This is a genomic window from Sutcliffiella horikoshii, from assembly GCF_021991925.1.
Classification (GTDB): domain Bacteria; phylum Bacillota; class Bacilli; order Bacillales; family Bacillaceae_I; genus Sutcliffiella_A; species Sutcliffiella_A horikoshii_F.
Window position 1 is genome coordinate 519,044 of sequence record NZ_RXZI01000002.1, and the last position, 57,671, is coordinate 576,714.

51 protein-coding genes and 1 riboswitch (1 of these 52 cut by a window edge) are annotated in these 57,671 nt (G+C 43.6%); of the genes, 46 read left to right on the forward strand and 5 right to left on the reverse strand.

What is annotated here, in order from left to right; all coding sequences use genetic code 11:
• The 31 genes from EKQ44_RS07890 to EKQ44_RS08045 all read left to right on the forward strand — a co-directional run.
• Window positions 1–908: the 3' portion of a sensor histidine kinase gene (locus EKQ44_RS07890; RefSeq protein ID WP_237663009.1), read on the forward strand. The gene continues 235 nt to the left of window position 1, outside the view; 908 of the gene's 1,143 nt are visible here — the last part of the coding sequence; its start codon lies beyond the left edge, outside the window; it ends in the stop codon at window positions 906–908.
• A 25-nt stretch (window positions 909–933) separates the two neighbouring features.
• Window positions 934–1,656 (forward strand): response regulator, encoded by a 723-nt coding sequence (locus EKQ44_RS07895; protein WP_237663010.1) that lies wholly within the window; start codon window positions 934–936, stop codon window positions 1,654–1,656.
• Window positions 1,657–1,954: 298 nt separating this feature from the next.
• Window positions 1,955–2,797 carry a DegV family protein gene (locus EKQ44_RS07900; protein WP_237663011.1) on the forward strand — a complete coding sequence of 281 codons (843 nt, stop codon included), beginning with the start codon at window positions 1,955–1,957 and terminating at the stop codon, window positions 2,795–2,797.
• A gap of 193 nt (window positions 2,798–2,990) precedes the next feature.
• A complete protein-coding gene (locus EKQ44_RS07905) occupies window positions 2,991–4,487 on the forward strand; it encodes a DEAD/DEAH box helicase (RefSeq protein WP_237663012.1) in 1,497 nt (498 codons plus the stop codon).
• Window positions 4,480–5,196 (forward strand): ComF family protein, encoded by a 717-nt coding sequence (locus EKQ44_RS07910; protein ID WP_237663013.1) that lies wholly within the window; start codon window positions 4,480–4,482, stop codon window positions 5,194–5,196. The genes EKQ44_RS07905 and EKQ44_RS07910 overlap by 8 nt, the downstream gene beginning before the upstream one ends.
• Before the next feature lie 61 nt (window positions 5,197–5,257).
• Window positions 5,258–5,674 (forward strand): TIGR03826 family flagellar region protein, encoded by a 417-nt coding sequence (locus EKQ44_RS07915; protein ID WP_237663014.1) that lies wholly within the window; start codon window positions 5,258–5,260, stop codon window positions 5,672–5,674.
• Window positions 5,675–5,737: 63 nt separating this feature from the next.
• The gene (gene flgM / locus EKQ44_RS07920; RefSeq protein ID WP_237663015.1) at window positions 5,738–6,001 is read left to right on the forward strand and encodes a flagellar biosynthesis anti-sigma factor FlgM; all 264 of its coding nucleotides are present in this window, start codon (window positions 5,738–5,740) and stop codon (window positions 5,999–6,001) included.
• Window positions 6,002–6,191: 190 nt separating this feature from the next.
• Complete coding sequence (locus EKQ44_RS07925) at window positions 6,192–6,656, forward strand: flagellar protein FlgN (protein WP_237663016.1); 465 nt, start codon at window positions 6,192–6,194, stop codon at window positions 6,654–6,656.
• A gap of 12 nt (window positions 6,657–6,668) precedes the next feature.
• Window positions 6,669–8,531 (forward strand): flagellar hook-associated protein FlgK, encoded by a 1,863-nt coding sequence (gene flgK / locus EKQ44_RS07930; RefSeq protein WP_237663017.1) that lies wholly within the window; start codon window positions 6,669–6,671, stop codon window positions 8,529–8,531.
• 10 nt (window positions 8,532–8,541) lie between these two features.
• Window positions 8,542–9,420: a flagellar hook-associated protein FlgL gene (gene flgL, locus EKQ44_RS07935; protein ID WP_237663018.1), complete on the forward strand. Its 879-nt coding sequence runs from the start codon at window positions 8,542–8,544 to the stop codon at window positions 9,418–9,420.
• 31 nt (window positions 9,421–9,451) lie between these two features.
• Window positions 9,452–10,267, forward strand: a complete 816-nt coding sequence (locus EKQ44_RS07940; RefSeq protein ID WP_331254654.1) for a DUF6470 family protein — start codon at window positions 9,452–9,454, stop codon at window positions 10,265–10,267.
• Window positions 10,268–10,279: 12 nt separating this feature from the next.
• Window positions 10,280–10,717, forward strand: a complete 438-nt coding sequence (gene fliW / locus EKQ44_RS07945; protein WP_237663019.1) for a flagellar assembly protein FliW — start codon at window positions 10,280–10,282, stop codon at window positions 10,715–10,717.
• Between the two features lie 15 nt (window positions 10,718–10,732).
• Window positions 10,733–10,960 (forward strand): carbon storage regulator CsrA, encoded by a 228-nt coding sequence (csrA, locus tag EKQ44_RS07950; protein WP_237663020.1) that lies wholly within the window; start codon window positions 10,733–10,735, stop codon window positions 10,958–10,960.
• Between the two features lie 171 nt (window positions 10,961–11,131).
• A complete protein-coding gene (locus EKQ44_RS07955) occupies window positions 11,132–12,379 on the forward strand; it encodes a flagellin N-terminal helical domain-containing protein (RefSeq protein ID WP_237663021.1) in 1,248 nt (415 codons plus the stop codon).
• Between the two features lie 513 nt (window positions 12,380–12,892).
• Window positions 12,893–13,240: a flagellar protein FlaG gene (gene flaG / locus EKQ44_RS07960; RefSeq protein ID WP_237663022.1), complete on the forward strand. Its 348-nt coding sequence runs from the start codon at window positions 12,893–12,895 to the stop codon at window positions 13,238–13,240.
• A 12-nt stretch (window positions 13,241–13,252) separates the two neighbouring features.
• The gene (locus tag EKQ44_RS07965) at window positions 13,253–15,007 is read left to right on the forward strand and encodes a flagellar hook-associated protein 2 (RefSeq protein ID WP_237663023.1); all 1,755 of its coding nucleotides are present in this window, start codon (window positions 13,253–13,255) and stop codon (window positions 15,005–15,007) included.
• Window positions 15,008–15,027: 20 nt separating this feature from the next.
• Window positions 15,028–15,429: a flagellar export chaperone FliS gene (gene fliS / locus EKQ44_RS07970; RefSeq protein WP_237663024.1), complete on the forward strand. Its 402-nt coding sequence runs from the start codon at window positions 15,028–15,030 to the stop codon at window positions 15,427–15,429.
• On the forward strand, window positions 15,429–15,782 hold the full coding sequence (locus EKQ44_RS07975) for a hypothetical protein (RefSeq protein WP_237663025.1): 354 nt from the start codon (window positions 15,429–15,431) through the stop codon (window positions 15,780–15,782). The genes fliS and EKQ44_RS07975 overlap by 1 nt, the downstream gene beginning before the upstream one ends.
• Before the next feature lie 9 nt (window positions 15,783–15,791).
• Window positions 15,792–16,178: a hypothetical protein gene (locus EKQ44_RS07980; RefSeq protein ID WP_237663026.1), complete on the forward strand. Its 387-nt coding sequence runs from the start codon at window positions 15,792–15,794 to the stop codon at window positions 16,176–16,178.
• A 472-nt stretch (window positions 16,179–16,650) separates the two neighbouring features.
• Window positions 16,651–17,211, forward strand: coding sequence for a ribosome hibernation-promoting factor, HPF/YfiA family (hpf, locus tag EKQ44_RS07985; RefSeq protein WP_237663027.1), 561 nt, complete (start codon window positions 16,651–16,653; stop codon window positions 17,209–17,211).
• 230 nt (window positions 17,212–17,441) lie between these two features.
• On the forward strand, window positions 17,442–18,557 hold the full coding sequence (locus EKQ44_RS07990; protein WP_237663028.1) for an acyltransferase: 1,116 nt from the start codon (window positions 17,442–17,444) through the stop codon (window positions 18,555–18,557).
• 147 nt (window positions 18,558–18,704) lie between these two features.
• Window positions 18,705–21,215, forward strand: a complete 2,511-nt coding sequence (gene secA / locus EKQ44_RS07995) for a preprotein translocase subunit SecA (protein WP_237663029.1) — start codon at window positions 18,705–18,707, stop codon at window positions 21,213–21,215.
• Window positions 21,216–22,085: 870 nt separating this feature from the next.
• A protein-coding gene (gene prfB, locus EKQ44_RS08000; protein WP_237663030.1) for a peptide chain release factor 2 occupies window positions 22,086–23,184 on the forward strand; the annotation gives its coding sequence in 2 pieces (ribosomal slippage) (window positions 22,086–22,157 and window positions 22,159–23,184; 1,098 coding nt in all).
• 537 nt (window positions 23,185–23,721) lie between these two features.
• On the forward strand, window positions 23,722–24,591 hold the full coding sequence (locus EKQ44_RS08005; RefSeq protein ID WP_237663031.1) for a YitT family protein: 870 nt from the start codon (window positions 23,722–23,724) through the stop codon (window positions 24,589–24,591).
• A 60-nt stretch (window positions 24,592–24,651) separates the two neighbouring features.
• Window positions 24,652–24,990, forward strand: a complete 339-nt coding sequence (cccB, locus tag EKQ44_RS08010; protein WP_237663032.1) for a cytochrome c551 — start codon at window positions 24,652–24,654, stop codon at window positions 24,988–24,990.
• 307 nt (window positions 24,991–25,297) lie between these two features.
• Window positions 25,298–27,721 (forward strand): S8 family peptidase, encoded by a 2,424-nt coding sequence (locus EKQ44_RS08020; protein ID WP_269151583.1) that lies wholly within the window; start codon window positions 25,298–25,300, stop codon window positions 27,719–27,721.
• Between the two features lie 374 nt (window positions 27,722–28,095).
• A complete protein-coding gene (ftsE, locus tag EKQ44_RS08025; RefSeq protein ID WP_237663033.1) occupies window positions 28,096–28,782 on the forward strand; it encodes a cell division ATP-binding protein FtsE in 687 nt (228 codons plus the stop codon).
• On the forward strand, window positions 28,772–29,665 hold the full coding sequence (ftsX, locus tag EKQ44_RS08030; RefSeq protein WP_237663034.1) for a permease-like cell division protein FtsX: 894 nt from the start codon (window positions 28,772–28,774) through the stop codon (window positions 29,663–29,665). The genes ftsE and ftsX overlap by 11 nt, the downstream gene beginning before the upstream one ends.
• Window positions 29,666–29,776: 111 nt before the next feature.
• The gene (locus EKQ44_RS08035; RefSeq protein ID WP_237663035.1) at window positions 29,777–31,120 is read left to right on the forward strand and encodes a murein hydrolase activator EnvC family protein; all 1,344 of its coding nucleotides are present in this window, start codon (window positions 29,777–29,779) and stop codon (window positions 31,118–31,120) included.
• A gap of 720 nt (window positions 31,121–31,840) precedes the next feature.
• A complete protein-coding gene (locus EKQ44_RS08040; protein WP_237663036.1) occupies window positions 31,841–33,319 on the forward strand; it encodes a S41 family peptidase in 1,479 nt (492 codons plus the stop codon).
• An 87-nt stretch (window positions 33,320–33,406) separates the two neighbouring features.
• Entirely contained in the window at window positions 33,407–34,603 is a 1,197-nt protein-coding gene (locus tag EKQ44_RS08045; RefSeq protein WP_237663324.1) for a PDZ domain-containing protein, read from the forward strand.
• Window positions 34,604–35,124: 521 nt separating this feature from the next.
• Here EKQ44_RS08045 and EKQ44_RS08050 read toward each other — a convergent pair.
• Complete coding sequence (locus EKQ44_RS08050) at window positions 35,125–35,745, reverse strand: NAD(P)-dependent oxidoreductase (protein WP_237663037.1); 621 nt, start codon at window positions 35,743–35,745, stop codon at window positions 35,125–35,127.
• 168 nt (window positions 35,746–35,913) lie between these two features.
• Between EKQ44_RS08050 and EKQ44_RS08055 the strand changes: the two genes are divergently transcribed.
• Window positions 35,914–36,921: a DUF1646 family protein gene (locus EKQ44_RS08055; RefSeq protein WP_237663038.1), complete on the forward strand. Its 1,008-nt coding sequence runs from the start codon at window positions 35,914–35,916 to the stop codon at window positions 36,919–36,921.
• A gap of 133 nt (window positions 36,922–37,054) precedes the next feature.
• Here the strand turns inward: EKQ44_RS08055 and EKQ44_RS08060 are convergent, their stop codons facing one another.
• Window positions 37,055–37,912, reverse strand: coding sequence for a MurR/RpiR family transcriptional regulator (locus EKQ44_RS08060; protein WP_237663039.1), 858 nt, complete (start codon window positions 37,910–37,912; stop codon window positions 37,055–37,057).
• Window positions 37,913–38,083: 171 nt separating this feature from the next.
• Between EKQ44_RS08060 and gnd the strand changes: the two genes are divergently transcribed.
• The 3 genes from gnd to gntK all read left to right on the forward strand — a co-directional run bounded on the left by gnd (window position 38,084) and on the right by gntK (window position 42,551).
• Entirely contained in the window at window positions 38,084–38,980 is an 897-nt protein-coding gene (gene gnd / locus EKQ44_RS08065; RefSeq protein ID WP_237663040.1) for a phosphogluconate dehydrogenase (NAD(+)-dependent, decarboxylating), read from the forward strand.
• Between the two features lie 241 nt (window positions 38,981–39,221).
• Window positions 39,222–40,568 carry a GntP family permease gene (locus EKQ44_RS08070; RefSeq protein ID WP_237663041.1) on the forward strand — a complete coding sequence of 449 codons (1,347 nt, stop codon included), beginning with the start codon at window positions 39,222–39,224 and terminating at the stop codon, window positions 40,566–40,568.
• A 450-nt stretch (window positions 40,569–41,018) separates the two neighbouring features.
• A complete protein-coding gene (gene gntK, locus EKQ44_RS08075) occupies window positions 41,019–42,551 on the forward strand; it encodes a gluconokinase (RefSeq protein WP_237663042.1) in 1,533 nt (510 codons plus the stop codon).
• A 181-nt stretch (window positions 42,552–42,732) separates the two neighbouring features.
• On the opposite strand, the gene EKQ44_RS08080 is transcribed toward gntK, so the two are convergent.
• Complete coding sequence (locus EKQ44_RS08080) at window positions 42,733–42,945, reverse strand: hypothetical protein (protein WP_237663043.1); 213 nt, start codon at window positions 42,943–42,945, stop codon at window positions 42,733–42,735.
• A 150-nt stretch (window positions 42,946–43,095) separates the two neighbouring features.
• Between EKQ44_RS08080 and EKQ44_RS08085 the strand changes: the two genes are divergently transcribed.
• The 3 genes from EKQ44_RS08085 to EKQ44_RS08095 all read left to right on the forward strand — a co-directional run bounded on the left by EKQ44_RS08085 (window position 43,096) and on the right by EKQ44_RS08095 (window position 45,979).
• A complete protein-coding gene (locus EKQ44_RS08085; protein ID WP_237663044.1) occupies window positions 43,096–44,673 on the forward strand; it encodes a peptide chain release factor 3 in 1,578 nt (525 codons plus the stop codon).
• A gap of 541 nt (window positions 44,674–45,214) precedes the next feature.
• Complete coding sequence (locus tag EKQ44_RS08090) at window positions 45,215–45,637, forward strand: hypothetical protein (protein ID WP_237663045.1); 423 nt, start codon at window positions 45,215–45,217, stop codon at window positions 45,635–45,637.
• Window positions 45,638–45,754: 117 nt separating this feature from the next.
• Entirely contained in the window at window positions 45,755–45,979 is a 225-nt protein-coding gene (locus tag EKQ44_RS08095; protein WP_237663046.1) for a DUF2198 family protein, read from the forward strand.
• Window positions 45,980–46,005: 26 nt separating this feature from the next.
• On the opposite strand, the gene EKQ44_RS08100 is transcribed toward EKQ44_RS08095, so the two are convergent.
• A complete protein-coding gene (locus EKQ44_RS08100; RefSeq protein WP_237663047.1) occupies window positions 46,006–46,509 on the reverse strand; it encodes a hypothetical protein in 504 nt (167 codons plus the stop codon).
• Window positions 46,510–46,797: 288 nt separating this feature from the next.
• Between EKQ44_RS08100 and uvrB the strand changes: the two genes are divergently transcribed.
• Window positions 46,798–48,777 carry an excinuclease ABC subunit UvrB gene (gene uvrB, locus EKQ44_RS08105; RefSeq protein WP_237663048.1) on the forward strand — a complete coding sequence of 660 codons (1,980 nt, stop codon included), beginning with the start codon at window positions 46,798–46,800 and terminating at the stop codon, window positions 48,775–48,777.
• Between the two features lie 7 nt (window positions 48,778–48,784).
• Complete coding sequence (gene uvrA / locus EKQ44_RS08110) at window positions 48,785–51,661, forward strand: excinuclease ABC subunit UvrA (protein WP_237663049.1); 2,877 nt, start codon at window positions 48,785–48,787, stop codon at window positions 51,659–51,661.
• A 75-nt stretch (window positions 51,662–51,736) separates the two neighbouring features.
• On the opposite strand, the gene EKQ44_RS08115 is transcribed toward uvrA, so the two are convergent.
• Complete coding sequence (locus EKQ44_RS08115) at window positions 51,737–52,144, reverse strand: hypothetical protein (protein WP_237663050.1); 408 nt, start codon at window positions 52,142–52,144, stop codon at window positions 51,737–51,739.
• A 441-nt stretch (window positions 52,145–52,585) separates the two neighbouring features.
• On the opposite strand from EKQ44_RS08115, the gene EKQ44_RS08120 reads away from it, so the two are divergent.
• The 6 genes from EKQ44_RS08120 (at window position 52,586) to lgt (ending at window position 57,670) form a co-directional block, all read left to right on the forward strand.
• On the forward strand, window positions 52,586–53,776 hold the full coding sequence (locus EKQ44_RS08120) for a DUF4097 family beta strand repeat-containing protein (protein WP_237663051.1): 1,191 nt from the start codon (window positions 52,586–52,588) through the stop codon (window positions 53,774–53,776).
• A gap of 2 nt (window positions 53,777–53,778) precedes the next feature.
• On the forward strand, window positions 53,779–53,979 hold the full coding sequence (locus tag EKQ44_RS08125; RefSeq protein ID WP_237663052.1) for a PspC domain-containing protein: 201 nt from the start codon (window positions 53,779–53,781) through the stop codon (window positions 53,977–53,979).
• The gene (locus EKQ44_RS08130) at window positions 53,979–54,335 is read left to right on the forward strand and encodes a phage holin family protein (RefSeq protein WP_237663053.1); all 357 of its coding nucleotides are present in this window, start codon (window positions 53,979–53,981) and stop codon (window positions 54,333–54,335) included. The genes EKQ44_RS08125 and EKQ44_RS08130 overlap by 1 nt, the downstream gene beginning before the upstream one ends.
• 261 nt (window positions 54,336–54,596) lie before the next feature.
• Window positions 54,597–54,702, forward strand: a riboswitch (SAM riboswitch).
• 76 nt (window positions 54,703–54,778) lie between these two features.
• Window positions 54,779–55,624: a MetQ/NlpA family ABC transporter substrate-binding protein gene (locus EKQ44_RS08135; RefSeq protein ID WP_237663054.1), complete on the forward strand. Its 846-nt coding sequence runs from the start codon at window positions 54,779–54,781 to the stop codon at window positions 55,622–55,624.
• A gap of 221 nt (window positions 55,625–55,845) precedes the next feature.
• Window positions 55,846–56,784, forward strand: coding sequence for an HPr(Ser) kinase/phosphatase (gene hprK / locus EKQ44_RS08140; RefSeq protein ID WP_237663055.1), 939 nt, complete (start codon window positions 55,846–55,848; stop codon window positions 56,782–56,784).
• 22 nt (window positions 56,785–56,806) lie between these two features.
• Entirely contained in the window at window positions 56,807–57,670 is an 864-nt protein-coding gene (gene lgt / locus EKQ44_RS08145; RefSeq protein WP_237663056.1) for a prolipoprotein diacylglyceryl transferase, read from the forward strand.
• The last annotated feature ends 1 nt before the right edge of the window (window position 57,671 follow it).

A 57,671-nucleotide genomic window follows, 5' to 3' on the forward strand; every position in this document is an offset into this window, starting at 1 on the left:
GCAGGCAATTTAAAAACTATACAGAAGAACAAATCAGACAAGCGTATGATCACGCACACGAACTTCAACTAGAACTACATACCATCTCCCAAAAAGAGGTGCAACTGCGAAATCGCAGAAATGAAATTGAGCGCAGGCTGCTAAATCTCGAAGAAACGATTACCAAGGCGGATCGACTTGTCAGCCAAGTCTCCGTGGTACTCAATTACGTTACAGGTGATCTACAGCAGGTAGGGCAAATGATTGCGGATGCTTCTGAGAAACGTGAGTTTGGCTTTAAGATCATGGAAGCGCAGGAAGAGGAACGCAGGCGCCTTTCAAGGGAGATACATGATGGTCCGGCACAGATGCTGGCAAATGTGATGATGCGCTCCGACTTGATTGATCGCACTTTCCGGGAGCGGGGACCTGGAGAGGCTTTATCCGAGATCCGCTCCTTGAAAGTGATGGTGCGCTCCGCTCTATATGAAGTACGGAGAATCATCTATGATCTTCGTCCGATGGCACTCGACGATCTTGGGTTGGTGCCTACTTTAAAAAAATATATTTCGACTATCGAGGATTATCATAACGGGTATCCGCGAATTGAATTCATGAACCTTGGAGTGGAGCACCGAATCTCCGCCAACCTGGAAGTGGCAGTGTTCCGGCTTGTGCAGGAATCGCTCACCAATGCGATCAAGCACGCAGAAGCAAGCTCCATTTATGTAAAATTGGAGGTGAAACCTACCCATATTATTGTCATCGTCAAAGATGACGGTGTAGGATTTGATACGACAGAAAAAAAAGAAAAGTCGTTTGGATTAATTGGAATGAGGGAGCGGGTAGAGCTTATCAGCGGGGACTTGGACATCCAGTCCTCAACCGGTAAAGGAACCACCGTCTTTATCAAAATTCCGTTAAGCTAAAGATGTATTTGGGAGGATGAGAGGAATGGATACGACAAAAATCGTGATTATTGATGATCATCAGCTTTTCCGTGAAGGAGTTAAACGCATTCTGGATTTTGAAACAAACTTTCACGTAGTGGCGGAAGGGGACGACGGAGCGGAAGCGCTTGACCTGATGGAAAAGCACGAGCCGGACGTGTTCATCATGGACATCAACATGCCTAAAATGAATGGTGTGGAGGCTACAAGACAGCTTGTCGAAGCCAACCCGGAAGCGAAGGTCATCGTACTATCCATTCATGATGACGAAAACTATGTAACCCATGCCTTGCAAACAGGTGCACGCGGATACTTGCTGAAAGAAATGGATGCAGATGCATTGGTGGATGCAGTCAAGGTCGTTGCGGATGGCGGATCTTATCTGCACCCGAAAGTGACGCACAATTTGGTAAGGGAATACCGCCGTTTAACCGAAAATGGAGTAGGAAGCGGAAGCAGACGTGGCGGAAACGGTGGCGGTTCGGCAGCTACAACGTACCAACAAATCGAAATTCGCCGTCCCCTTCACTTGCTGACACGCCGTGAGTGCGAAGTGCTTCAGTTGCTTGCTGACGGTAAAAGCAACAAAGCGATTGGTGAGGCACTGTTCATCAGTGAGAAGACGGTGAAGAACCATGTAAGTAACATCCTTCAAAAAATGAATGTAAATGACCGTACACAGGCTGTTGTTGTGGCAATCAAGAATGGCTGGGTAGAGGTTAGGTAACCTTGGGGATTTGGGTCTCCAAGGTTTTTTTTGTGGTGGGATTTTTGGGGTAGGGGAGAGGGACAGGGGGCCGTGCTGAATTTGTCTGATGGTGTCGAATGGTCGATATATTGTCCGAGTTGGTTGATAAAATGAATAGTTGGTTGATAAATAGTGCGACTTGGTTGATAAAAGTGAAAAAGTGGTTGATAAATCACCGTCCACAACAAAAATCAAACAAAAGGTGAAAGTTATCCACATTTCATGTACAATCTAAATAGATAACAGAAATACTTAGTATAAGGAAGGTCTACTATTTATGAAAACGGCGATTGTTACAGACAGTACTGCCTACATCCCAGCAGAATTACGTGCAAAGCATGATATACATATGATCCCGCTGAATGTTATTTTCGGGAACGAATCGTATCAGGAGGAAGTCGATATTAAAGTCGACCAATTCTACGAAGAAGTAAAGAATAGTCGCGACCTACCATCCACCTCCCAGCCGGCAATCGGCGAGTTTGTAGCCCTATATGAGAAACTTGCAAAGGACTACGACGCAGTAGTCAGCATCCACCTTTCCAGCGGAATCAGCGGAACCTACCAAGGAGCGGTTGCTGCAGGAGATATGGTCGATGATATCCAGGTTTACGCTTATGATTCTGAAATTAGTTGCATGGTTCAAGGATTATACGTCTTGGAAGCGGCAGAGATGGCCGCAGAAGGAAAGGATCCTGAACAGATCCTCGAACGCATGGACGTCATGAAAAAGTCCATCCGTGCCTACTTTATGGTGGATGACCTTTCTCACCTTCAGCGCGGCGGACGCCTAAGCAGCGCGCAGGCGATTGTCGGAAGCCTTTTACAGGTTAAACCGCTCTTGCACTTTGTGGACACGAAAATCGTTCCATTTGAAAAGATCCGTACACGTAAAAAAGCGGTCAAGCGCATCCACGACCTACTGGATGAAGTGGCTTCAGAGCAAGTGCCGATGCGTGCAGTGGTGATCCACGCCAACCGCGAGGCGGAAGCACAAGAGATGAAAAAAGAACTTGAACAGAAGTACCCACACGTCGAATTTTTCCTAAGCTATTTCGGCCCGGTGATTGGCACGCATTTAGGTGAAGGTGCACTGGGACTTGGGTGGTACAAACGATAATATTACTATACAACCATAACGACAAAAACAGACATCAGGGGCAGGCTTGCTTGGGGTGTCTTTTTTTTGAAGAAAGATTTATAAATCGGTTGATTTCCGTTTTAGGCGCTTCGCTTGCCTGCGGGCGTCTGCACGTTTTCCACTTGTTATAACTTTCGATTTAAAAATTCAAGAAAATCTAAGGAGGAAAGCTATGCTTTTTTGTAAAAACGAAAATAAAATACTGATTCCGACCAACCAAGAAAGTGAACTCACTAAAAGGATCTCTGATTTTCCAGAAATCCCTCATCCGCCACTCAATACCTCATTCCCCTTCAACCAACACCTTCAGCACTATCTCCATGGTAAACGCCTTCTCTTAGATGAAATTCCTTTTCCCTTAGAAACCATTCAATCTCATTACCAGAATGGATATTTGCGATATGATCACGGTGTAACTGCCGCCAAAACTGGCCACATTTGTCAAAGATGTGGAAATGAAAAAGCCAGCTTGTTTGCGGCCTTTCATTGTGCCCGATGCAGGCGAGAATGCACCTATTGCCGGCACTGTATCATGATGGGGAGGGTGAGTGAATGCACACCACTCATTAGCTGGAGCGGACCAAAGCCTACAACTGAATCCAATAACTACACACTCGACTGGAATGGCACCCTCTCAAAAGGGCAGCAGCTAGCATCCGACCGAGTGATCGGGGCCATCCAATCTAACACACAGCTCCTAGTATGGGCAGTCTGTGGTGCTGGAAAAACGGAGGTTCTTTTTAAAGGAATAGAGACAGCTCTGACCCAAGGCAAGCGGGTATGCATCGCCACGCCGCGAACGGACGTTGTCTTGGAACTCTCCCCTCGTCTTCAACAGGTGTTTCCGAATATAGAGATTGCCACCTTGTACGGGGGAAGTGAGGACATAATCAAAAATGCCCCGCTTACTATCGCAACGACCCACCAACTACTTCGATACTACCGGGCCTTTGATAGCATTATCATTGATGAAGTGGATGCTTTCCCCTATTCGGTCGACTCCTCGTTAGAATATGCAGCGAGAAAAGCTCGAACTGAAGGTGGTAGCACTATTTATCTGAGTGCCACGCCTTCTAAGAAAATACAGCGTGCGGTACATTCAGGTACGCTTTCCTCTGTCATTATTCCGGCGAGGTATCACCGGCACCCTTTACCGGTCCCAGCCCTAGAGTGGTGTGGGAACTGGGAAAAAAGGATGAAGAAAAATAGGCTTCCAGGAAACGTGCTTTATTGGGTCCAAAAGCACCATGCGGCAAGCCGACCCATCTTTCTTTTTGTACCAAGTATTGATTTGCTTAAACAGATTGTTGTTATTCTACAAAAGGTATATGGAGATCTTGTGGCTGGGGTTCATGCCAAAGATAAGAAGCGAAAGGAGAAGGTGGGTGATTTCCGGAAGGGGAAGATAAAAATTTTGGTGACGACCACGATACTGGAGCGAGGAGTTACGGTTTCAGATGTTCAAGTTGGTGTACTTGGAGCAGAGGACAATCTTTTTACGGAAAGTGCCCTTGTTCAGATTGCAGGAAGGGCTGGTCGCAGCAGTCACCATCCGGAAGGAGATGTGAGATTTTTTCATTATGGAAGAACTCGTGAAATGATAGCCGCAATCGATCAGATCAGGCGTATGAACTATCGAGCGAAAACGGGGGGATTTCTTGATGAGTAACTGTTTGGTTTGTCAGGGGGAGGTGGCTTCCTCGTTTGGATGGGATGAATTCTTAGGTATTAGCAAGGCAGAACAAGTATGTGAATCTTGTGAGCAAGCTTTTCAGAAAATCAGCGGTAAGTTATGCAGGATATGTGGCAGGGTATGGGATGAGGTCCCGGTGGAAAACCGGCATGGGGATATCTGCTTTGATTGCCACAGGTGGGAAAGTGATGATGAGACAGCTGGAATGCTAAAGATGAATCGTTCTGTTTTTACGTATAACGACCACATGAAAGAAGTTTTGGCACAATACAAATTCAGAGGGGATGCAATTCTGGTAGATGCCTTTTATAAAGACTTTCGGCAGATGTATGAAAAGTATTTTAAAAAAGACTCATGGATGCTCGTTCCTATCCCCTTAGGAACAGGACGCCTCTATGAGCGGGGGTTCAATCAGTCCCTTCTTTTAGCGAAGTTGATAGCTCCAATTGGATTCCCCGAGCTCCTAGCGAAAACCGATTCTGTTAAACAGTCCAAAAAGGCTCGGCAAGAACGTTTGCATCAAGAAAATCCTTTTTACGTCATCGAACCCCAAAAGGTCAGAGGGAAAAGCATACTCCTGATCGACGACATCTACACTACTGGAACGACTATCAGGATGGCGGCAAAGATATTAAAAGAGGCAGGTGCTGGAGATATTTCTTCGCTCACCTTAGTTCGCAGTTAACTTTTTTGCTTCCTTTACGATATAAAAAGTAAGAAACTTATGCTCGAAAGGAAGTTGCCTCATGTCCCAGCTCGATAATTGTCCAAACTGTGGAGAGATTTATGTAAAAAATGCTTTTAGGGAAGTGTGTGAAGCATGTTATAAAGAAGAGGAAGTTCAGTATCAGACTGTATACAAGTACATCCGACAACGAGATAACAGAATGGCAAGCTTGGACCAAGTCGTGGAAAATACCGGGGTGGCTGAGTCGTTGATCCTCAAGTTTATCCGAAAAGGCCGCATTCAGCTGACCCAATTTCCAAATTTGGGGTATCCGTGCGACCGTTGTGGTAGGATGATTAGAGAGGATAAGCTTTGTATTGGTTGTAAAAAAGATATTCAGGGGCAACTTTCGCAATTGGACCGTGAAGAAGAAAGACAGCGGGTAATTCGGAGCGAAGGAAGAACCTACCATGCAATTGATAAGAAATTCCTATAAACATTCACCAATCTGTGCCGATATTCATATATAGACAAACTGTTCGAAAAGGAAGGGATAACAATGAAGATTAATAATATTGGTCCTTCAGGAGTCAACCCCTATAAGAATCACATGAAACAACAGCAGGTCCAGACGCCTAATCAGGCAAAGAGTGACCAGGTGGAGATCTCCAGTAAAGCAAAAGAGATGCAAGAGCGCTCCCAATTTGCAGAGGCCCGTCAGGAAAAGATTGCAAAGCTCAAGGTTTCTGTGGAAAACGGCACCTACAAGGTAGATCCCAAAGCCGTTGCCAGTAAGATGATAGATTTTTATTTTAATAAATAAGGGCTGTTAGAGCATGATTAGAACTCTAGCTGTTGATTGGAGCACAAGCCGAAGACTCCGGCGGGAGGTAGCGCTAGGTCGAGACCCCGCAGGCTTGCCGAGGAGGCTCAAGCACCACCCCGCGGAAAGCAAAGCCTAGCGCGGAAATCAACAGCGGTGTTTAACAGAGCCTTCAAAATAAGGAGAACCTATGTCCATTCCAACAATTATCACATTACTCGATAAAATGCTCACTTTGCATTCTTACCTTTATGAACTGACTGTACGGAAAGAAGAGGTAGTAAAAGCAAACAAGGTAGACGAGCTCCAAGAGATTACTAGAGAAGAAAAACAATATACACGGGCAATCATTCAGCTAGAAAAGCAACGTGCGGAACTATCCGGCGGAAAGACAATAACTGAGCTTGCCGAAATGGCTTCACCTGCAGAAAGAAGTGAAATGCTTCCTTTGAAAGATAGGTTAGCTAAGATCATTTCCAATATCCAAAAGCAGAACGAACTCAATCAGCTGTTACTTGAACAGTCCCTTCAATTTGTCACAATGACCATAAACACCCTGAACCCGTTGCCAAATGCGGTAAATTATGAGAAACCCGCGAACATGAAGAAAAGCGTTAGTGCACCTGCGCGCTCCCTGTTCGATTCAAAAGCTTAGGAGGAACACCACATGCGTTCAACATTTCATAGTCTCGAAGTTGCGAGACGTGGTCTGGTTACCCAGCAAACTGCCCTTCAGACGGTCGGGCATAACATTGCCAATGCCAATACCCCAGGATATACCAGACAACGGGTCAATTTTGTCCAAACAGAACCATATCCACCAGCTTCCATGAATCGTCCGCAAATACCCGGACAGATGGGGACTGGGGTAGAGGCAGGCAGTATCCAGCGTGTGCGGGAGAGTTTCCTGGATATCCAGTATCGTGGTGAAAACAATAAGCTTGGCTATTGGGAGGCGCGTGCAGATTCCCTGCAAAAGATGGAAGAGATCATGAACGAACCATCCGAAACCGGCCTTTCTACCACTTTGGACCGTTTCTGGCAGGCTTTTCAAGATTTGGCGGTCAATCCGACGAATGCAGGGGCACGGTCGGTGGTAAGACAGCGCGGACTGGCGGTTGCGGAAACATTCCGGTTCTTATCGGATTCCTTATCATCTGTTCAGCAGGACATCAAAAATGTAATGGATGTCACGGTAAAGCAGGTAAATGCACTTAGTCAGCAAATCAACAATATAAATAAGCAAATTGGTGAAATCGAACCACATGGCTATCTCGCGAATGATCTTTACGATGAAAGGGACCGCTTGGTGGATGAACTATCACAGCTTGTCAATATAAAGGCCACAACAATTGGAAGTAGTGGGAACCCAAGCAGTATCGCAGAAGGTAAACTGACTATTGAGATGGTGGATGATTCTGGTCGTAAAATCGGTACGCTTGTTGATGCCACCAGTCTTAGAGTGAACAGTCTTTCTTTAGAATACCGAGCAGATACAGGGCTTGTGGATGGATTCAAGCTTGGGGATACAAGCTTTGGAATCGGCAGTATGCAAGCTTCCGGTAAGCTTCGTGGCCTGATCGACTCTTATGGGTTTATGGAAGGGAATACTGAAAAGGGGTTATACCCTGATATGTTGAACCACCTGGATACGGTAGCGTTTGAATTTGCTCAAGAGATTAATAGAGTTCATGAATCTGGCTGGAGTATCTCGAGCATGGAATCTGGAGAGCATACAGCGTTCAAATTCTTTGAATTTAAAAATACAGATATAGCTGCGGGGAACATCAAAGATGCAGCTAAACTTTTCACGGTTTCATCAGATATCGTGCAGTCCTTGGACAATATCGCGGCTTCCGGCTACAACAAGGGGATCATTACAACAGGTGAGTTCCACGGATTTAATGGTGTGGAAAATGTTTCGGTTACTGTGCAGTCTGCAGTGGATGCCAACGGAGTTCAGCAGTTTACATACACGGTTTATGATGCAGCCAAGTCTCCAAAACAGGAATTAATGACTTCTGGAAGTTTTGCCAGTTTAGAAGACCTTGGTCTAGGATTGTCGGGAGAGTTTATCAATGCGGATGGAAATCCTTCTGTCCATTTTGACTTGAGTAAAGTCCGCTTGGAAGACGTGTCAAAAGGGAATTACATTTCGGTTGATATCCCCAAAATCGGTGAGGTCGGTGGTCGTGTAGGTGATGGAAGCAATGCCATTGCCTTAGCAGAGGTGAAGGCCCGTACGCTCCAGCTGAACGGTGTTTCTACAACCTTCCAAAACTACTACGAAAGTGTTATTGGAGGCTTGGCGGTAGATGCCCAGGAGGCGAACAGACTCTCCTACAACAGTGAAACATTGAGACTATCAGTGGATCAGCGCCGACAATCGGTAAGCGGTGTTTCCTTGGACGAGGAAATGACCAGCATGATCCAGTTCCAGCATGCATACAATGCTTCGGCAAGAATGATTACTTTAACGGACGAACTTTTAGATAGAATCATTAACGGCTTAGGATTAGGCGGAAGGTAGGTGTAGATAAATGCGTGTAACACAAAGCATGCTGACGCAGAACTCTCTGCGTCAATTAAGTACAAGTTACGGGAAAATGGGTAAGTTGATGGAACAGCTCTCTACAGGTAAGAAAATTTCCCGTCCTTCCGACGACCCGGTTGTGGCGATGAAAGGGATGTATTATCGTACAAACTTGACGGAGCTTGAACAATACAAACGTAACCTGAGTGAATCGTATGCATGGATGGAAAATTCCGAAGCGGCGTTGGACCATGTGCAAAGCGTGATGCATCGTGCCCGCGAGTTGGTGGTTCAGGGATCCAATGACACCTACTCACCGGAAGACCGTCAAGCGATGGCAAAAGAAATCGAGCAGTTAAAGCACGATTTCGTTCAGGTTGCCAATACTCAGGTTGCCGGAAAATACATCTTTAACGGTACAGCGATAGATAAGCCTAGAATTACGGATGCTAACGATCCTTCGTCTGTAAGTACGGAAAACTCTCCTTTCGAGGTAGAAGTTTCTCGTGGGATAAAGCTACAATCCAACATTAATTCGGATAATGTTTTTAATAAAGACATGATGGAAGTTTGGAATGGCCTTCAGAAGGCTTTGGAAACAAGTGATACAGATGCATTGAAGGATTTGATGGGACGCTTTGATAAAGCGGCGGATACCATCTCAGCGGAGCGTTCTGAGTTAGGTGCTCGTTACAACCGATTGGAAATGGTGGATAATCGCATTGGGTATCAAGAAGTGGTTGCGACACGGATCCTGTCTGATAATGAGGATGCGGATATTGAGAAAGTGATTACGGATTTGACGATGCAGGAGAGTGTACACCGTGCTTCGCTTGGTGTGGGGGCGCGTGTGATTCAGCCTTCGTTGTTGGATTTTTTAAGGTAGGGTGAGGAACTGTCTTGGAGGGAGCTGTTTGATGGCAGTTGTTTCTGGGGCAGTTTTTTTGGTATTTGGTGATACGCCGCTGTTGATTTCGCGCCAGGCTTCGCTTTCCGCGGGGCGATGCTTGAGCCTCCTCACTTCGTTGCGGGGTCTCAACCTACCGCTACCTCCCGCCGGAGTCTTCGCCTTTCGCTCCAATCAACAGCTAGGGTATCTTTTTAGATCTAGAAAACCTTTTAGAGAAGTGGGTGATTATATGCATTTTCCACAGATACGATTGCAGTCGACTTTTGCACAGACTGAGTTGCAGATTCAGAAACCGGTACAACAAATCCAGCAACCTAGGGCAGAAATTAGTATTGAACAACCTAAGGCGGAGTTGATGATGCAGCGGAGGCCGGGGAGGTTGACGATTGATCAGACGCAGGCTAGAGAGGATATGGATTTGAAGAGTGTAGCCAGGAGGATTGAGGAGGCGGCGCAGCTTGGGCGGCAGGATTGGCTGGCAGGGCTGGCGCGAGTTGCACAGGACGGAAATGAGATGATGAAAATCGAACATGGTGGTGGCGCGATTGTCCGTCAGGCGAAGCGGAATAGTGAAGGTCCTCCAAAAGAATTCAATATTGGCTGGATTCCGTCCCATTTTAGTGTGAAAATTAATTATGAGCCTGGTTCAGTGGATATCCAGTGGCACCAGCGTAAGCCAGTTATAGATATAGAGATAAATAAGCCAGTGCATGAGTATACACCAGGTGCCACACAGGTCAGTATGGCTAATTACTCTTCGCTTGAAATAGACTTTGAGAATTTGCGATATATAGGTACAAGCGGCTACGAACAAAAAATATAAGGTTGTGAGAAAATGAAAATAGAAACGAAGTATCATGGATTAATAGAGGTACAGAAAGAAGAAGTGATAAGATTTCCGAATGGCTTTCCGGGGTTTATAGAGGAGAAGGAGTTCGCGGTGATTCCTTTTACGGAGGATGGCACGTTTCATATTTTACAATCCGTACAGACGCCAGGGCTAGGCTTTGCTCTGACAAATCCTTTTACGTTCTATCCGGATTATGATTTCAATCTGGAGAACCAAGCGGTGGATGTTCTCGAGTTGGAAACTGCTGAAGATGTGACGGTCTATGTAGTCCTGACATTGGCAGACCCTTTCCACCTTACAACTGCCAACCTGCTAGCTCCTGTTGTAGTAAATACGAAAAATAAGCTTGGCAAGCAAGTCATTTTAACAGGCAGTCCATATCAAACGAAGCATAATCTGTTTCCAGAAGCAGTAGCTAAATAGAGAGGAGGAGACCGCATGCTAGTACTAACCCGCAAAATAGATGAAGCCATCACGATCGGTGATGACATCGAGATTACGGTTCTCAGCATCAATGGTGATCAAGTGAAGCTCGGCATCCAAGCTCCAAAACATATTGAGATACATAGAAAAGAAATTTATCTTTCCATACAGGAGGAAAACAACGCAGCGTCCCACTCTTCACTTGATCTTATCCAAGCTTTAAGCAACCAACTAAAAAAATAATACAATTTGTAAAAAATTCTCTCTAACTCTATTAACAGTTGTCGAGTACGGTCGATATAAAACATGTAAGCAAATAGAATCAAAAGGCGGCCGACTTTTGACCTATCTGCAAAACTAACACCGATTACACAAGGACGTGAAATCGGCGACAACTCAAGGAGGAAAATTGTAATGAGAATTAATCACAATATTGCTGCGTTGAACACGCACCGTCAATTAGGTTCTGCAACAAACGCTCAAATGAAATCTATGGAGAAATTGTCTTCTGGTTTACGTATTAACAAAGCTGGGGACGACGCTGCCGGTCTTGCAATCTCTGAAAAAATGAGAGCTCAGGTTCGTGGGTTGGATCAAGCTTCCAGAAATGCCCAGGACTCCATCTCAATGATACAGACTGCCGAAGGGGCGTTAAATGAAACCCATGATATTCTTCAGCGTATGCGTGAGTTAGCGGTTCAAGCCGGTAATGACACAAATACTGGATCGGATCGTGGAGAAATTCAAAAAGAGATTAACCAACTTACGAGTGAAATCAACCGTATTGGAAATACAACTGAATTTAATGGTCAGAAATTATTAAGTGCAACTGATGGGGCTGTAACTGGGGGAAGTCCAGGTGTACCAGGAACTCCTGGTGTAGATGCAACAACATTTGCAAGTGCAACTGATATGACTCCAGGGGGAGGCAATACAGCAAGTGGACAAGTTACAGTAAACGGTACTTTTGATGGAGCAGCTAATACAACAATTACGTTTGAAAAGACTGATACTGGTTGGTCGATTGATGGTGGCGCAAATGATGTTGTATTAGTAGGCAGTACATTTACTACAAACGGTTTAACATTTGATGTGTCTGCTGCAGTTGGGGATGCTGTAGAGGGAGACTCTTGGACTGTAGATTTAACTGCTGCTGTAGCTGCAGTGCCTGGTACACCTGCAACTGGAGGTAGTTCTTCATTTTCGACTCAAATCGGAGCTAACGAAAACCAAACAATGACTTTAGAATTCTCCGATATGAGAGCTTCTGCCTTAGGTCTTACTGGTTCAGCAGGGGATGCTGGTTATACTGATGGTGATACAGTAACAGATGGTACTAACAATTCTGCAAATGAAGCTGCTTTAGATGTATCTAATGCAACCAATGCTGGAAACGCTGTCACAGCAATCAACAATGCAATTGAAGCAGTGTCGGCTGAGCGTTCTAAACTTGGTGCAAACCAAAACCGTCTAGAACACACAATCAATAACCTTAACACATCTTCTGAAAACCTAACAGCTGCTGAATCTCGTATTCGGGACGTTGATATGGCAAAAGAAATGATGGAACAAACTAAGAATTCTATTCTTGCACAAGCATCTCAAGCAATGTTGGCTCAATCCAATCAAATGCCTCAGGGGGTACTTCAACTCTTGAGATAATGATTAGAGGGCGTCTAGTTTGGTAACGAGCTAGAGTATAACTGGGTGAATTGCTGGAACTTCCTAAAGCTTCTTCAACCACAGCGAAACTGGAAACGGTAGGCGTTATGGTATGAAAATGAAGAAGATGGACCAATGGATAATCAGCAGCCAAGCTCCTGTTCCGAAAGGATGGAGAAGGTTCAACGACTAGAGAACACGGTCTAAGGCGGACAGCTATGACTATGAATCTCGTAGGGCAGTTAAACTGTTCGAAGTGCCCAGCTCCATAGAGATATGGATGAAGATATAGTCTATTCTATGATTGAAAGACATAGTCGCAAAGCAAGCGAACCAACAACCACAAGGAGTTTTACAACTTCTTCGTTAATTTTATTCAAAGAGACTCTAGATTCTAGGGTCTCTTTCCTATTGTAAGGAACCTGATAAAATAATTTTTCCCCTTCACCCTTTATAACTATTTCCAATTACCGATATTACTACTAGAGTAAACATTTCACGGAGGGGACCCGTATGCACATTTTGCCAATTGGAAGCGGCATCTTTGACCCCACAACTAGAACGCAAGCACAAGGAACAGTTTCAACAAAAGTAGATGTATCGTTAAAAGAAACGAAGCAAGGTCATCCTGAACAGAGCAGGTTACAGATGGAAACCATCGTAGCCTGCATGAACGATTTCATGAAGCCAATGAATGTAGCTGTGCGCTTTGAATTACACGATGATTTGAATGAATATTATGTGACGGTGGTGGATGTGGAGACCGATGAGGTTGTTCGAGAGATACCGTCTAAGAAATTTCTTGATATGTATGCGGCAATGACGGAATATATGGGATTGTTTGTCGATAAAAAGATATAGGTGGTGAAGGATATGCGCTTAACTGGGTTTCAAAGTGGGCTTGATATTAATCAGATGGTAAGCGATTTGATGAAGGCTCAGCGTATGCCGATGAACAAATTGTCACAGCAGAAGCAATTGTTGGAATGGAAGAGGGATGCATATAGGGAGACAAATAGGCTACTAAACGACTTTCGAAATTTATCCTTCGATATGACATTGCAGAGGAGTTACTCTCAAAAACAGGTGACATCTAGTAACTCGGCTGTATCTGCGCTTGCTTCCTCTTCAGCTGCTAATGCAAATTACACTATTTCAGATGTGAAGGCTGCTACAGCAGCATACAGAAGTTCAACAAATCTTTTAGAAGAAGACAGCTCATTTGACCCGAACAAAAGCCTTTGGGAACAACGGGATAAATTCCAAAACTTTGCGCTTACCCAGCAAACACAAGACGCGATTGTGTTAAAGGGAGAAACTAACTCGATGCAGTTGAAAGGGTCAGTGGAGTGGAATGAGGAAATGAACATATGGGTTGGCGCAGATAAAATTCCTGTCTATACTAAATCGAATATTCCGGAAAATATAAATGGTAACTTCGCAACGCTTGACGAGAAAACAGGAAAACTTACTTTCAATGAACCATTGGCAGCTGGGAGTGAAGTCCAAGCATTTGAATACGATTCATTCAGTTTTGATTTTTCCATCACAACCTTCAATCAACAAGGTGCAAAGGTGGAACAGGAATTTAAGTTCGATGGTTCCGCCACTATGAATGAAGTGATGAATAGAATTAGTTCATCCAATGTTGGTGTGACGGCCTTTTTTGATGAAGTAAAAGGAACCATCATGATGACTAGAAAAGATGCAGGTACATTCAGGTCTGCAGACGCTTCTCATGAAATCCAGGTAACTGGTGCATTTATGACGAATGTAATGAAACTAGACAATAAAAATATTGAGCAGGGTGGAACCGCTGCTACATTTAAGATTAATGGTGTGGCAACTGAGCGGAATTCCAATTCTTTCACTTTGAATGGTGTGACCTTCACCTTGAATGGAGATATGGAAGGCGAATCTGTTATTTCGATTAAGAATGATACAGACAAGACATTCCAAGCCATTAAAGACTATATTACCAAATACAATGAGTTAATCGGAAAAATCAACGGTAAATTAGGTGAACCGTTGCATCGTGATTACAAACCTCTTTCCAATGAAGAACGTGAATCCCTATCGGAAAAACAGATTGAACAATGGGAAGAGAAAGCGATGAGTGGGCTTTTAAGAAATGATTCCATCCTTTCCTCAGGACTGGGACAGATGCGGATGAGCTTTTATGAACCTATATCTGGTATCTCAGGAGCATTCAATCAGCTTTCACAAATCGGTATTTCCACCGGTGCTAATTATTTGGACAAGGGAAAGCTTATTATAGATGAAGATAAGTTAAGGGAAGCAATTGAGAAAGATTCAAGTTCTGTAATGGAGTTATTTACTGCAAATGGGGCAGATAGATCCTCCCAGGGTCTTGCTAGGAAGTTGCGAGAAAATGTAACGGCGACCATTCAATCAATCGAAGCACGGGCAGGAACGCCAACCCGTACTGCACAGCAGTTCACGATGGGAAGAGAATTGTTGAATGTGGATCAGCGGATTTCCGCATTTGAACGAAGAATGCAGACAGTCGAGGCACGTTATTGGAAACAGTTCACCGCAATGGAAAAAGCAATCGGACAATCAAATCAACAATCAATGCAACTTATGAGTCAATTTTTCAATGGCTGATGTAAAAGGAGAGGACAACCATGGCAATCAATAATCCCTATCAAGCCTATCAACAAAATTCCGTCAACACCGCTACCCCTGGTGAGCTGACACTAATGCTTTACAATGGCTCTCTTAAATTCATGAAGCTGGCCAAGAAAGCGATAGAAGAAAAGAATATAGAAGTGAAAAATATTAACCTTATCAAGGCGCAAAAAATAATTCAGGAATTGATGGTGACGCTTGATACGAGCCAAGATGTCGGGAAATCGATGATGACGATGTACGACTATATGAACCGTCGTCTAATTGAAGCGAACCTCAAAAACGATTCTGCAATGGTCGAAGAAGTGGAAGGGCTTATGATGGAATTCCGTGATGCATGGAAGCAGGTCATCCAAATGAATCGCCAACAGGCATTTGCTCAAGGCGGCCAGGCGTAATGAATGTTGTTGAAAGCCTGGATAAAGTCACTACGCATCTTTTGACCTTACTGGAAAGTCCCTTACCCGCCGAAGAAAGCCGGGACGCATTTTTAGAAGAGATTGATAGGGCATTACAAATCAGAGACTCTTTAATTCAACGTCTTGCTCCCCCTTTTTCAGAATCAGAGATGGCACTTGGTAAAAAGGTGGCTTTAGTCAGTAAGCAGGTGACTCCCAAGCTTGAGGGTTTTCACAAACAATTAAAGCAGGAGTGGGGACAAATCCAGCAGTCAAAGAAAACCGCTAAGGCCTATGGCCAAGCTTACAGCATACCCGCAGCAGACGGGATGTATTATGATAAGAGAAACTAGGTGTAGAGGATGGCAGCTTTGACAGAAGGTGAATTTTTCTTACTTAAGAAATATAATGCCCTACTGGAAACAGTAGAAGAAGCTTTTGAGTTTTTGAGCGAAGAAAACCATAATGCCTCCACACCTGTGAAACGTCAAATCGTGCTGGGCAGCCACGAAGCTATCGGAAAAATTGCAGAAGCGCACGTAAGTCTCGTTACTCTCTTTGAAAACAACGAGATAGCCCTTCAAGCAATCTCTCAATTTAGCGCCCTCTTAGATGAACTCGAGCAAATCGGCCATTTCGAACAAAACACCATCCCTGAAAAAGAAGCATTACAAACTTATATCAAACCAGCATACGAAAACTGGAAAAACCAAATGCAACACCACATCCTACCCCACATCGCCCACTAACCCTCCACCAACTTTGGAGGGTTTTTTATTTAATTATGGGGAGAGGGGGAATGTCTGAGGTTGAAAATCCCCCCCTGTTGACTGTAGTGCAGGGTGTTCGACTCCAGCGGGGGAGTAGCGGCAATCTTGAGACCCCGCAGCGAAGCTAGGAGGCTCAAGGTCGCCCCGCGGAAAGCGAACACCCGGAACGAAAGGAAACAGGGAGTTAAACAGAATACCTCAATTTTTCATGAAACTTTTCCCATCCCCCCGCATATACTTGTTTCACCCCACAAAGAACAAGCCAAACCCTAGCCTTCACAAATTCTTAACATTTCTTTTACGTTTAGGCAGGAATTCTGTTGGGTATTGTAGAAATATGTTTACATAAGCTTAATAAAGCTTAACCCTTCCTTTTTTTGAAGGGAATATGTAGGCAGATTGTTTGGGCGTAAGAAAAGTTCAAACAGGAACAAAAGGAGGAGTTCGATTTATGAAGTACAACGTACGCGGTGAAAACATTGAGGTAACTCCAGCAATCCGAGATTATGTTGAAAATAAGATCGGAAAGATTGAACGCTATTTTGATTCCACAGACAATGCAGAATGCAAAGTAAATCTGAAAGTCTACAACAACCAACAAAAAATTGAAGTAACCATCCCTATGACAGGCCTAGTGTTACGTGCAGAAGAAAGTCACGATGATCTCTATGCAGCGATAGACCTTGTCGTAGATAAACTAGAGCGACAAATACGAAAACATAAAACAAAGGTAAACCGTAAGCTTCGCGATACAGGTTCACCTAAATACTTATTCAACGAAGTAATCGATAATGGCGCACCAGCCCATGTAGCAGTGGAGGATGAAGAGGACGAAGCAGACTTGGTTCGTACGAAACGCTATAACTTAAAACCGATGGACAGTGAGGAAGCAATCCTGCAGATGAACCTCTTGGGACATAATTTCTTCGTATTCCTGAACGCGGCCACAAACGAAACGAATGTTGTATATAAGCGTAACGATGGGAAATATGGATTGATTGAGTCTTATTAAATGAAATGAATCAATAAATAATTCAGGCTGTCGACATGGTTCGACAGCTTTTTTTATTTACCGGTTATATCTATTTTTATAGGTACTATAAAGGAATTAAAGAGGTTAATCATTTACAGGGTGGACTGTAGCGAACGGATTTACCAATTTAAGGATGCGCAGAAAAATTATTTTAAAATAATTTTTCTGTGTTATAATCATCCCTGACCTAACGAATAGGAGATGATTGGATGATTAACAAACAAAGTAAGTCATTAAATAGTACTATAAATGAGATACACTTACTTAGAGCGTTAGCATGTATTTGCGTTGTTTTAGTCCACTTGACAGCTATTCATTATGTTTTTAATGGAAACCAATTTAATGAGATTACTTTTGGAATTAATCAACTTGCGAGATTTGGGACTCCGACCTTCGCAGTGATTAGTGCTTTTTTATTGGTCTATCAAGTGAGAAGAAAAGGGTTTCAATTAAAAAACTTCATTGTTACAAGGACAACGAAAATAGTTTTTCCTTTTTTTATTTGGAGTCTATTCTATATAGGATTAAATAAGATTTATTTTGGTGTGGGAGTAAAACAAGGATTAGATCCAATTTCATACTTCATCGAATATGTTGTTTTAGGAGGATCTTATTATCATCTATATTTTATGGCGATGGTTTTACAATTTTATCTCTTATTTATTGTTATTCAATTCGCAAGAACAAAATTCGTTTGGGGAATGTTATTAATTATAGCTCTTATTGTTAACGCTATATATCTAACACCTTCTCTTAATCTAGTAGTGGATCAAGTTCATTTGAAAAAAATATATTATAGCGATGCATTTGTATTTAGGTGGATATTTTACTTTATGTTAGGTGGCTTTATTGCATACTTCTGGGAGAATATTTCTGAAGTGATAAGTAAGTATAAATATGTATGGTTACTATTGGGCGTTTTAGTTGTTATTGGTGGGATCATTGAATATAATGTCACTGGATCTGCTCCAGCAAGTAGGATAACAAATTTAATAAATATACCCGTATTGACATTATCAGTATTTTCTTTATATAAATTCATTAATAATGTTTCTTTTCTAGAAAATATAAGCTCAATAATAGGTAAATATGCAATGGGTATCTATATCCTTCATCCGTTTATTTTATTCATTATGCTTCAACATGTACCTAGTACACTCTGGAGAACCTATTATCTACCTGTTTACTTGGTGATAATATTATTTATCTGCATAATTATTAGCAAAATGATTGGTACTTTAAAACTTTCAAATTATATTTTACCAGTACCTAAAACGAATAGTAATAATACTAAAGCCCGAGACACTTCAATTGCTTCAACTTAATGATTATTTTTCAATGCCCTTCTTACTATAGAGGGCATTTTTTCTTTAAGTTTGCATAATTTTGTTTGAGTTGTTACCAAACCCAATAAGTGTTAAAATTTATATATTATTTAGGCTATAAAACTATAGTTACAGAGGAGCGTTTGTATGCTTGGTTTATTGAATAAAGTGTTTGATATGAATAAGCGTCAACTGAAGCGTCTTGAAAAAATGGCGGATCAGATAGATTCACTAAGTGAAGATGTGGCAAGGCTGACCGATGACCAGCTTCGCGAGAAAACGGCTGAATTTCAAGGTCGTTATCAGAAGGGTGAAAAGCTCGATGACATGATGGTGGAGGCATTCGCGGTTGTTCGCGAGGCGTCCAAGCGTGTACTCGGTCTTTATCCGTATAAAGTACAGCTTATGGGTGGTGTTTCCCTACATGAAGGGAACATTTCCGAGATGAAAACGGGGGAAGGTAAAACGTTGACGGCAACGATGCCTGTTTACCTGAACGCGATCACTGGTAAAGGCGTTCATGTTGTAACGGTCAATGAATACTTGGCAAGTCGTGACGCGACGGAAATGGGTCAGCTTTATGAGTTCCTTGGCCTTACTGTCGGCCTGAACCTGAACGGACTTTCCCGTGATGAAAAAATTGAAGCCTACAAAGCGGATATCACATATGGTACGAACAATGAATTCGGATTTGACTACCTGCGTGACAACATGGTCCTATATAAAGAGCAAATGGTGCAGCGTCCACTTCATTATGCCGTAATTGATGAGGTTGACTCCATCTTGATCGATGAAGCGCGTACGCCATTGATCATTTCCGGTAGTGCCCAGAAGTCTGCTGCTTTGTACATCCAAGCGAATGCGTTTGCCCGTACATTGGTGAAAGATGTGGACTACACGTATGATGTGAAAACAAAAGGTGTGCAGCTGACAGAGGACGGGATTACAAAGTCCGAGAAAGCGTTCGGCATTGAAAACTTATTTGATATTAGCAATGTTACCTTGAACCACCATATCAACCAGGCGTTAAAAGCACATGTGACCATGCATCATGATGTGGACTATGTCGTGCAGGAAGGCGAGGTTGTCATCGTTGACCAATTTACTGGTCGTCTGATGAAAGGCCGCCGCTATTCCGATGGATTACACCAAGCAATTGAAGCAAAAGAAGGCTTGGATATCCAGAATGAGAGCATGACGCTTGCAACGATTACTTTCCAGAACTACTTCCGTATGTACGAAAAGCTTGCCGGGATGACAGGTACAGCGAAAACGGAGGAAGAAGAGTTCCGTAACATTTATAACATGAACGTTATTGCGATTCCGACAAACCAGGAAATCGTGCGTGATGACCGTGCCGATCTTATTTTTAAAACGATTGAAGGGAAATTCAATGCGGTTGCGGATGATATCGCAGAGCGTAATAAAAACGGACAACCTGTGCTTGTTGGTACGGTTGCGATTGAAACATCTGAGGTTATTTCGAAACTTCTAACGAAGCGCGGCATCAAGCATGACGTGTTGAATGCGAAAAACCATGCGCGTGAAGCGGATATCATCCTTGGTGCAGGTCAAAAGGGATCTGTTACGATTGCGACGAATATGGCCGGTCGTGGTACAGATATCAAGCTTGGCGAAGGTGTGAAGGAAGTTGGCGGTCTTGCCGTTATCGGTACAGAGCGTCATGAATCCCGCCGTATTGATAACCAGCTTCGTGGACGTTCCGGTCGTCAGGGAGACCCAGGTGTGACGCAATTCTACCTTTCCATGGAAGATGAACTGATGCGCCGTTTCGGTTCGGACAATATGAAGACCATGATGGAACGTTTAGGTATGGATGATACCCAGCCTATCCAAAGTAAAATGGTTTCCCGTGCAGTTGAATCTGCGCAAAAACGAGTTGAGGGTAATAACTTTGATGCTCGAAAGCAGCTTCTACAATACGACGATGTTCTTCGTCAACAGCGTGAAGTCATCTATACTCAACGTTTTGAAGTATTGGATTCCGAGAACCTGCGCGCAGTGGTGGAAAGAATGCTTGTGTCCACCATCGAGCGTCAAGTCGGACTTTATACACCAAAAGAGGAGGTTCCAGAGGATTGGAACCTGCAGGGAATCGTTGATTATGTAGACGCTAACCTGTTAGAAGAAGGAGCCGTAACACTTAACGACTTGCGCGGTAAAGAGCCTGAGGAAATCTCTGAGCTTATCGTCGAAAAAGTGAAAGCCCGTTATGACGAGAAGGAGCAGGAGCTTTCCACAGAACAGATGCGTGAGTTTGAAAAGGTTGTCGTGTTGCGTGCGGTGGACAGCAAGTGGATGGATCATATCGACGCGATGGATCAGCTTCGCCAGGGTATCCACCTTCGTGCATACGGTCAAATCGATCCGCTTCGTGAGTATCAGTTCGAAGGATTCGCGATGTTTGAAAACATGATTGCGGCAATCGAGGAAGATGTAGCCAAATATGTGATGAAGGCACAGATTCGCAACAATCTTCAACGTGAAGAAGTGGCCAAAGGTCAGGCGGTCGTTCCAAAAGAAAGTGGCGGCGAGCCTCCAAAGAAAAAGCCAGTGAAAAAAGTGATGGACGTAGGCCGCAATGATGCTTGCATTTGTGGCAGCGGAAAGAAATATAAAAACTGCTGCGGGAAGTAATGGCTGTTTTGAGAGCGGAAGTGGGGCTGTTGGTGGCCCCGCTTTTTGTTTGTTAGAATGGTCAACTGTGGTTTTGCTAGTGGAGCTTAGGGAAAAAAGCGATTTTCCATAGAAAATGTCTATTTTTATGTAGTGGAAAAGTGGTTCGGACAATTCGTTACTTTCTTCGGACAAGAATGTGAGGAAATTACAGTAGGTTCGGACAAAGTATAGGGGAGTTCGGTCACTTATAAAGGGCGTTTGGACAAATGCTTTTGGGGCTTCGGTCATTTATTGCAAAACTTCGGTCAAATTTAGAATTTCTTTGGACACTTTTGCAAAAACTTCGGACACATATCGGAAAACTTCGGACATTTGAGCTGACCAACCATTAATACTCAACCGAACATGACTCTAAAGCTTGAAATAACATCACCCTTTAAACGGGACCAAACGATTTTGTGAAATAGCAATTTTTAAACAAACGTTGGTATAAGTGGAAATGGAAAGTAAGGATTCCCATGGGGTACAGCCGTTCACTTAAGGATTAACTTTTGAGAATGTTATGGCAAAATAGTTGGAATTCCCCCGTAGTTTGGTCAGTTTCCAGGAGGCTTCCCTTTACTAAAATAGCAATTTTAAAACAAACGATTGTTTAATCAAAAATGGAAATTTAGGTTTCTCATGGGCTACAGCGTTTCAATATAGAATTAACTTTTGAAAAAGCTATCTCAGTAAAGCTAACGCGCACAAAAATGATATTTGTATTCCCGATCCCAGACTCAGGTACTTTTTTATTTCAGTGAAATACGATATTATAGACTATTAGTTGCCCTGTTTGTTTGACGAGGGTTAAAATTCGGTTAGTGAAAATTTTATGAGGTGAAATAAATGGAATTAGTAGAGATTCGTCACGAGTTAGAAAAAATGGCTAAGCGATTAGTCGAGTTTAGGGGGTCTCTTTGACTTAGAGGCCAAAGAACGTCGAATTGCTGAGCTTGATAATGAGATGTCCAACCCTGAGTTTTGGAACAACCAGAGTGAGGCGCAGGTGGTCATCAATGAAGCAAATGCACTCAAGGAACCTGTTGGACAGTTTCATGAGTTGAGTGAGAACTATGAGAACCTGCAATTAACCTATGAGTTAGTAAAAGAAGAACCTGATGCGGAGCTGCAAACGGAGCTTGCGAGCGAAGTGAAAACGGTAGCGGAGGATTTCAACAAGTTTGAACTTCAACTATTGTTGAGTGGTGAGCATGATAAAAATAACGCAATCCTTGAATTGCACCCGGGTGCTGGTGGTACCGAGTCCCAGGATTGGGGCTCCTTGTTGTTACGTATGTACACTCGTTGGGCGGAGCGTAAAGGCTTCAAAGTAGAGACGCTTGATTATCTACCTGGCGACGAAGCTGGTATCAAGAGTGTCACGCTATTGATCAAGGGTCACAATGCATACGGGTATTTGAAAGCGGAAAAAGGGGTTCACCGTCTTGTACGTATTTCCCCGTTCGACTCTTCTGGCCGCCGTCACACAAGCTTTGTTTCTTGTGAGGTTATGCCGGAGTTTGATGATAACATCGAGATTGATATCCGTACGGAAGATCTAAAGATTGATACGTACCGTGCAAGTGGAGCTGGTGGACAGCACATCAATACAACCGATTCTGCGGTCCGTATTACCCACATCCCAACGAATGTGGTCGTGACTTGTCAGACGGAGCGTTCCCAAATCAAGAACCGTGAGCGCGCGATGAAAATGTTGCAAGCTAAGCTTTATCAGAAGAAGTTGGATGAGCAGCAGGCGGAATTGGATGAAATCCGTGGCGAGCAGAAGGATATCGGCTGGGGGTCCCAAATTCGTTCCTATGTGTTCCATCCTTACTCCATGGTAAAAGATCACCGTACCAATACGGAGGTCGGTAATACACAAGCGGTTATGGACGGGGACTTGGATCCGTTTATTGATGCATATTTAAGATCAAAATTATAAGAGATGACTCGAAACACCTCTGGCCAGGGATGGCTGGAGGTTTTTTTTATATGGAAGGTGAAATCAAATAAGTATAGTGCCGTTACCGAAGGACATTCTAACAATAATTCTTGTAGAAATAGTTGTTTTGGAAGAGTCATTTGATTAATCCCGTCACAACTACCGGTAATCTAGTCATAAGAATGGTCAATCCCTTCATAAATAAGGAATTTTCATTGGTAAACCGGTTTTGCCATGCAGGGTTCGTTAATATCCCGTCATAAGAGTGCGGAATCCCATCACAAGAGGTGAAAATCCCGTCACAATCAACAAGAAATCCCGTCACATGGCAGGATAATCCCTTCACAGTGCCGGAATGCTTCGGTTCTACCTATTCAATCCGGCTTTCCGAAGAACAACAGTTGGCGATTGCAGGAAGAGATTCTTAGTCTCGCTAACGCTTTACCACGTTATACCAATGCCATTTACACTCTCATCATCGCGTGCTATACTCTTGCTCGTTGTGTGTATTTTAGAAAGATTTTGGAGGGCTTAAAGTTGAGTCGTAAAAATAGAAATGGGTATCAAGTGAATCCTGTGTATCAACGGGTAAAGGAATATACATATGTGGTGTTGGGTTCAGCAATTGTGGCGCTGGCATTCAACATGTTCTTGCTGCCGAATAGGGTTGCTTCCGGGGGAGTTAGTGGAATCAGTACCATATTGAAATCACTGCTTGATTGGGAACCGGGAATTGTGCAGTTATGCTTTAACATTCCGCTTTTCCTGGCTGGGGTCATACTATTGGGGAAACAATTTGGTCTTAAGACATTAGTGGGTACTATTACGCTGCCGCTAATAGTACTTTGGACAAGCAACATGGCACCGGCCACAGAGGATCCATTACTTGGTTCCTTGTTCGGGGGAATAGGTGTAGGACTTGGACTTGGATTGGTATTCAGGGGCCGTGCTTCCACAGGAGGAACAGACCTTGCGGCACAGATCATCCATAAGTATACTGGGTTGACGCTTGGGGCTTGTGTGGCAATCATTGATGGACTTATCGTTATTTCAGCTGCGGTGGTCTTTGATTTGGAGCTTGGAATGTACGCACTCATCGGCCTTTTCGTCACAAGTAAGACAATTGATTTTGTACAGGTCGGACTTGGCTATTCCAAGATGGCGATCATTATTACGAAGAAGGAAGATGAAGTCAAAGAAGCCATCCTTACGAAAATTGATCGTGGGGTGACGAAACTTGCCGCATATGGGGGCTACACGGAAAATGAATTGCCTGTTTTGATGTGTGTGGTCGATCAGACCGAATTCACAAAATTGAAACAAGTGGTCCGGACCATTGATCCGTCTGCATTTGTGGTGGTTACCAACGCATCCGAGGTCTTGGGTGAGGGTTTTAAAAGAGAGTAAATAGGATATAATATAAACGAACTTGGTAATTATTACATCTCAAAATTGGGGGACCTACCTATGAAAAAGTATTTTATGGCATTTGTTTTAGGTTCATCACTACTTACGCTTGCAGCCTGCGGTGGCGGCGCTGATGAGGATCAGGAAACAACTGGCGGCGGTGGCGAGTTCGCAATGGTGGAAAATGAAGAGGCGCAGCAATTGTATCAAAGCTGTATCGGCTGTCATGGCCGTAACATGGAAGGTGCAAGCGGGCCGAACCTACAAAAAGTAGGAAGCAAATATGATCAGAGTGAAATTGAAAACATCATCAACAATGGACAAGGAAGCATGCCAGCTGGTCTTGTTCCGGAAGAAGATGCGACAGTTTTAGCAGAATGGTTAGCGCAACATAAATAAGTATAGACAAGAACTCTCCTAAAATATGGAGGGTTCTTTTTTATGCCCTAAGATACCTAAAAGCTCTTATCGAATAATAGGGAATTAAGGGTGTTTTTGTTGGTGTATTGTGGAAAAATAATAGTCATATTTAACTGAATTGTCGAAATAGTTCGTTTATCTAACTAAAGTATATTGAAAATTTCAATTGTTAAAAATATAATGTGGATTGTAAAGATTTTGGACTATCGTAAGTAAATGGTACTTAAGTATATGTCTAGAATTTTTTACATAAGTCGTAAGATATAAAAAAGGGGAGTGGGATGATTTGAAGCAGAAGTTAATCGCAGCATTCATGCCTTTGCTGGTTCTGGTACTTGTATTTAGTACTTTTGCAGCAAACGGTGTCTCTGCCAACACAGGTCAAGAAAAACAAGAGTTGGCTACATTACAAGGGGATTTTGATTTATCATCCTCCAAAGCAGTAAAGGTAATTGTCGAATTACAAGAACAATCTATTGTTGAAGCGAAGCACAATGGGAAGAAGCAGTCCAAGCAGAATCTGAAAAGTGCTCGTGATAAAGTAAAAAAGGAAGTGGCAACACGTACTTCCAAAAGCAAAGTAGAGCGTGAGTATGACCATGTATTCTCCGGATTCTCCCTTGAGATTCCTGCAAACGAGATTCCTAGTCTACTAGCGACTCCTGGTGTAAAAGCGGTATATCCAAACGTGGAATACACGACAACTGAGGTTGTTTCAGAAGAGGAGTTCAGCCCGGCAATGTTAGACTCCGCACCATTTATCGGTTCTAACGACGCTTGGGACCTTGGATTTACAGGTGAAGGTGTAAAGGTAGCAATCATCGATACTGGTGTTGACTACACACACCCTGATTTAGCAGATAACTTTGGTGAGTATTTGGGTTGGGACTTTGTTGACAACGACAACGACCCTCAAGAAACGTTCCCTGGTGACCCACGTGGAGCGGCAACGACTCACGGTTCACACGTTGCGGGAACAGTTGCAGCAAACGGAGCAATCAAAGGCGTAGCGCCAGACGCTACATTGCTTGCATACCGTGTTCTTGGTCCTGGCGGAAGCGGATCTACAGAAAACGTTGTGGCAGCTATCGAGCGCGCAGTGCTTGATGGGGCAGACGTAATGAACCTATCTTTAGGTAACTCTTTAAATGCTCCTGACTGGGCAACTTCCATTGCACTTGATCAAGCAATGGCTGAGGGAGTAGTAGCAGTAACTTCAAATGGTAACGCTGGTCCAAACAACTGGACAGTTGGTTCTCCGGGAACTTCCCGTGAAGCGATTTCTGTAGGAGCTACTCAACTTCCTTACAATGTATTCACAGCGAAAACAACGTCTTCTGACGGTGTATCCTATGCATCTTCTGCTGTTCAAGGATTCCCATCTGAGGAAGAATTACTAGCATTAAACGGTCAAAATTTTGGATTAGTGGATGTAGGATTTGGTTCTCCTGCTGAATTTGCAGGAAAAGATTTAACAGGTAAAATTGCTTTAATCAGCCGTGGAGCTGGTATTCCTTTCGTAGACAAAGCGACAGAAGCGAAGAAGGCTGGAGCAGTTGGAGCAATTCTTTACAATAACGTTGCAGGTGCAATGCCAATAATTCCTGGCATGGATGTACCAACTATCATGCTGAACCAAGCTGATGGAGAAGCATTAAAAGCAAAAGTAGCTGACGTTACAGTAAGCTTTAACATTGCATTTTCTGAAAGAGTTGGCGAAACAATGGCAGACTTCTCTTCCCGTGGTCCGGTTGTGGACACTTGGATGATCAAGCCTGACGTTTCCGCTCCTGGTGTGAACATTGTAAGTACAGTACCAACTTTCGATCCTGCTAACCCACATGGTTACGGTGCGAAACAAGGTACAAGTATGGCTGCTCCACACGTAGCTGGTGCGGCGGCGGTAATCCTTCAAGCAAACCCTGAGTGGGGCGTGTACGAAGTGAAATCTGCATTGATGAACACTGCGGAAAAAATGATCAACCCAGCAACTGGTAAAGAATATGCACATAATTCTCAAGGTGCGGGTAGCATCCGTGTGGTTGATGCATTACAAGCTGAGACGCTTGTGAATCCTGGAAGCTATTCTTTCGGTGTATTCGATAAGAAGAAAGGCAAGCAAGTAGAACGTCAACAATTCGAAATTCAAAACCTTTCTAACAAAGCGAAAAAATATAACATGGAATTCTCTTTCAAAAATGAAGTTGGGAAACATGTGAAGGTAACAACTAGCAAGAACTTGAAAGTAAACGCTGGTAAAACACAAAATGTAAATGTGAACGTACAAGTAGATGCTTCTAAGCTTGAGCCTGGTTACTATGAGGGCCACTTAGTGGTAACAGAAGGTGACACAGTAATCCAAGTTCCTACTATTCTATTTGTAGGCGAGCCGGACTACCCTCGTGTTACTCACTTTGGATTTACTCCACTGGGAGATAACAACTTTGAACTATACTCTTACCTTCCTGGTGGAGCGGATGAATTCGAGGTTTGGGTTTACACTGCTACAGCAACTGGAGGACTTGGTACTTACGTGGGAGACGCACTTTATGATGCCGATCTTGGAAAAGGCTATAACTACCATGACTGGAATGGTACCCTGGCTGACGGAACACAACTACCAGCAGGAAACTACCGTGTTGCAGTCTACGCGAAAAAAGGCAACAATGAGCGCGCAATCGCTGCTGTCGATGTATTAACAATTAAGTAACCTTATAGTATTCTATAAAACATCCAAAACACCTTCGGGGGTCTGACCCCCGAAGGTGTTTTTTTCTCCCCAAACCGACAATATTTTTCGACAAACTCCACATTGAAGGAAATTTATCCCTCTATTACCAACCCTATCATACAATTGAAAAGAAACTGTAATAATAAAAACTCTTATTTTGTCGAAATAGATGATATAATAATAAAGTGAGTTTATGCGGAAAAATTAGATAATTATACATATTGCGTTTTTAGCAGCAAGTGTTCTAACCGCATTCCGTAAGCATTAAGCCTTAAATGAATACTCTCCTTCCTGTGTATCGATAAACAGGGACTTCAATGAGATTCAAATCTTTGACCCAGATAGGTGATTAAATGATTGAAATGCAAGACGTCTATAAAAAATACCCAAACGGCGTCCAAGCTGTGGACGGTATAAATATAAATATAAAAGCAGGCGAATTTGTCTATGTAGTAGGACCCAGTGGGGCTGGAAAATCCACGTTCATCAAAATGATGTATCGGGAAGAAAAGCCTACTGGTGGGAGCATTGTCATAGACGGAGTGAACCTCTCAAAGCTGAAAGAAGGCAAGGTTCCAATCCTTAGAAGAAGCATCGGGGTTGTGTTCCAGGATTTCAAACTCCTTCCACAGTTGACGGTTTATGAAAATGTAGCCTTTGCCCTTGAGGTAATTGAAGAAAGTCCTAAAAATATAAAAAAACGTGTCATGGAAGTCCTTGATCTAGTAAAACTGAAACACAAGGCACGCCATCTTCCTAATGAACTTTCAGGGGGAGAACAGCAACGTATTTCCATTGCCCGCTCTATCGTCAATAACCCGAAAGTAATGATTGCAGATGAGCCAACGGGTAACCTTGATCCGGATACCTCTTGGGAAATCATGAATATTTTTGAAGAGATAAATGAAAAAGGCACGACAATAGTAATGGCCACGCATAACCGTGAGATTGTAAACACCATCAAGAAGCGTGTAATTGCAATCGAGAACGGAAAGATAGTACGTGACCAAGCAGAGGGGGACTACGGTTATGAAGCCTAGAACTCTGATGCGACACTTTAAGGAAAGCTTCAAAAGTTTGGCGCGTAACGGCTGGATGACCTTTGCATCTGTCAGTGCCGTGACGGTTACGCTCCTATTGGTTGGTGTGTTTCTTGTACTGATGATGAACCTGAATAACGTCGCCTCCGAAATTGAAAGCGACGTAGAGATCCGAGTTCATATTGATTTGACAGCAAATGAGGAAAATCAGGAAGTACTAAGAGAGCAGATAGAGAACATTCCAGAAGTGGAAACAGTCGACTATTCCTCGAAAGAAGATGAGTTAAAAGGTTTAGTGGACAGTTTTGGGGAGGAAGGCGGAGCATTTGAGCTGTTTGAACAGAACAATCCGTTATATGATGTTTTCATCGTAAAAACTGCAACACCACAAGAAACCATTACCGCTGCCAAGAAGATTGACGAGTTGGATTACACACACAAGGTCATTTACGGCGCAGAAACGGTAGAAAGATTGTTCAAAGTGTTTGAGATTGCAAGAAACGTAGGATTGGCCCTTATTTTGGGACTAGTATTTACGGCAATGTTCTTAATTTCCAACACCATCAAGATCACCATTTTTGCCAGAAGAAAAGAAATAGAAATCATGAAGTTGGTTGGTGCCACAAACGGTTTCATCCGTTGGCCATTCTTTCTAGAAGGTTTGTGGTTGGGAGTCCTCGGTTCGATTGTACCAATTGGGATCATCCTCACATCCTACTATTATTTGATAGATTTAGTACAGCCGAGAATTCAAGGCACATTCATTCAATTGCTTCCATTTTACCCATTCGCATTCCAGGTCATCGCCATCCTGGTGGCAATCGGAGCGTTTATTGGTATGTGGGGAAGCATGATGTCCGTCCGCAAGTTTTTGCGAGTTTAAGAGATTAACTATTCTACGGTAGAAATACCCGTTCAATAAAAAACAAAAACCTGATAGGAGCATCCAATTTGTTCCTATTAGGATACATAAGAGTTTAGGGGGAAGTAAGGGATGAGAAGAAAGATTGGTACAATCGCTATTGCTGCAGTCATTGGCTTTTCCGGATTCTTCGCTTCAGGTGTAACCGAAAAAGCATTTGCAAATGAAATGCAGCAAAAGCTTAACGAAGTGAAAGATCAACAATCAACGAATGAATCCACTAGATCCGAAAAGAAAAACGAAGTTAATAAGTTACAGGCGGAGCAAGAAGAAATCAGAGCCGAAGTGGCACGCCTTGATAAAGCCGTAGCGGAAACGAAAAATAAAATCAGTGGCAAAAAAGAAGAAATTGACACTACTCGTAAAGAGATTGAGAAGTTAAAAGCAGAAATTGAAGTACTAAAAGAACGTATCGCAAAGAGAAATGAGCTTCTAGAAGATCGCGCTCGTTCCTTCCAACAGGGTGGAGGAGCCGTGAATTACTTAGATGTATTGTTAGGTGCACAAAGCTTTGGAGATTTTCTGGACCGCGTTGGTGCGGTAGCAACAATTGTTCAAGCCGATCGTGATATTCTACAAGCTCATCAAGAGGACATGCAGGCTCTAGAACAAAAAGAGCTGGAAATGCGTGAACAGCTTGCTTCCTTAGAGCAGCAGTTAATTGATTTGGAAAACATGGAAGTACAACTGAAGCAGCAAATCGCTGAAAAAGATAAGCTTTTAGCTGAACTAAAGAAAAAAGAACAAGCAACGATGCACGAAATCCATGAGCTTGAGAACGAAGCTGAAGTTCTAGCAGCTCAGGAACAAGCAATCCGCGCAGAAATCAAAGCGGCAGAAGAACGTGCCAAGCGTGAAGCAGAAGAACGCGCAAGACAAGAGAGAGAAAGAAAAGCCCTTGAAGAGCAACAACGTAAAGAGCAAGAAGCGGCAGCTGCCGCGGCAAAAGCTGCTGGTAAACCGGCACCACCACCAACTCAAGTATCATCACCGCCACCACCGGTTTCATCCGGATCTTGGACAAGACCGACAACTGGTAGCGTAACTTCCGGATTTGGTACTCGTTGGGGCTCCCATCACTACGGAATTGATGTCGGTAAAAATGGTAGAACTGGAAATGTACCAGTAGTGGCAGCAGGAAGTGGTACGGTATTCCAAGCTTACTACTCCAGCTCTTACGGTAATGTAGTATTCATCACGCACTACATTGATGGTCAAACTTGGACGACTGTATATGCCCACCTTGATAGCATGGCAGTAAGTGCGGGACAATCCGTATCCAAAGGCCAATTCATTGGTAACATGGGGAACACTGGATTCTCAACAGGCCCTCACTTGCACTTTGAGCTACACAAAGGCGGCTGGAATGGATCCAAGTCCAATGCAGTAAACCCTGCGTCTTATATCAACTTTTAACTTTTAAACCAACACAATCTCGCTGATGAGTTAAAGCGGCGGGGTTGTGTTTTTTCTTTTTCTATTTAGAAACCTATATTTATATAAGAGACTGTCTCCATTCTGCTCATATAATTCGAATGACGCCTGGTATAGCAGGAAAGTTGGGAGATTGTGCTTATAAAGCTGCAATGATACCCGGAACAACCGTAAAGCAGAAAAGATTGTCCGCATAGAGCTGCAATGACACCCGGAACAACCGTAAAGTAGAAAAGATTGTCCGCATAGAGCTGCAATGACACCCGGAACAACCGTAAAGTAGAGAAGATTGTCCGCATAAAGCTGCAATGACGCGCGGAACAACCGTAAAGCAGAAAAGATTGTCCACATAGAGTGGCTATGACACCTGTAGCAGCCGAAAAGTAAGGGAGATTGTCCACATACAATAATCTCAATTAAATGTTCCCCAAATCCATCCCAAATATCATAAGCATTTCCATATCCCCACACATATTTTCCCCACAACAACATATACTTACATTATGAAAGGCATTACACTACCCTGTGTGATGCCTTTTGTTACAAGGACGGACGAAATGGCAAGTGGGACAAGCGAACGAACTTGTCCCGCACTCCGTGGCCACTTACATAAGTTTTAATAATTTTCAACCAACGCCGGCTATGGTACAATTGCGTCATATCTAACGTTCGGTACGGGGTATAGGATGAGGAGGAGCTTTCATGAATCGCAAAATCGTTACAGTATTGATGGTTGTATCAGTTTTAGTTGGAGCAGCAGGAATGTATGCAGGACTACAATGGTTCGGACATGGGCAGGCTGCGGCGGTACCGTCCGTGCAAAACCCTCTGACGGATAACTCGGAGCAGGCGGCACCACAGGAAAAACCGAAAAATACAGAAGAGCAAATGGAAAAGATCCAACAGGCATATGAAATCATCTTCTCCCGTTATGTGGAAGAAACAGATTCAGAAAAGCTGATTGAAGGTGCCATTCAAGGGATGGTTAATACACTGGAGGATCCATACTCCGTGTATATGGATAAAGATACAGCAGAACAATTTACCCAATCACTTGAATCCTCTTTTGAGGGCATTGGGGCTGAAGTAGGCATGCAAAATGGAAAGGTGACGATCGTTTCACCATTCCGTGGTTCTCCTGCTGAAAAGGCAGGTTTGCAACCGAATGATCAGATCCTTAAGGTGGATGAAGAAGACATAGAAGGTTTGGATTTATATCAGGCTGTCCTTAAAATTCGTGGTGAAAAAGGAACGGTCGTTACGCTAGAAATTCAACGCCCGGGTGTACAGGAACCATTTAATGTGGACGTGACCCGTGATACGATCCCAATTGAAACGGTCTACTCTGAAACCATTGAACAAGATGGTAAAAAAGTGGGCTATATTCAAATCACCTCCTTCTCTCAAGATACTGGTAAGGACTTCCAGGAACAATTAGCCGCTCTTGAGAAAGAAAATATTGAAGGCCTGGTAGTTGATGTCCGTGGAAACCCTGGTGGACTTTTAGATCAGGTACAAATCATTGCCGCTGAGCTTGTCACAAAGGAAAAGCCTTATGTTCAAATCGAACAACGAAACGGTGAAAAACAACGCTTCTTCTCCTCCATGACAGAAAAGAAGCCTTATGACATCGTGACACTGATTGATAAGGGTAGTGCCTCTGCATCGGAAATCCTTGCAGGAGCCTTAAAAGAGGCAGGAAATTATGAGGTGATTGGTGATGCCTCATTCGGTAAAGGGACGGTTCAACAAGCCCTGGAACTTGGTGATGGCAGCAACTTGAAGCTGACTCTTTATAAGTGGTTGACACCTGATGGTAACTGGATTCACAACGACGGTGTGGAGCCGACCATACCTGTCAAACAGCCTGATTACTTCTATGCAAACCCAATCAACATGGAAGAGGATGAAGAGTTAGCCCTTGACACAAACAGTGAGAAAGTGAAAAACGTACAAGTGATGCTAAAAGGCCTTGGTTTTGATCCGGGACGTGAGGATGGTTATTTCAGCAAGGAAACAGAAGATGCGGTGAAATCCTTCCAAGCGAAGAATGATCTATCTACATCCGGTAAAGTCGATAGCCAGACAGCAGAACAGCTGCAAGCACAATTACTTGAAGCGGTACGCGCTAAAGAAAATGATGTTCAGCTAAAAGAAGCAATCAAAACATTGCTGAAATAAATTAAAGTCAGCTTCCGTTATGGTGGGAGCTGACTTTTTTGTGGTAAAATAAAAGAAAAGTTTGTTTGGTTAGGCGGTGTATGGGTGATGGAATCTTGGTTTTGGGAGTTACTGATAGGAGTGGGACGCCTTTTCATCCACCCTGTCCTTTATGTGACGTTAGCCGTTGCAGTAGTATTGGGATATTTTCGCGTTAAAAGAGAACGCTATGACTTTCATATAAGAGTGGAATACGGACTCACAGAGTTCCAAAAGGCATGCAAAAGCCTTTTGGTGGGACTTGCTTTATCTGTCCTCACAATTGGCTTAGGATTCGTTCTGCCATTCGGAGCGGTTGTCCTACTAAGCGTGTTTACGATTCTTTTTACACTTTTCATCAAGCCTAGATGGCTATCGACTGCTTACATATTCGGATTTTCCATGTTGGGTGTCGTTCTATTGCCAAAAATGGAAACTGGCATCACCATCATTCAGCGCTTATTTGATTCCTTGGAAGAGACGCATCTTCCCACTTTGGCACTGTTGATGGGGATTCTTATGATTGCAGAAGGTTTGTTTGTCTTAAAGCAGGCGCCGTTACAAACTTCCCCACAGCTTCAAAAAAGCAAACGGGGATTACCGGTCGGCACACATGTGGTCCAGCGCGTATGGATCCTGCCAATATTTCTTTTTGTCCCTATGGGGTCTGGCGGAATTCAAGCAAGCTTCGAGTGGTGGCCTGTGTTGCAGATGGGAGAACATACATTATCCTTGTGGCTCGTCCCGTTCAGCATGGGATATTATCAGCGTCTGAAGTCTAGTCTGCCGATGGATGTCATCCCACTTGTCGGCCGTCAGTTACTCTTGCTTGGAGTATTAACGCTGGCAATTAGTGTTGGAAGCTTTTGGTGGGAAAATGCCGCTATATTTGCAGCGGTCCTTGCAGTAGTGGGAAGAGAGTGGCTGAACTACAGAGCCAGAATGCAGGATGACAAGCACCAGCCAATTTTTGTTCAGCGAGATAAGGGACTTGTTATTCTAGGAGTCATCCCGGAAAGCCCTGCCGAAAAAATGAACCTTCATATTGGCGAAGTCATCACAAAAGTGAACAATATGCCGGTTAATACGGTGTCTAGTTTTTACGAAGCACTTCAACAAAACCGTGCTTTCTGCAAGCTACAGGTTTTGGATGCCAACGGTGAGGCACGGTTTGCACAATGTGCCTTGTACGAAAATGATCATCATGAGTTAGGTCTTTTATTTGTACAGGTCGGAAAGAAGTGGAAGCATACGGAAGCGGTATAATGTAAGATGTTCGAGAGGTTCTAAAATATCAGACAAATCGTACAGTAACCGTTGCAGAAATGGTAATGAAAGCAAATCAATATAATTAAGTGCCAACCAATTTGGTTGGCATTTTTTAAAGGATTTTTTTAGAAAGGCTCTGTAAAACGTCGCTGTTGATTTCCGCAATAGGCTTCGCTTTCCGCGGGGCGACCTTGAGCCTCCTCGTTTCACTGCGGGGTCTCAAGATTGTCGCTACTCTCCCGCTGGAGTCTACGCCTTTTGCTACAATCACCAGCTAGAAACAGGTTATTATCAACATCTAACTTTAACAAAGCCTTTAGAAAAGGAAAATTAGAGGAGACCTTCTACCACTTCAGCGTGATGTTCTACCACTTCCGAGTAATGTTCTACCGTTTAGATGAGACCTTCTACCACTTCGGCTTGATCTTCTACCACATCCGAGTAATGTTCTACAACTTAACACTTTTTTATTTTTCAACCATCCATATAATTCAATCCCAAAGTAGCTTGAGTGGTAATTAGTAGGCGATACCTACTCGAGAATTAATATAATCAATAGTATAAATTTGTCTCAAAGCAAATTCTGCTGTGTCCGGTACTGATATCTTAACTCCATCCACCGGCAAATAATTTTTTTCTATACGATAGTTGCCTATCCTTTCTCCATCTGGCAAATAAGTAGGACAAACAATTGTCCATTCGAGGGCTGACTGTTTGAGTATATTGTAAACTTTATGATGTTCTTCCGCTGCACGGGTTGATTTACGCTTTGATTCACTAGATTGATAACGTAAAGTATTGGGAGTGGATCTACTTTGCAGGATACCAGCTGTTCCTATCGTCACTATTCGTTTTATACCTTCGTGTTCCATTGCCTCGATAATAAGTGGCATACTTTCTGATAGGGTCGTTGTACCGTCTGTATTAAGTGCGCTAACAACCACATCACATCCATGTGCTGCAAATATGATATCTTCTTTATTTAAAACATTCCCTTGAATAATGGATAAATTTTCATTATCTATTTGTACCTTTTCTGGAGTACGAACTAATACATTAAGATGATGTCCTTCTAAAAGGGCGTAATTGACTATATGACTTCCGACTCGTCCGGTTGCACCTAGAAGTAAAATATTCATAAGGTTGGGCCTCCTTTTGCAAATACTGATAGTTTACTATAAATAGAGTTGTTCGACTATGATTACATTCGAACCGCAGTAAACATTGTAACAGGCATGTTTGTCCAATTAATGCATATACATGAACCGTTATCTAAAGAATTTCTTCAGACAACGGGAGTGTGAAAAATGGATTTCGGGTTGATATCGATTTTTCTGGTGGTTTTATTGGGACCTTTACTTGTCAAAAAAATAGAAGAAAATATGGAAGTTTTTTTACTGAGCATGGGAATACTTGCAAGCATGGTAAGTGGTGTCTACAATGAACGGCTATTCTTCATGGCTGCAACCGACCCCATATTCATATCACTTGCCGTCTTAGTCGCAGGCCTACTATTTAGATGGATGCAGATGCCGTTTAGCCGGATTCTCCACTTTTTGAAAAGCAGGGTTCCATTCAAAATGTTTATTTTTCTACTTGTCGTATTTCTTGGTTTGATTTCAAGTGTCATTACCGCTATTATTGCTGCGCTTCTTTTGGTGTTCATAGTGGTAGGGATAGAGCTTGAAAAGAGAGAGCAAATAAAGCTTACAGTGCTTGCTTGTTTTTCCATAGGGTTGGGTGCAGCTCTGACGCCGATTGGAGAGCCGTTATCCATCGTGACAATCAGTAAGCTGAACGGGGATTTCTTTTACCTGCTGAGGCTGGTGGGCAAGGATATCCTAATCGCCTTGTTCTTATTCGGATTGCTTGCTGCCTTTATGGTCAAAGCACCAGGACTTAACGATTTGAAGCGGAGTATGAAGGACCAGGAAAGCTATGAAGAAATCTTTATTCGTGGCTTGAAAATTTACTTTTTTGTAATGGGACTGACCTTTCTTGGTGCGGGATTTGAACCGTTTGTCTCCGCCTACTTTTTAGGAATGGACCCTTCCGTCTTATATTGGTTCAATATGTCCTCCGCCATTTTGGATAACGCGACACTCGCCGCTGCAGAAATCAGTCCCGAGCTGGATCCATCCATCATTCGCATCATTTTGCTTGGTCTCATGATTAGTGGGGGAATGTTGGTGCCTGGGAACATCCCAAATATCATTGCTGCTGGGAAGCTTGGTATAACAAGTAAAGAGTGGGCACGCCACGGTGTCCCTGTAGGCATTTGTGCGATGGTGGTTTATTATTTCGTGGTGGTCTGAGAATGAAGACAATCTTGATGAAAAAAACGGGGAAACTGTCTTCATAGATCATGGATGTTATCCCTAAAAGTTATTCCGTAAAAATAAAGGCTGGCTAGATGTCGATAACCTACGACAAACTAGCCAGCCTTTATTAAATACGCTTCACAGATATCGCCGCACGTACCTTCTGCAGCGCCTCTTTTCCCTCGTCTTTCTTCGCCATCAGTACATTGACATAGATGGCATCAATCATGGCAAGCTGGGCGATCCGGGAAGCCAATGCCTCTGAGCGATAATCCGTTTCCTCTGACATCGTATAGAGGGCAATATCGACGCCCTGGCTAAGGGGCGATTTGGCAAAGTTCGTGATGCCGATCGTTTTGACGCCGTTTGCTTTCACCACTTCGAGAATATGCATCATATCCTTAGACGCTCCAGTATGCGATATGATGATGGCAACGTCCTCATCTGTCAGTTGACTGGCAGACATAAGTTGCATGTGGGTGTCGGACTGAACGTTCACAGAAACCCCTGTACGGATAAGTTTATGGTAGGCATCCAATGCAATGACATTGGATCCGCCGCTGCCAAACAATTCGACTTTGCGAGCTCCAAGAATGGCGCTTATCACCTCGTGAAAAGCCTGATCATCAAGGATTTTAAGAGTGTCTTCCAGTGTTTTTATATTGGAGCGAAAAACTTTTTCCGCAATCGTTTTTTCGCTGTCATGCTCCATGATATTTTCATGAATATCTTGAATGGGCTCCACAATTTCCGTTGCGAGTGCAATTTTCATCGCCTGGTAGCCTTTAAAGCCGATTCGCTGACAGAAACGGAAAACAGTAGAATCCGCCACACCGAGGTCATCGGCAACCTGATTGATGGTGCTATGGACAATTTTCTGTGGATTATTGAGGATATAGTCCGCGATGACTTGCTCCTTCCCCCTGAACTGTGGATAGTGGGAACGTATGCGCATCATGCAGTATTGTGTTTCTTGCCTGTTCATGGTGCGACCCTCCAGAAATAGTAATCTACTATCTATCATAAAGAGGTTTCAAAAAAAAAGAAACTATTTTTTGATAACGCTTGCATTTTGGGGAATTTTTTTTCATAATAGTGACATGTTAAAAAAAATTTTTCCTCAATAAGGAATGTATACGAAGGAGTTTTACAGTTTATGAAACTAGCAATGATTGGTTTAGGCAAAATGGGCTATAATTTGACGTTGAATTTAATAGATAACAAGCATGAGGTTGTTGCTTTTGATGTGGACAAAGAAAACGTTGTCAAAAGCGAAAAGGCTGGCGCAGTCGGTGCTTACTCGATTGAGGAAGCTCTAGGCAAGCTGGAATCCCCGAAAGTGATATGGATGATGGTACCTGCTGGGGAGATCACCGAAAGCGTACTTTCAGTGATTACTGATTTCGTAAAGGAGGGGGACATTATCATCGACGGTGGTAACTCCAACTATAAAGACACATTAAAGCGTGCAGAAGCGCTTGCTGCAAAAGGCGTCCACTACTTGGATGTGGGGACAAGCGGCGGTATGGAAGGCGCTCGAAATGGAGCATGCACGATGATCGGCGGCAATGAAGAGGCATTCAAGCATGTAGAAGCGTTATTCCAAGATATTTGTGTAGAGAACGGCTACTTATATGCCGGAAAGTCCGGTAGCGGCCACTTCTTGAAAATGGTCCACAATGGCGTGGAGTACGGCATGATGCAAGCAATCGCAGAAGGCTTCGACATTTTAGAAAAAAGTGATTTTGATTTTGACTATGAAAAGGTTGCAAGAGTATGGAACAACGGATCAGTCGTACGCTCATGGCTGATGGAACTAACCGAAAATGCATTCAGCAAGGATGCACGACTAGAAGGAATCAAAGGCGTTATGCATTCATCGGGTGAGGGTAAATGGACAGTAGAAACAGCCCTTGACCTCCAAGCGGCAGCACCAGTCATTGCCCTATCCCTAATGATGCGCTACCGTTCCCTAGAGCCGGACACCTTCTCCGGAAAAGTAGTAGCAGCCCTCCGCAACGAATTCGGCGGCCATGCAGTCGAGAAGAACTAAGGCTTGTTAGATTCGTTGAAAACGAGAGACGTTATTTTAAATGAATATCCCTCCTGATGACTGGAGTGCAAGGTGTGAGACTCCTGCGGGGGGAAACGGTAGCTTGAGACCCCACAACGAAGTGAGGAGGCTCAAGCACCGTCCCGTGGAAAGCGAACACCTGGAACGAAAGTCATCAGGAAGTAAACGTAAAAACATTATTTTTTCTAAATAAAGGTATTTAAAAAGGAGGAAACAAACCATGTCAGGATCCATGCTAATCCTAATTGCAGCAGCCGCCATATTCGTGCTATTATTCCTAGTCATCCGTACAAAACTACACGCATTCGTAGCCCTGCTACTTGTCAGTTTACTAGTAGGTATCGCAGCAGGCATGCCACTAAACGAAGTCATATCATCCGTCCAGAACGGGATGGGAGGCACCCTCGGCTTCGTTGCAGTCGTAGTCGGACTTGGTGCCATGTTCGGTAAAATGCTAGAAGTCTCAGGAGGAGCAGAAAGACTAGCTCAAACCTTGATGAAGAAATTTGGAGAAGACAAGTCCCAATGGGCACTTGGTATCACAGGTTTCTTAGTGGCAATCCCGGTCTTCTTTGATGTAGGTTTCATCATTTTAGTGCCAATCGTTTATGGCTTAGCCAAAAAAACAGGAAAGTCCCTTTTACACTACGGTATTCCATTACTGGCTGGTCTTGCTGTAACGCACAGCTTCATCCCGCCGACTCCGGGACCGATTGCGGTTGCTGACCTAATCGGCGCAGATCTTGGTTGGGTTATCTTATTTGGTGTTATCGCTGGTATTCCAGCCATGATTTTAGCTGGACCGGTGTTCGGTAAATATATTGGTAAGAAAATTCATGTTGTGGTTCCAAAGTACATGGAAATCGATGAAGACAAGGTATATGACAAAGATCTACCAGGCTTCGGATTGATCGCATCCATCATTTTAGTACCTTTAGTATTGATTTTAGTGAATACGTTTTCAACGGTCATTTATGAGGAAGGTCATATTGTTCGTGAGATTACGACATTTGTCGGTCACCCATTCGTAGCATTGACGATCGCAACTTTATTGACATTCTACTTCCTTGGAACAAAGCGCGGCTATACGAAACAAGATGTACAAGATATTGCGACAAAAGCGCTTGAGCCAGCTGGTATCATCATCCTTGTAACTGGTGCCGGTGGGGTATTCAAGCAAGTATTGATCGATTCTGGTGTTGGTGATGTTCTTGGTGAAATGATGGCAGGTTCTGCATTGCCTCCAATCGTTCTCGCGTTCTTGATCGCAGCGGCAGTTCGTGTGGCCCAAGGTTCCGCGACGGTATCCATGGTGACGGCAGCAGGTCTGATCACACCGCTTATCGGAATCATGGGTCTTGAAGGACCTGTGCTTGGTCTGATCGTTATCTCGATCGCTTCCGGTGCAACGGTTCTATCCCACGTAAACGACTCTGGTTTCTGGTTGGTGAACAGATACTTCGGCCTTGATGTAAAAGACACCTTGAAGTCCTGGACCATGATGGAAACAATCATCGGACTTGTCGGTTTTGCAGTAGCGGTAACTCTTGGTATATTTATAGGGTAAGCTTTGATAAGGATATTGTTGAATGCAGAGAGTCTTATAGCTGTTGATTGGAGCTAGGGCGTAGACTCCAGGGGGAAGTAGCGCTTAGAGGAGACCCCGCAGGCAAAGCCGAGGAGGCTCCGCAAGCGCCCCGTGGAAAGCGAAGCCCGGCGCGCAAATCAACAGCGGTGTTTAACAAAGCCTTAGGATAAGTTAAAGTTGGGTCAAGGATCTATTTCCTTGGCCCGTTGTGATTTTGAATGGCTCTTTTCTCAAAGATTGTTGCTATTAACTTGTAAAAAGTCGGCAATTGGACTTTTTACGGCTTAGTCACTCTAAATGATTGCAAATAGTATTTCTACCTACAGCAAGGAAAAGAGCACGACAGTAAGGAAAATAACGGTTGATACATCAATACGGAAAAGAAACAAAGTTTACGAAAACAGTCTTTAAATCAAGGAGGAAGACACCATGACAACATACATGCTAGGCGTTGATATAGGAACGACAAGCACCAAGGCAGTTCTTTTTACAAAGGACGGAAAAGTACGGAGCCAACATGCGGTCGAATATCCACTTTACACTCCTGAAATGGGAGCGGCCGAGCAGGATCCCGACGTAATTCTGGCAGCTGTGGCTGTTTCCATTAGGGAAGCGGTCATGCTTGGTGGCATAGATACTGCAGAACTATCGCACATCAGCTTTAGTGCTGCGATGCACAGTTTAATAGCAGTAGATGATAATGGGACGCCACTGACCAAAAGCATTACATGGGCTGACCAGCGCAGTGAGAAGTGGGCAAAAAAAATTAAGAATGAATGGAATGGTCATGAGATCTATCGGAGAACAGGAACACCAATTCATCCCATGTCCCCCTTGGCTAAACTAGTCTGGTTGCGGAACGAGTACCCTGTTATTTTTGAAAAAGCATATAAATTTATTTCTATAAAAGAGTACGTCTTCTACAAACTCTTTGGAGAATATGTTGTGGACCATTCCATTACGTCGGCAACAGGAATGCTGAACCTGGAAAAATTGGATTGGGATGCAGGAGCACTTGGAGTTGCCGGTGTGACACCAGGCAAACTATCTCGCCTTGTGCCGACAACGGAAATAATCACAGGATTAAAAACAGAATGGGCTGTAAAACTGGGCTTGCCTGCTGATGTGAAATTTGTAATAGGGGCAAACGATGGCGTTCTTTCCAACCTTGGGGTGAACGCGGTCCAGCCAGGCGTGGTGGCACTGACCATCGGAACAAGCGGAGCAATCCGCACCGTTGCGGACAAGCCTGTAACCGATCCAAAGGGAAGAACTTTCTGCTATGCGCTAACAGAAGACCATTGGGTAATTGGCGGACCAGTCAACAATGGCGGCATGATCATGCGCTGGCTTCGTGATGAATTTTGTCAAGCGGAAGTGGAAGAGGCAAAAGCCCTTGGAGTCGATCCTTATGATGTCATGACAGCTAAAATAGCCCAAGTGAAACCTGGTGCAGAAGGCGTCCTCTTTCACCCTTACCTAACAGGTGAACGCGCACCATTATGGAACGGAAATGCGCGTGGATCCTTTTACGGACTTGGCATCCACCATAAAAGGGAGCACATGATGCGCGCCGTGTTAGAAGGAATCAACCTTAATCTTTATACGGTATTGTTGGCGTTGGAAGAGATCATCGGCATTCCTGAGAAAATCCACGCCACAGGCGGGTTTGCTCGTTCAGAAGTTTGGTGCCAGATGCTTTCCAACATATTCAACCAGGAAGTAAGCATTCCGGAAAGTGTGGAAAGTTCCTGCTTAGGTGCTGCGGTGCTTGGGTTGTATGCACTGGGTGAAATCGATTCGTTTGATGTGATGAACGAGATGGTGGGGACGACGAATGGGTATGTGCCTGACCAGAAGGAAGTGGAAGTGTACAAAGAGTTGACTCCGTTATTCATCCGATTGAGCCGATTGTATGAGCAAGAATTTGATGCGGTAGTGGCGTTTCAGCAGAGGAAATAAGGGAATCGCTATGCGGTTGATTTTCGTTCCAGGCGCTTCGCTTGCCTGCGGGCGGTCCGGGAGCCTCCTCACTTCGTTGCGGGGTCTCCCCTGTCCCTTCCTCCCGCGGGCGTCTGCGCGCCTTTCACTACAATCAACTGGAAATTGCATTAATTTCTGCACAACTCTCTTTCTGTTAATTTTATATGCAAAAATAAAGAACGACATTCTCTCGGTCACCACCATAGCGAGATTGTCGTTCTTTTTTGTACAGCTGATTCAATTTTTCTTTTTTCGTTTTGGTTGTTTTTGTTGTGAGGTTTGCAAGGGCGTAAGTACCGCGGCCGTTATCTGGATTGCGCTTACCTTCGCGGACAAGTCTATCACGTAGCTTTTTTGCTTTACTTTTTGCCAAAATGATCACTCCTAACATATATTTACAAAGAGTATACCCGAGAATAGGAATATTGGAAATAGGTTTTCGTTGGATTGCTATATTTTTCTCAAGCTGATTTCTGTTATAATAGCACTATTGTGTAATTTTTGAGAGGTAGGTACGGAAACTGTGAAAAATGAACTTTTAAATAAAGAGATAGACCGCCGCAGAACCTTTGCGATTATATCCCACCCGGATGCCGGGAAAACAACCTTGACGGAGAAGCTTCTTTTATTCGGAAACGTTATTCGTTCAGCAGGTACGGTAAAAGGGAAAAAGTCCGGCAAATTTGCAACATCTGATTGGATGGAAATTGAGAAGAAGCGTGGAATTTCCGTAACGTCGAGTGTTATGAGTTTTGAATACATGGATAAGCACATCAATATCTTGGATACTCCAGGACACGAAGATTTCAGTGAAGATACGTATCGTACGTTGACTGCCGTGGACAGTGCTGTGATGATCATCGACTGTACTAAAGGGGTCGAGCCACAAACCATCAAGCTTTTCAAGGTTTGTCGTATGCGTGGTATCCCGATTTTTACGTTCATCAACAAGTTGGACCGTGAAGGGAAAGAGCCGCTTGCGCTGTTGGAAGAGATTGAAGAAGTACTGGGCATCGAATCTTATGCGATGAACTGGCCGGTTGGAATGGGGAAACGCTTCTTGGGTGTTTACGACCGTTACAATGAAGTGTTCATCCGTTATCAAGGAAAAGATGAAGAAGACCGCATTCCATTCAAGGAACTGGATGCTGTCGAGGAAATCTCTACTCACCCGACTTTTATCCAAGCAAAAGAGGACTTCGAATTGTTGGAAGAGGCCGGAAATGATTTTGATATCAACAAGGTGAAGAATGGTTTACAGACTCCTGTATTCTTCGGAAGTGCCATCTCCAACTTTGGTGTAGAAATGTTCTTCCGTACGTTCTTAGATTTAGCTAGTGAGCCGCAGCCCCGTCAAACAGAGATAGAGAAGATTGAGCCGAAATCTACCGAGTTCTCCGGATTTATTTTCAAAATCCAGGCTAATATGAACCCGGCGCACCGAGATCGTCTTGCATTCTTGAGAATCTGTTCCGGTGTGTTTGAGCGTGGAATGACGGTAACGGTAAGTAGAACCGGAAAGTCCATTAAGTTGACGCAGTCCCAACAATTCTTGGCATCCGACCGTGAAACGGTGGATCACGCTTACCCTGGTGACATCATCGGTATTTATGATCCAGGTGTGTATCAGATTGGCGACTCTCTATTCAGCGGTGGCAGTCAAAAAGTCGAATTTGATGAGATCCCAACTTTTGCCCCTGAGCTTTTTGTAAGAGTGGAAGCGAAGAACGTCATGAAAGGGAAGCAGTTTGGAAAAGGAATCACCCAGCTTGTGCAGGAGGGTGCCATCCAGTTGTTCCGTCAATACGGTACAGAGGCCTACATTCTTGGAGCGGTTGGGCAGCTTCAATTGGACGTATTCGAGTACCGCATGAAAGGCGAGTATAATGTGGAAGTTGTCTATAACATGATTGGCTCGAAAATTCCACGTTGGTTGGAGAGCCAGGATGTGGATACGACGTTGTTTGACTCACGTAATATCCTGGTGAAGGATCGAAATGACCAGTATGTTGCGCTATTTGATAATGACTTCTCGTTACGATGGTTCCAGGATAAAAATCCAAAAATCGGCTTGATTGATATTATGGCGGAAGAGGATTGATTCTTTAAAGATTTATAATAGGAAGCTCAGAATACCCTTTTATTCAGGGTGTTTTGGGCTTTTTTGTTGTGTTTGGGGGATGAAGAGTTGAGTAGAGGAGTTTTCAGGTGGGAGAGATTTCATGAGGGGGATGAGGACAATTCTGAGTAGCTTTTGGTTTTGAGATTGTCATCATAAGAGGGATTAAGACAATTCTGAAGGGAAATTTGGATTGAGATTGTCATTAGAAGGCGGATGAAGACAATTCTGGAGGGGAATTTGGATTGAGATTGTCATTAGAAGGCGGATGAAGACAATTCTGGAGGGGAATTTGGATTGAGATTGTCATTATAAAGGGGATGAAGACAATTCCGAGGAGAAATTTGTTTTGAGATTGTCATTGTCATCAAAAGGATGAAGACAACTCAGAGTGGAATTTTTGCCGTGAAACTGTCTTCATCTCTGCCTTCTCGATTTATAAGCAAGTTGAGGTGAAATCCTTAAGAATCCTGCTTTCCTGCCGATATAAAAAACAAAAAGGGCGGTAGTAGGGGGACTTAGGGTGAGCGATCAGAAGGAAAAACTAATGTGGCTAGGACTCTATCGAACGAGGCATTTTGTTGTCGGTGGAATGACGATTTTACAGGTGAACGGTCGGGAAGTGACAACAGGAAGTACAAAGGTGTTCGTGGAAGAGCTGAATATGGAAAAATTGCGATTTATCAGTCGCGTACAAATACCGGAAAATAGCGATTTAGTTTTAGGATTGAAATTCATGATTTCGAATCAGGTACTCGAATTCAAAGCCAACATTCTCGGAGTCCAGTCAAATGTCAAAAAAAGACGGTACACCTATCTGGTCGAGTTTGTGATTGAAAACGATGATGATAGGCAATCAATCCTCACCTTTGTAAATAAGATACAGCTTGCGAACAAGCAAAAGAAATTGAGAAGTGTGACAGAGATAGCTGTAGAGGTTGAGTGAGGAGTAGCGGAGAAGCCCCAGAAAAAAGCTACAGTTTAATTGTTTTATAAGAAGGGATAAAAACTGCTATACTGACAATAGATGATTTTCGGAAAAGATAGAAAAGAGGTTTTCAGATTGTTGGTAAAGCTGATTTTGGCAATAATAATTCCCGCATTACTTGTTGTCCTGTTTACACGTGTGACCTATAGCTTATATGTTGGAACAGGTTTGGCAGTGGCCCTTATTTTAGTTTCCATCTTTAAGGGACATGGAAATGAGTGGTATGTCATCTTGATTGATATAGTTTCGCTTGTGGTCGGATTTTTGTATGCAAAGCGCATGGTAGGGAAGTTTAAATAGACAAAAGAGGGAGCGGCATTTCCGGATTACGGAATGTCTGCTCCCTCTTTTGCTTGTTGTGCTGCTTGTTGGAATGTGGCTAAGGCTTCTTGTTCGTCTTTCGTAGTCTTTTCAAGCTTTGCAGGCCTTACCACCCAAAGTGGGTCTTTTCCGAATGTCTCTCCGTAACCGGTTAGGACGCCTGTAAAGGTAAGAACATCCCCAACTTGTGGAGGAGTTTCAAGCTCGTCAGCGAAAGTGACAAGGATGGCTGGAAGAAGCGGTTCCTGCAACTCATAAGTTGAATTGTTTTCCACGCGTGTAACCGTCGCAGTCCACCTTACGGATTTATCTTTATTGGCTTTGATAAAATCATGAACATACTCTCCATTTACTTCACTGTAGGTTAGTTCTTCCTGTGGATTATCCAATGCCCGATCATCTAAATAGGATAAGTCCATTGTTTCTTCGGGTATATCGTTGAACGAGCAGCCCGACATCAACATCATCACCAAAAAGAACATCATTTTTCCGCCAAAAAACTTTTTCATCACAAATCTCCCCAAAAACAGTTTCCGATTCTAAATACATGATAATGATAAGAATATAGAAAACAACCATTAAACGCAACAGAGACGGGTATAGAGAAAGAAGAGGGTTTCGACGCGGAGGGAGAAATTCCTGTGGGGGTCTGACCCCCCACAGGAATTTAATCTACTCGTAACCAAAATGTAACATTATAAAAAGCGAATATCAGTTCGTATTTTTGTTGTTTTGGGCTTCTGTTGTGGTAGAATATTGGTAGAGATCAGTTGAACGGAAATGGAGGCTTTTTGTGAATGGAACAGTTTGAGTTAGTTTCTGGATATAAGCCGGATGGAGATCAGCCGACTGCGATCGCAGAGATTGTGGATGGCCTCAAAAACGGAAAAAAACATCAGACGCTTCTTGGTGCAACAGGTACCGGGAAGACGTTTACCGTCTCTAATGTGATAAAAGCGGTAAACAAACCGACGTTAATCATCGCCCACAACAAAACGTTGGCTGGGCAGCTATATAGTGAGTTTAAAGAATTTTTTCCAAACAATGCAGTTGAATATTTTGTTAGTTATTATGATTACTATCAGCCAGAGGCGTACGTGCCATCTACCGACACATTCATTGAGAAGGATGCAAGTATCAATGATGAAATTGACAAGTTGCGCCACTCGGCAACCGCCTCCCTTTTTGAGCGGAATGATGTCATCATCATCGCCAGTGTGTCGTGCATCTATGGTTTGGGTTCACCGGAAGAATACCGTGACCTTGTCGTTTCTTTAAGAACAGGCATGGAAAAGGAGCGGAATACGCTTCTGCGAGACTTAGTTGACATACAGTACAGCAGGAACGACATTGACTTCAAGCGCGGAACGTTTCGTGTCAGAGGGGACGTAGTGGAGATTTTCCCGGCCTCCCGTGACGAACACTGCATTCGCGTGGAGTTTTTTGGTGATGAGATTGACCGCATTCGGGAAGTGGACGCATTAACTGGTGAGATCCTTGGAGACCGCAACCATGTTTCCATCTTCCCGGCCTCCCACTTTGTTACCCGCGAAGAAAAGATGAAAAAGGCAATCGTCAACATCCAAGCAGAATTAGAAGAACGTCTTGAAGAGCTTAGAGAAGCAGGAAAGCTCTTGGAAGCACAGCGGCTGGAACAACGTACCCGCTATGACTTGGAAATGATGGCGGAGATGGGCTTCTGTTCAGGAATCGAGAACTACTCACGCCACCTGACACTTCGCCCTGCAGGATCAACCCCTTATACGCTAATGGATTTCTTCCCGGAAGATTTCCTTCTTGTAATAGACGAGTCGCACGTTACTTTGCCACAGATTCGTGGAATGTTTAATGGGGACCAGGCAAGAAAGCAGGTCCTTGTCGACCATGGCTTCCGTCTGCCCTCTGCAAAGGACAACCGTCCATTGAGGTTCGAGGAGTTTGAAAAGAAGACAGCCCAGCTAGTCTATGTTTCCGCAACTCCCGGACCATACGAGCTGGAGCATACACCAAAGATGGTGGAACAGATCATCCGTCCTACTGGGCTGCTTGATCCGATTATTGAAGTGAGGCCGATCAAAGGTCAGATTGATGATCTTATCGGTGAAATTCATCAACGTGTGGAAAAAGACGAAAGGGTCCTTGTCACTACCCTGACGAAAAAAATGTCCGAGGACCTTACTGCTTACTTAAAAGAGCTCGGAATTAAAGTGGCGTACTTGCATTCTGAAATCAAAACGCTTGAGCGGATTGAGATCATCAGGGAGTTGCGAATGGGCAAACATGATGTTTTGGTCGGGATTAACTTATTAAGGGAAGGTCTCGATATTCCGGAGGTGTCCCTTGTCACCATTTTAGATGCAGACAAAGAGGGTTTCCTCCGTTCCGAGCGTTCCTTGATCCAGACAATCGGACGTTCAGCGCGTAACTCAAACGGTAAAGTCATCATGTATGCCGATAAAATAACGAAGTCCATGGATATTGCGATAAATGAAACGAAGCGTCGCCGTGAAATCCAGGAAGCATATAACCAAGAGCACGGAATCACGCCGACCACGATCAAGAAGAAGGTACCTGAGCTTATTCGTGCTACCTTTGTTGCCGAGGAAGATGGCAATTACGAAGGCAAATTACCTACACTCAGACCGAAGAACAAAAAAGAAAGAGAAAAGCTCATAGAAAGCATGGAGCAGGAAATGAAAGATGCGGCAAAAGCGCTTGATTTCGAGCGTGCAGCCGAGCTTCGTGACCTCATCTTGGAGCTGAAAGCGGAAGGATGACATAAGGATGGCAATGGATAAAATCGTAGTAAAAGGGGCTAGGGCCCATAACTTAAAAAATATAGATGTGACCATTCCCCGCGACAAGCTTGTGGTGTTGACGGGGCTTTCAGGATCGGGGAAATCCTCGCTAGCTTTTGATACCATCTATGCGGAAGGACAACGCAGATATGTGGAATCCTTATCTGCCTATGCCCGTCAATTCCTTGGGCAGATGGACAAACCGGATGTGGATGCGATAGAAGGGCTTTCACCGGCCATCTCCATCGATCAAAAGACAACAAGCCGTAACCCGCGTTCCACAGTTGGGACGGTAACGGAAATCTATGATTATCTCCGTCTTCTTTTCGCAAGGGTAGGTAGACCAACATGTCCAAAACATGGAATCGAGATATCTTCCCAAACGATCGAACAGATGGTGGACCGGATCATGGAGTATCCCGAGCGGACCAAGCTTCAAATTCTCGCACCTGTCATTCAAGGACGTAAAGGGACACATGTGAAAACCTTGGAGGACATTAAAAAGCAAGGATATGTCCGTGTCCGGGTGAATGGTGAAATGATGGAAGTTTCGGATGAGATTGAATTGGAGAAAAATAAAAAGCACTCCCTCGAAGTGGTCATTGACCGGATTGTTGTGAAAGATGGTGTGGAAACACGTCTTTCCGACTCATTGGAAACAGCGCTTCGACTTGGCGAAGGAAAAGTAATTGTGGATATCATTGGGGAAGAAGAACTCCTGTTCAGTGAGCATCACGCTTGTCCACAATGTGGATTCTCCATCGGTGAACTGGAACCAAGAATGTTCTCCTTCAACAGTCCATATGGTGCCTGCCAGAAATGTGACGGGTTGGGGACAAAGCTTGAGGTGGATGTCGATCTTGTGATGCCAAACAAGAATCTCAGCTTAAAAGCGCATGCCCTTGCTCCATGGGAGCCGACAAGTTCGCAGTATTATCCACAGATGCTACAAGCGGTCTGTAACCACTTTGGCATCGATATGGATGTACCGGTAAAAGATATCCCCAATAACCTGTTGGACAAAGTACTGTATGGAAGCGGAAAAGAAGAAGTCTATTTCCGCTATGAAAATGACTTTGGCCAGGTGCGGGAAAGCTATATTCGCTTCGAGGGAGTTATCCCCAATGTGGAAAGACGCTACAAGGAAACAAGCTCGGACTATATCCGGGAACAGATGGAAAAATATATGGCTCAGCAACCTTGTCCAGCTTGTAAAGGAAATCGATTAAAAATCGAGAGCCTGTCGGTACTTATTAATGAAAAGCATATCGGGAATGTCACTAAGTTTTCCATCGTGGAAGCTTTGGATTTCTTTGACAATCTTAATCTTACGGAAAAAGAAAGAAAAATAGCCCATTTGATTCTAAGAGAAATTGAGGAGCGTCTTGGGTTTTTAAATAATGTAGGGCTGGACTATCTAACTCTTAGTCGTTCAGCTGGTACGCTTTCTGGAGGAGAAGCTCAGCGGATCCGCCTTGCCACACAAATCGGTTCCCGTCTGACCGGAGTCCTTTATATTTTGGATGAGCCGTCTATCGGGCTTCATCAACGCGATAATGATCGACTCATCCAAACCCTTAAAAGCATGCGAGATATCGGGAATACGCTAATCGTCGTGGAGCATGATGAAGATACGATGATGGCAGCGGACTATCTGCTTGATATCGGTCCCGGTGCCGGGGTGCATGGCGGACAGGTGATTTCTGCAGGTACACCGGAAGAAGTGATGAATGACGAAGCTTCCTTGACAGGACAGTACCTATCGGGGAAAAAGTTTATCCCGCTTCCAACGGAAAGGAAGATTGTGAAGGATCGTTTCCTGGAAGTCATCGGCGCAAACGAAAACAACCTGAGCAATGTGAATGTGAAGATACCACTAGGATGCTTTGTTGCAGTAACAGGGGTATCTGGATCTGGAAAGAGTACACTCATCAATGAGATTCTGCACAAAGCGCTGGCGCAACGATTACACAATGCCAAAACGAAACCAGGTCAACATAAAGAAATCAGGGGGATCGAGCACCTTGATAAGGTCATCGATATTGATCAGTCGCCGATCGGGAGAACGCCGCGTTCCAACCCTGCTACCTATACAGGCGTTTTTGACGATATCCGTGACGTGTTCGCTTCTACCAATGAAGCGAAAGTTCGCGGTTATAAAAAAGGCCGTTTCAGCTTCAATGTAAAAGGTGGACGCTGTGAAGCATGCCGAGGCGATGGAATTATTAAAATTGAAATGCATTTCCTTCCGGACGTATATGTCCCATGTGAAGTCTGCCATGGTAAACGATACAACCGTGAAACGCTTGAAGTGCAATATAAAGGGAAAAATATTGATGATATCTTGAAAATGACGGTAGAGGATGCTGTCAGCTTTTTCGAGAATATCCCTAAGATTAAAAGGAAGCTGCAAACCATCTATGATGTGGGGCTTGGATATATCACACTAGGTCAGCCGGCTACCACCTTGTCCGGTGGGGAGGCGCAACGTGTCAAATTGGCATCGGAGCTGCACCGCAGATCTACCGGTCGTTCGCTTTACATTTTGGATGAACCAACGACAGGGCTACATGTAGACGATATTGCCAGACTGCTTAAAGTTCTTCAGCGTCTTGTGGAGAATGGGGATACGGTTCTAGTAATCGAGCATAATCTCGATGTCATCAAGGCGGTGGATTATATGGTGGACCTTGGTCCTGAAGGCGGGGACAAGGGAGGAAGCATCATTGCTACCGGAACTCCAGAAGAAGTCATTGAAATAGAGGCATCCTATACAGGTCAATATTTGCGTCCGGTGTTGTTGCGTGACCGCGACCGAATGGAGCAGAGAGTAAGAGAAGTGGAAACAGTGAGTAAAGGATAATATGCTGTTCAAGAGAAAAAGGATGATGGAACCACCAGTATGGTGCCCATCATCCTTTTTTATGTTAATTGCAACTTACTGGTTTGTCTCTTGTTCTTTAACTTTCTGTTCAATAATATCCTTTAGGAAGCGAACATCCATCTCGTAGGTTTTCTCTCTGAAACGAATTTCCCCCGTATTTTCATTCAATTTACCTTTAAGGTGAAAGGAAGCACTTTGAATGATATATTCCTTTGTATCTTCATCATAATTGAAGTTTGCTTTATCTATTTCTTCCGTCACTACAGGACGAATCGTATTCTCAACATAGTTGGAGGACGACTCTGTAAAATCAGGGCCAAGCACTCCAAAGAAAATGAGTCCTGCCAGAACAAGGCCAACAATAAGAAGCTTTGACAAAATGCTTTTCAAGAAGGGTATCACCACAAACAAAACGACTAGCACGATAATGATAGTCAGCAAATGATCCATAATAAAGTCCATTTCAATCCACTCCTTCCACACAATCTATACCCGAAAACTAAGGCCATTATACCATGACGGACATCACACCCCAAAAAATTAGGTGTTTACCAGTACTTGTTGATTTCTGTTTTAGGAGTTCGTTTTCCGCGGGGGGAAGCTTGAGATCCCTCACAACGGTTAGAGGTCTAAATCAACCCCTACCTCCCAGGAAGCTAACATAACACCTTGCACTACAATCAACAGAGAAAACGGCAACACATTGGTGTTTTTCCCTTCTAAGACTTGAGGCGTATGACATAAGTTTAAAAAATCCTGCCGGGGTCTGACCCCTTTTCGTAATTTTTGTGCAACAATAAGACTAGAAAGCGATAAGTGAAACTTTTAGGGTGGTTTGGTCGTAGAGGTAGTATAGATGTTTTTGATTTTGAGGAGAGTAGTTTAAAAGGAGGATGTTGAGGGATGGAAGAGCGTAAGCGTATTTTGAAGTTGGTGGAAGAAGGAAAGCTGACGGCGGAAGAGGCTATCATTTTATTGGAGAGTTTGGAGAAGAATAGTGAAGAGAAGAATTTGAGGCAGGATGAGATTGTTTCGGAGCTTACAAAGGGTGCCAAGGGTTCCCAGGAAGCGGAAGAGAATATTTTTCAGGCTTTGTCCACAAAGGTTTTTTCGAATGCAAAGAATGGTTCAGGATCCGGCTCTTATGACAAATCAAAGTTCGATTCCTACAGCAAGCAGGCCTCCTCTTTTAAGAATAACATTTTGGATTTCGTCGGTAGCGCGCTACAGAAGATTAAAGATCTCGATTTGGATTTCAACTTTGGTCCTTCGATTTCGCTTCAACACATTTTCCAGCAATCCGATGTACATTTGCAGCATATTGATCTAGATGTGGCAAATGGATCGGTGAAAGTGGTTCCTTGGAAAGAGAACGATGTGAAGATCGAGTGTGAGGCAAAGGTATATGAGGAAAACTCCCAGGACGATGCCCGCAAGGCGTTCTTGAGTGAAGTGTTATTTTCCATTGAGGCAGGTAAATTGAGATTTTCGGTTCAGAAAAAGCATATAAAAGTGAACGCAACGGTCTATGTACCGGAAGAGAAATACGATAATCTCCATATCCGCATGTTTAATGGACCGATTTCAGGGGAAGGTTTACATGTAAAGTCGATGAAGTTAAAATCGGCAAACGGTTCAATCGCATGGGATAATCTGACGAGCGAGTATATTGAAGCGGAAACGGCCAACGGTCATATCAAGCTGACCGATTGTGATGCAAAAGAGGTAGAAGCGGAAACGATCAACGGTATGCTTCGGGTACGTGGCAATATCGAAAAGTTGGATGTACAAAGCTTTAACGGAAGTGTAGTCGGGGAAATTACCGGTTCTGCTGCTCGTTCCATTATGGCAAAAACGAAAACAGGCAGTGTTGACCTGTTCATTCCGACAGTCAATTCTGTGGAAGCGGAGTTGAAAACCAATCTTGGAAGCTTCACATGTGAGGTTCCTGGGATGGATGTAGTGGAAGAGAAGAATGAGGTAGTGCAAAAGGCACTTCATTTTAAAGCGAAAAAGGAAGATGCGCCACTTACCTACATCCTGGCAGAAACGACAACCGGCTCCATTTTAATCAAACCATATGAGGTGAAATAACCATGAAACGTCTTATACGTTCAAAAAATGACCGCAAGCTTGCAGGTGTGCTTGGTGGTCTTGCAAAATACTTGGGTGTCGATTCAAATTTATTACGTGTCATTTTTGTCATCCTGTTATTCCCGACAGGAGTCATGCCATTGATTCTCACGTACTTTGTCCTGACATTTTTATTACCAAATGAAGAGACTGAGATACGCTAATGAGATGGGCCATCAGTATTCTCGTCAATGCATTAGTATTAATTGTGGTGGCCGGTTATTTTGACTCTTTCCAGTTGAGCGGGGTAGGTGCCGCCATCATTGCCAGTCTTATTCTGGCGGTCTTGAATACCATCGTAAAGCCGATCTTGGTGATTCTCACCTTGCCGGTCACACTGCTCAGCCTTGGATTGTTCCTATTTGTCATCAATGCCATCACCTTGATGCTGACTGCCTTCTTGATGGGCGATGCATTTAATATTGATGGGTTTGGAACGGCGATCCTTGCAGCGATTGTCATTGCTTTATTGAATCTGTTGATTCAGAAGGCGATTGTCGAGCCTTTGCAAAAAAAATAATAGCTATTTTTTGATAACGCGAACCGGTAATAATACGGTTCGCGTTATTTTATTGGTAAAAAAACATAAATCCGACTTGACAGATGAGATTAATTATAATATCTTAATATTATTAAATTTCAGGTAATTATTAACTTACTGGAAAAAATCAAAAGCTTTCATCCAAGAGGCAATGCTGACATGACTGCCTAGCTTGATTTTTTATAACAACCAGTAAAATGGGGGATGTTAGTTTTAGTTTCTAGACAGTATAAAAACATATTCTTATTAAGAGAGGTGGAGGGAATGGCCCTATGAAACCTCGGCAACAGGCTTATAAAGTACTGTGCCAATTCCATCAAGCATACATGTGCTTGGAAGATAAGATGAGACATTCGTTTACACGGAAAATCCTTCTTATTTAGAGGGATTTTTTTTATTTTTTAAAAAAAGGGGAGAATAACATGAAAAAAATATCACTAATACTTTTAGCAGGGATCTTGCTGGTAATCTTGTCAGCTTGCAACCTAAGTTCAAATGCTGCTGAGAACAATAAAGTCATAGTAGGATCTTCCGGCTCAGATGCCCAGGTTTGGAACTACATATCCAAGTCTCAAGCAGCTAAAGATGCAGGCATTGAAATAGAGGTGAAGGAATTCAATGACGGTTTGCAAATCAATGAAGCTACTAATGATGGCCAGATTGACGTGAATGCTTTTCAGTCCCTATCCTATTTTCAAGATTATGTGAAAAGTAAAAATGCAGATTTAGTTGCGATAGCAACAACTTATTTAGAACCAATGGGGATTTATTCTAAGAGTATAAAATCAGTAGAAGCAATTCCGGAAAATGCTGAAATTGCCATTCCGAACGATCCGGCAAACAGAGCTAGAGCACTTCGCCTTTTGCAGGATGCAGGACTCATTACATTAAAGGAAGATTTTGATTCATTTGGAACAATACAAGATATTAAAGAAAACCCGAAAAACATTAATTTCGTTACAGTGGACGGGTCCACGACGGCAAGAGTCCTTCCTGATGTTGATGCTTCCTTGATTGGAAACAGTATTGCACTCAATGCCGGGCTTAACTCTATTGAGGATTCCATTTATCACGAACAAATCAATCAGGATACAGAAGCGAATATCAATATTCTTGTCACTCAAAAAGAAAACGTGAATAATGAGAAAATAAAAAAGCTAAGTAGTATTTATCATTCGGATGAAGTTCAGGAATTTATCAAGAAGGAATTTGGTGGGACCAAAATACCTGTGGAGAAACCTGTGGAAGAGATCCAAGATACCCTATAATAGTGGTGGCTCTTGTCTACTAAATTAATACTAAAACCGGGCAGTGTATGCTCGGTTTTTTTATATGTATGGTAACCATTTCAGTTCTTCTATTAGGTATAAAACTATTTCCCGACCGCTCCCACTTAATAAATAAACCAAATAGTGCTAAAATGAAAAAAGATTAATTTTACATAACATGCAGTACGCTGCTGCTTTTTAAATTGAAGGAGGTTTTGGCCTTGCCAAAGGTTCGGACGAAGGATCTGATTGAGAAGTTTAATTTTGAATTGATTGCAGGCGAAGAGGGCATTAATCGTCCGATTGCGACAAGTGATATTTCCCGCCCTGGTATAGAGATGGCCGGTTATTTCACCTATTACCCGGCTGAGCGAATTCAGTTACTTGGTAAGACGGAGCTATCTTTTTTTGAAAGGCTCACGCCAAGGGAAAAAACGGCGCGGATGAATCAGCTTTGTACAGATATCACTCCCGGTATCATCGTTTCAAGGGACATGGAGGTGCCGCCTGAACTTGTAGAGGCAGCGGAAAAAGAAAGTGTTCCGCTTATGCGTTCACCAATGAAAACCACTAGGCTCTCCTCTCATTTGACGAACTACTTGGAAGGAAAGCTTGCACCTACGACAGCTGTTCACGGCGTGCTTGTGGATATCTATGGGGTTGGTGTGCTTATCACAGGTAAAAGTGGGGTCGGTAAAAGTGAGACGGCGCTTGAGCTTGTAAAAAGAGGGCATCGTTTGGTTGCGGATGATTGCGTGGAAATCAGGCAGGAAGATACGGATACGCTTATCGGTAATTCACCTGAATTGATAGAGCACCTGCTTGAAATCAGGGGTCTAGGGATCATTAACGTGATGACGCTTTTCGGAGCAGGGGCGGTGCGCAGCTATAAGCGAATCACACTTGTCATCAATTTGGAACTTTGGGACAAGAACAAGCAATACGATCGTGTCGGGTTGGATGAGGAGAAAATGAAAATCATCGATTCGGAAGTGACAAGGCTTACGGTGCCGGTTCGTCCTGGGCGAAACTTGGCTGTCATCATTGAAGTGGCGGCGATGAATTTCCGCCTCAAGCGAATGGGCATGAACGCTGCCGAGCAGTTCTCCAACCGTTTGTCCGGTGTAATCAATAGTGAAAATGAACAGGAAGACATTTAATAGATAATGGAGTGTGGGGAACATGTTGTTAGGAAACATCGAACCGTTGAATCCGGTCCTGGTCAGCTGGCCGATCACGGTTTACTGGTACGGTGCCATCATTGGTACCGGGGCGCTGCTTGGTTTATGGTTAGCGACAAGAGAGTCGGAAAGGCGCGGACTTAACAAGGATGTATTCGTCGATCTTGTCTTGTTTGCCATCCCGATTGCGATCCTTTGTGCACGATTGTACTATGTCATTTTTCAATGGGATCATTATTCACAGAATCCAGGAGACATCCTGAAGATTTGGGAAGGCGGCCTTGCGATACATGGTGGTCTGATCGGGGCCATCACTACCGGGGTTATTTTTGCAAGAATCAGAGGCATATCGTTTTGGAAGCTTGCGGATATCGGGGCGCCAAGTATCTTGTTAGGTCAGGCTATCGGCCGCTGGGGTAACTTCATGAATCAGGAGGCTCATGGTGGTGAGGTCACGAGGGAGTTCCTGGAAGGCTTGTATCTTCCTGATTTCATCGTCAACCAAATGTATATTAACGGAGCTTATTACCATCCCACATTCCTTTATGAATCGATCTGGAATTTTGTCGGAGTCGCGTTGTTGCTCTTGCTTAGAAAAGTGAATCTTAGACGAGGCGAGCTCTTCTTAAGCTATGTAATCTGGTATTCTGTTGGACGTTATTTTATCGAAGGCCTCCGTACGGACAGCCTGATGCTGACGGAAACCTTGAGAATTGCGCAGGTCATCTCGATCGGCCTTGTCATCCTTGCCATCGCGCTTATCATTGTTCGAAGAATGCTAGGTATGGCGAACAAGCGTTATTTGGATCCTGAGAAAAAAGAACGCTATATGGATTCAAAAACCAAGTCAGAAACGACAAAGTAAA

Excerpts from the sequence above, each read along its gene's own strand:
- EKQ44_RS07895 (WP_237663010.1), top strand. The coding sequence starts at position 934 with ATGGATACGACAAAAATCGTGATTATTGATGATCATCAGCTTTTCCGT.
- EKQ44_RS07900 (WP_237663011.1), top strand. The coding sequence starts at position 1,955 with ATGAAAACGGCGATTGTTACAGACAGTACTGCCTACATCCCAGCAGAA.
- EKQ44_RS07905 (WP_237663012.1), top strand. The coding sequence starts at position 2,991 with ATGCTTTTTTGTAAAAACGAAAATAAAATACTGATTCCGACCAACCAA.
- EKQ44_RS07910 (WP_237663013.1), top strand. The coding sequence starts at position 4,480 with ATGAGTAACTGTTTGGTTTGTCAGGGGGAGGTGGCTTCCTCGTTTGGA.
- EKQ44_RS07915 (WP_237663014.1), top strand. The coding sequence starts at position 5,258 with ATGTCCCAGCTCGATAATTGTCCAAACTGTGGAGAGATTTATGTAAAA.
- flgM (WP_237663015.1), top strand. The coding sequence starts at position 5,738 with ATGAAGATTAATAATATTGGTCCTTCAGGAGTCAACCCCTATAAGAAT.
- EKQ44_RS07925 (WP_237663016.1), top strand. The coding sequence starts at position 6,192 with ATGTCCATTCCAACAATTATCACATTACTCGATAAAATGCTCACTTTG.
- flgK (WP_237663017.1), top strand. The coding sequence starts at position 6,669 with ATGCGTTCAACATTTCATAGTCTCGAAGTTGCGAGACGTGGTCTGGTT.
- flgL (WP_237663018.1), top strand. The coding sequence starts at position 8,542 with ATGCGTGTAACACAAAGCATGCTGACGCAGAACTCTCTGCGTCAATTA.
- EKQ44_RS07940 (WP_331254654.1), top strand. The coding sequence starts at position 9,452 with ATGGCAGTTGTTTCTGGGGCAGTTTTTTTGGTATTTGGTGATACGCCG.
- fliW (WP_237663019.1), top strand. The coding sequence starts at position 10,280 with ATGAAAATAGAAACGAAGTATCATGGATTAATAGAGGTACAGAAAGAA.
- csrA (WP_237663020.1), top strand. The coding sequence starts at position 10,733 with ATGCTAGTACTAACCCGCAAAATAGATGAAGCCATCACGATCGGTGAT.
- EKQ44_RS07955 (WP_237663021.1), top strand. The coding sequence starts at position 11,132 with ATGAGAATTAATCACAATATTGCTGCGTTGAACACGCACCGTCAATTA.
- flaG (WP_237663022.1), top strand. The coding sequence starts at position 12,893 with ATGCACATTTTGCCAATTGGAAGCGGCATCTTTGACCCCACAACTAGA.
- EKQ44_RS07965 (WP_237663023.1), top strand. The coding sequence starts at position 13,253 with ATGCGCTTAACTGGGTTTCAAAGTGGGCTTGATATTAATCAGATGGTA.
- fliS (WP_237663024.1), top strand. The coding sequence starts at position 15,028 with ATGGCAATCAATAATCCCTATCAAGCCTATCAACAAAATTCCGTCAAC.
- EKQ44_RS07975 (WP_237663025.1), top strand. The coding sequence starts at position 15,429 with ATGAATGTTGTTGAAAGCCTGGATAAAGTCACTACGCATCTTTTGACC.
- EKQ44_RS07980 (WP_237663026.1), top strand. The coding sequence starts at position 15,792 with ATGGCAGCTTTGACAGAAGGTGAATTTTTCTTACTTAAGAAATATAAT.
- hpf (WP_237663027.1), top strand. The coding sequence starts at position 16,651 with ATGAAGTACAACGTACGCGGTGAAAACATTGAGGTAACTCCAGCAATC.
- EKQ44_RS07990 (WP_237663028.1), top strand. The coding sequence starts at position 17,442 with ATGATTAACAAACAAAGTAAGTCATTAAATAGTACTATAAATGAGATA.
- secA (WP_237663029.1), top strand. The coding sequence starts at position 18,705 with ATGCTTGGTTTATTGAATAAAGTGTTTGATATGAATAAGCGTCAACTG.
- cccB (WP_237663032.1), top strand. The coding sequence starts at position 24,652 with ATGAAAAAGTATTTTATGGCATTTGTTTTAGGTTCATCACTACTTACG.
- ftsE (WP_237663033.1), top strand. The coding sequence starts at position 28,096 with ATGATTGAAATGCAAGACGTCTATAAAAAATACCCAAACGGCGTCCAA.
- ftsX (WP_237663034.1), top strand. The coding sequence starts at position 28,772 with ATGAAGCCTAGAACTCTGATGCGACACTTTAAGGAAAGCTTCAAAAGT.
- EKQ44_RS08035 (WP_237663035.1), top strand. The coding sequence starts at position 29,777 with ATGAGAAGAAAGATTGGTACAATCGCTATTGCTGCAGTCATTGGCTTT.
- EKQ44_RS08040 (WP_237663036.1), top strand. The coding sequence starts at position 31,841 with ATGAATCGCAAAATCGTTACAGTATTGATGGTTGTATCAGTTTTAGTT.
- EKQ44_RS08045 (WP_237663324.1), top strand. The coding sequence starts at position 33,407 with ATGGAATCTTGGTTTTGGGAGTTACTGATAGGAGTGGGACGCCTTTTC.
- EKQ44_RS08050 (WP_237663037.1), bottom strand. The coding sequence starts at position 35,745 with ATGAATATTTTACTTCTAGGTGCAACCGGACGAGTCGGAAGTCATATA.
- EKQ44_RS08055 (WP_237663038.1), top strand. The coding sequence starts at position 35,914 with ATGGATTTCGGGTTGATATCGATTTTTCTGGTGGTTTTATTGGGACCT.
- EKQ44_RS08060 (WP_237663039.1), bottom strand. The coding sequence starts at position 37,912 with ATGAACAGGCAAGAAACACAATACTGCATGATGCGCATACGTTCCCAC.
- gnd (WP_237663040.1), top strand. The coding sequence starts at position 38,084 with ATGAAACTAGCAATGATTGGTTTAGGCAAAATGGGCTATAATTTGACG.
- EKQ44_RS08070 (WP_237663041.1), top strand. The coding sequence starts at position 39,222 with ATGTCAGGATCCATGCTAATCCTAATTGCAGCAGCCGCCATATTCGTG.
- gntK (WP_237663042.1), top strand. The coding sequence starts at position 41,019 with ATGACAACATACATGCTAGGCGTTGATATAGGAACGACAAGCACCAAG.
- EKQ44_RS08100 (WP_237663047.1), bottom strand. The coding sequence starts at position 46,509 with ATGAAAAAGTTTTTTGGCGGAAAAATGATGTTCTTTTTGGTGATGATG.
- uvrB (WP_237663048.1), top strand. The coding sequence starts at position 46,798 with ATGGAACAGTTTGAGTTAGTTTCTGGATATAAGCCGGATGGAGATCAG.
- uvrA (WP_237663049.1), top strand. The coding sequence starts at position 48,785 with ATGGCAATGGATAAAATCGTAGTAAAAGGGGCTAGGGCCCATAACTTA.
- EKQ44_RS08115 (WP_237663050.1), bottom strand. The coding sequence starts at position 52,144 with ATGGACTTTATTATGGATCATTTGCTGACTATCATTATCGTGCTAGTC.
- EKQ44_RS08120 (WP_237663051.1), top strand. The coding sequence starts at position 52,586 with ATGGAAGAGCGTAAGCGTATTTTGAAGTTGGTGGAAGAAGGAAAGCTG.
- EKQ44_RS08125 (WP_237663052.1), top strand. The coding sequence starts at position 53,779 with ATGAAACGTCTTATACGTTCAAAAAATGACCGCAAGCTTGCAGGTGTG.
- EKQ44_RS08130 (WP_237663053.1), top strand. The coding sequence starts at position 53,979 with ATGAGATGGGCCATCAGTATTCTCGTCAATGCATTAGTATTAATTGTG.
- EKQ44_RS08135 (WP_237663054.1), top strand. The coding sequence starts at position 54,779 with ATGAAAAAAATATCACTAATACTTTTAGCAGGGATCTTGCTGGTAATC.
- lgt (WP_237663056.1), top strand. The coding sequence starts at position 56,807 with ATGTTGTTAGGAAACATCGAACCGTTGAATCCGGTCCTGGTCAGCTGG.